Annotated in this window: 46 protein-coding genes (1 of these 46 cut by a window edge); 20 read left to right on the forward strand and 26 right to left on the reverse strand. The window is 66.1% G+C overall.

What is annotated here, in order from left to right:
• The 4 genes from ACFMBG_RS07610 to meaB form a co-directional block, all read right to left on the reverse strand.
• Positions 1-147, reverse strand: partial view of a copper chaperone PCu(A)C gene (locus ACFMBG_RS07610; RefSeq protein ID WP_421054106.1) — the beginning only. The gene continues 342 nt to the left of window position 1, outside the view; the window shows 147 of its 489 coding nt (coding positions 1-147); the start codon lies at positions 145-147; its stop codon lies off the left edge, out of view.
• 55 nt (positions 148-202) lie between these two features.
• Entirely contained in the window at positions 203-553 is a 351-nt protein-coding gene (locus tag ACFMBG_RS07615) for a DUF2946 family protein (RefSeq protein ID WP_421054107.1), read from the reverse strand.
• Between the two features lie 135 nt (positions 554-688).
• A complete protein-coding gene (gene rpmB / locus ACFMBG_RS07620; RefSeq protein WP_421054108.1) occupies positions 689-979 on the reverse strand; it encodes a 50S ribosomal protein L28 in 291 nt (96 codons plus the stop codon).
• Positions 980-1211: 232 nt separating this feature from the next.
• Positions 1212-2189, reverse strand: a complete 978-nt coding sequence (gene meaB, locus ACFMBG_RS07625; protein WP_421054109.1) for a methylmalonyl Co-A mutase-associated GTPase MeaB — start codon at positions 2187-2189, stop codon at positions 1212-1214.
• A gap of 355 nt (positions 2190-2544) precedes the next feature.
• Between meaB and hrpB the strand changes: the two genes are divergently transcribed.
• From hrpB to ACFMBG_RS07640, 3 genes are all read left to right on the forward strand, one after another.
• Positions 2545-5004 carry an ATP-dependent helicase HrpB gene (hrpB, locus tag ACFMBG_RS07630; RefSeq protein WP_421054110.1) on the forward strand — a complete coding sequence of 820 codons (2460 nt, stop codon included), beginning with the start codon at positions 2545-2547 and terminating at the stop codon, positions 5002-5004.
• A 327-nt stretch (positions 5005-5331) separates the two neighbouring features.
• Entirely contained in the window at positions 5332-5790 is a 459-nt protein-coding gene (locus tag ACFMBG_RS07635) for an NUDIX hydrolase (protein ID WP_421054111.1), read from the forward strand.
• A gap of 90 nt (positions 5791-5880) precedes the next feature.
• Positions 5881-7362, forward strand: a complete 1482-nt coding sequence (locus ACFMBG_RS07640) for an inorganic phosphate transporter (protein ID WP_421054112.1) — start codon at positions 5881-5883, stop codon at positions 7360-7362.
• A gap of 61 nt (positions 7363-7423) precedes the next feature.
• On the opposite strand, the gene ACFMBG_RS07645 is transcribed toward ACFMBG_RS07640, so the two are convergent.
• The 4 genes from ACFMBG_RS07645 to ACFMBG_RS07660 form a co-directional block, all read right to left on the reverse strand.
• Positions 7424-8143 carry an SDR family NAD(P)-dependent oxidoreductase gene (locus ACFMBG_RS07645; protein ID WP_421054113.1) on the reverse strand — a complete coding sequence of 240 codons (720 nt, stop codon included), beginning with the start codon at positions 8141-8143 and terminating at the stop codon, positions 7424-7426.
• Between the two features lie 101 nt (positions 8144-8244).
• Positions 8245-8820, reverse strand: coding sequence for an isochorismatase family protein (locus tag ACFMBG_RS07650; RefSeq protein WP_421054114.1), 576 nt, complete (start codon positions 8818-8820; stop codon positions 8245-8247).
• Between the two features lie 219 nt (positions 8821-9039).
• Positions 9040-9966 (reverse strand): ornithine carbamoyltransferase, encoded by a 927-nt coding sequence (gene argF / locus ACFMBG_RS07655; protein ID WP_421054115.1) that lies wholly within the window; start codon positions 9964-9966, stop codon positions 9040-9042.
• A gap of 76 nt (positions 9967-10042) precedes the next feature.
• Positions 10043-11218 carry an aspartate aminotransferase family protein gene (locus ACFMBG_RS07660; protein WP_421054116.1) on the reverse strand — a complete coding sequence of 392 codons (1176 nt, stop codon included), beginning with the start codon at positions 11216-11218 and terminating at the stop codon, positions 10043-10045.
• Between the two features lie 438 nt (positions 11219-11656).
• Here ACFMBG_RS07660 and ACFMBG_RS07665 point away from each other — a divergent pair, with 438 nt between their 5' ends.
• Positions 11657-12568 (forward strand): DMT family transporter, encoded by a 912-nt coding sequence (locus ACFMBG_RS07665; protein ID WP_421054117.1) that lies wholly within the window; start codon positions 11657-11659, stop codon positions 12566-12568.
• A gap of 132 nt (positions 12569-12700) precedes the next feature.
• Entirely contained in the window at positions 12701-13936 is a 1236-nt protein-coding gene (locus tag ACFMBG_RS07670) for an MFS transporter (protein WP_421054118.1), read from the forward strand.
• A gap of 5 nt (positions 13937-13941) precedes the next feature.
• On the opposite strand, the gene ACFMBG_RS07675 is transcribed toward ACFMBG_RS07670, so the two are convergent.
• Entirely contained in the window at positions 13942-14754 is an 813-nt protein-coding gene (locus ACFMBG_RS07675; protein WP_421054119.1) for an ABC transporter permease, read from the reverse strand.
• A 161-nt stretch (positions 14755-14915) separates the two neighbouring features.
• Here ACFMBG_RS07675 and ACFMBG_RS07680 point away from each other — a divergent pair, with 161 nt between their 5' ends.
• Together ACFMBG_RS07680 and ACFMBG_RS07685 are read left to right on the forward strand one after the other, a co-directional pair.
• Entirely contained in the window at positions 14916-15512 is a 597-nt protein-coding gene (locus tag ACFMBG_RS07680) for a GcrA family cell cycle regulator (protein ID WP_027234793.1), read from the forward strand.
• Between the two features lie 166 nt (positions 15513-15678).
• Positions 15679-16074, forward strand: a complete 396-nt coding sequence (locus ACFMBG_RS07685; RefSeq protein ID WP_421054120.1) for a cupin domain-containing protein — start codon at positions 15679-15681, stop codon at positions 16072-16074.
• Between the two features lie 86 nt (positions 16075-16160).
• On the opposite strand, the gene ACFMBG_RS07690 is transcribed toward ACFMBG_RS07685, so the two are convergent.
• Complete coding sequence (locus tag ACFMBG_RS07690; protein ID WP_421054121.1) at positions 16161-16679, reverse strand: YHS domain-containing (seleno)protein; 519 nt, start codon at positions 16677-16679, stop codon at positions 16161-16163.
• Between the two features lie 273 nt (positions 16680-16952).
• On the opposite strand from ACFMBG_RS07690, the gene yghU reads away from it, so the two are divergent.
• On the forward strand, positions 16953-17828 hold the full coding sequence (yghU, locus tag ACFMBG_RS07695) for a glutathione-dependent disulfide-bond oxidoreductase (RefSeq protein WP_421054122.1): 876 nt from the start codon (positions 16953-16955) through the stop codon (positions 17826-17828).
• A gap of 72 nt (positions 17829-17900) precedes the next feature.
• Here the strand turns inward: yghU and ACFMBG_RS07700 are convergent, their stop codons facing one another.
• From ACFMBG_RS07700 to ACFMBG_RS07710, 3 genes are all read right to left on the reverse strand, one after another.
• A complete protein-coding gene (locus ACFMBG_RS07700) occupies positions 17901-18314 on the reverse strand; it encodes an ester cyclase (RefSeq protein ID WP_421054123.1) in 414 nt (137 codons plus the stop codon).
• A gap of 94 nt (positions 18315-18408) precedes the next feature.
• A complete protein-coding gene (locus tag ACFMBG_RS07705; RefSeq protein WP_421054124.1) occupies positions 18409-19200 on the reverse strand; it encodes an SseB family protein in 792 nt (263 codons plus the stop codon).
• Positions 19197-19814, reverse strand: a complete 618-nt coding sequence (locus tag ACFMBG_RS07710; protein ID WP_421054125.1) for a uracil-DNA glycosylase family protein — start codon at positions 19812-19814, stop codon at positions 19197-19199. The genes ACFMBG_RS07705 and ACFMBG_RS07710 overlap by 4 nt, the downstream gene beginning before the upstream one ends.
• 241 nt (positions 19815-20055) lie before the next feature.
• Between ACFMBG_RS07710 and ACFMBG_RS07715 the strand changes: the two genes are divergently transcribed.
• From ACFMBG_RS07715 to ACFMBG_RS07730, 4 genes are read left to right on the forward strand one after another with little or no spacing between them, the layout of a single operon-like run.
• On the forward strand, positions 20056-20715 hold the full coding sequence (locus ACFMBG_RS07715) for an ABC transporter ATP-binding protein (RefSeq protein ID WP_421054126.1): 660 nt from the start codon (positions 20056-20058) through the stop codon (positions 20713-20715).
• Positions 20693-22387, forward strand: coding sequence for a KpsE/RkpR family capsule polysaccharide export protein (locus tag ACFMBG_RS07720; RefSeq protein ID WP_421054127.1), 1695 nt, complete (start codon positions 20693-20695; stop codon positions 22385-22387). Before ACFMBG_RS07715 ends, ACFMBG_RS07720 begins: the two co-directional genes overlap by 23 nt.
• A 15-nt stretch (positions 22388-22402) precedes the next feature.
• Complete coding sequence (gene kdsA / locus ACFMBG_RS07725; RefSeq protein ID WP_421054128.1) at positions 22403-23236, forward strand: 3-deoxy-8-phosphooctulonate synthase; 834 nt, start codon at positions 22403-22405, stop codon at positions 23234-23236.
• Between the two features lie 21 nt (positions 23237-23257).
• Entirely contained in the window at positions 23258-24754 is a 1497-nt protein-coding gene (locus ACFMBG_RS07730; protein WP_421054129.1) for a phosphomannomutase/phosphoglucomutase, read from the forward strand.
• 208 nt (positions 24755-24962) lie between these two features.
• Here ACFMBG_RS07730 and ACFMBG_RS07735 read toward each other — a convergent pair whose 3' ends face one another.
• Both ACFMBG_RS07735 and ACFMBG_RS07740 read right to left on the reverse strand, forming a co-directional pair.
• Complete coding sequence (locus tag ACFMBG_RS07735) at positions 24963-26876, reverse strand: AsmA family protein (protein WP_421054130.1); 1914 nt, start codon at positions 26874-26876, stop codon at positions 24963-24965.
• Positions 26877-27004: 128 nt separating this feature from the next.
• On the reverse strand, positions 27005-28417 hold the full coding sequence (locus ACFMBG_RS07740; protein ID WP_421054131.1) for a pentapeptide repeat-containing protein: 1413 nt from the start codon (positions 28415-28417) through the stop codon (positions 27005-27007).
• 271 nt (positions 28418-28688) lie between these two features.
• Between ACFMBG_RS07740 and rimO the strand changes: the two genes are divergently transcribed.
• The 3 genes from rimO to ACFMBG_RS07755 all read left to right on the forward strand — a co-directional run bounded on the left by rimO (position 28689) and on the right by ACFMBG_RS07755 (position 30964).
• Positions 28689-30107 (forward strand): 30S ribosomal protein S12 methylthiotransferase RimO, encoded by a 1419-nt coding sequence (gene rimO / locus ACFMBG_RS07745; protein ID WP_421054132.1) that lies wholly within the window; start codon positions 28689-28691, stop codon positions 30105-30107.
• Between the two features lie 176 nt (positions 30108-30283).
• Positions 30284-30640, forward strand: a complete 357-nt coding sequence (locus ACFMBG_RS07750) for a cupin domain-containing protein (protein ID WP_421054133.1) — start codon at positions 30284-30286, stop codon at positions 30638-30640.
• 69 nt (positions 30641-30709) lie between these two features.
• Entirely contained in the window at positions 30710-30964 is a 255-nt protein-coding gene (locus tag ACFMBG_RS07755; protein ID WP_421054134.1) for a CDGSH iron-sulfur domain-containing protein, read from the forward strand.
• Between the two features lie 72 nt (positions 30965-31036).
• Here ACFMBG_RS07755 and ACFMBG_RS07760 read toward each other — a convergent pair whose 3' ends face one another.
• The 5 genes from ACFMBG_RS07760 to ACFMBG_RS07780 all read right to left on the reverse strand — a co-directional run bounded on the left by ACFMBG_RS07760 (position 31037) and on the right by ACFMBG_RS07780 (position 33070).
• The gene (locus tag ACFMBG_RS07760; RefSeq protein ID WP_421054135.1) at positions 31037-31312 is read right to left on the reverse strand and encodes a DUF6455 family protein; all 276 of its coding nucleotides are present in this window, start codon (positions 31310-31312) and stop codon (positions 31037-31039) included.
• Positions 31312-31569, reverse strand: a complete 258-nt coding sequence (locus tag ACFMBG_RS07765; RefSeq protein WP_421054136.1) for a DUF6455 family protein — start codon at positions 31567-31569, stop codon at positions 31312-31314. Before ACFMBG_RS07765 ends, ACFMBG_RS07760 begins: the two co-directional genes overlap by 1 nt.
• Positions 31570-31611: 42 nt before the next feature.
• The gene (locus ACFMBG_RS07770; RefSeq protein ID WP_421054137.1) at positions 31612-31875 is read right to left on the reverse strand and encodes a DUF6455 family protein; all 264 of its coding nucleotides are present in this window, start codon (positions 31873-31875) and stop codon (positions 31612-31614) included.
• 86 nt (positions 31876-31961) lie between these two features.
• Positions 31962-32354: a YigZ family protein gene (locus ACFMBG_RS07775; RefSeq protein WP_421054138.1), complete on the reverse strand. Its 393-nt coding sequence runs from the start codon at positions 32352-32354 to the stop codon at positions 31962-31964.
• Between the two features lie 2 nt (positions 32355-32356).
• Positions 32357-33070 (reverse strand): M48 family metalloprotease, encoded by a 714-nt coding sequence (locus ACFMBG_RS07780; protein WP_421054139.1) that lies wholly within the window; start codon positions 33068-33070, stop codon positions 32357-32359.
• A gap of 150 nt (positions 33071-33220) precedes the next feature.
• Here ACFMBG_RS07780 and ACFMBG_RS07785 point away from each other — a divergent pair, with 150 nt between their 5' ends.
• Positions 33221-33469: a hypothetical protein gene (locus tag ACFMBG_RS07785; RefSeq protein ID WP_421054140.1), complete on the forward strand. Its 249-nt coding sequence runs from the start codon at positions 33221-33223 to the stop codon at positions 33467-33469.
• Positions 33470-33472: 3 nt separating this feature from the next.
• Here the strand turns inward: ACFMBG_RS07785 and ACFMBG_RS07790 are convergent, their stop codons facing one another.
• Positions 33473-33754: a DUF167 domain-containing protein gene (locus ACFMBG_RS07790; protein WP_421054141.1), complete on the reverse strand. Its 282-nt coding sequence runs from the start codon at positions 33752-33754 to the stop codon at positions 33473-33475.
• 191 nt (positions 33755-33945) lie between these two features.
• On the opposite strand from ACFMBG_RS07790, the gene ACFMBG_RS07795 reads away from it, so the two are divergent.
• Positions 33946-34524 carry a nitroreductase family protein gene (locus ACFMBG_RS07795; RefSeq protein ID WP_421054142.1) on the forward strand — a complete coding sequence of 193 codons (579 nt, stop codon included), beginning with the start codon at positions 33946-33948 and terminating at the stop codon, positions 34522-34524.
• Entirely contained in the window at positions 34521-35210 is a 690-nt protein-coding gene (locus ACFMBG_RS07800) for an EI24 domain-containing protein (protein ID WP_421054143.1), read from the forward strand. The genes ACFMBG_RS07795 and ACFMBG_RS07800 overlap by 4 nt, the downstream gene beginning before the upstream one ends.
• A 317-nt stretch (positions 35211-35527) precedes the next feature.
• On the opposite strand, the gene ACFMBG_RS07805 is transcribed toward ACFMBG_RS07800, so the two are convergent.
• Together ACFMBG_RS07805 and mce are read right to left on the reverse strand one after the other, a co-directional pair.
• A complete protein-coding gene (locus tag ACFMBG_RS07805; protein WP_421054144.1) occupies positions 35528-35803 on the reverse strand; it encodes a DUF1467 family protein in 276 nt (91 codons plus the stop codon).
• Positions 35804-35859: 56 nt separating this feature from the next.
• Positions 35860-36264, reverse strand: coding sequence for a methylmalonyl-CoA epimerase (gene mce / locus ACFMBG_RS07810; protein ID WP_008557322.1), 405 nt, complete (start codon positions 36262-36264; stop codon positions 35860-35862).
• A gap of 176 nt (positions 36265-36440) precedes the next feature.
• On the opposite strand from mce, the gene ACFMBG_RS07815 reads away from it, so the two are divergent.
• Together ACFMBG_RS07815 and ACFMBG_RS07820 are read left to right on the forward strand one after the other, a co-directional pair.
• Positions 36441-37160: a response regulator gene (locus tag ACFMBG_RS07815; RefSeq protein ID WP_421054145.1), complete on the forward strand. Its 720-nt coding sequence runs from the start codon at positions 36441-36443 to the stop codon at positions 37158-37160.
• Between the two features lies 1 nt (position 37161).
• Positions 37162-37302 (forward strand): hypothetical protein, encoded by a 141-nt coding sequence (locus ACFMBG_RS07820; RefSeq protein WP_421054146.1) that lies wholly within the window; start codon positions 37162-37164, stop codon positions 37300-37302.
• 662 nt (positions 37303-37964) lie between these two features.
• On the opposite strand, the gene ACFMBG_RS07825 is transcribed toward ACFMBG_RS07820, so the two are convergent.
• From ACFMBG_RS07825 to aspS, 3 genes are all read right to left on the reverse strand, one after another.
• On the reverse strand, positions 37965-39185 hold the full coding sequence (locus tag ACFMBG_RS07825) for a DUF1501 domain-containing protein (protein ID WP_421054147.1): 1221 nt from the start codon (positions 39183-39185) through the stop codon (positions 37965-37967).
• Between the two features lie 15 nt (positions 39186-39200).
• Positions 39201-40586, reverse strand: a complete 1386-nt coding sequence (locus tag ACFMBG_RS07830) for a DUF1800 domain-containing protein (RefSeq protein WP_421054148.1) — start codon at positions 40584-40586, stop codon at positions 39201-39203.
• Positions 40587-40829: 243 nt separating this feature from the next.
• On the reverse strand, positions 40830-42608 hold the full coding sequence (gene aspS / locus ACFMBG_RS07835; RefSeq protein ID WP_421054149.1) for an aspartate--tRNA ligase: 1779 nt from the start codon (positions 42606-42608) through the stop codon (positions 40830-40832).
• Positions 42609-42845 lie beyond the last annotated feature (237 nt).

A 42845-nucleotide genomic window follows, 5' to 3' on the forward strand; every position in this document is an offset into this window, starting at 1 on the left:
TTCCATGAAGGCCGCACCGGCCTTGGCTGTGGGCGAGGACACGCGTGCGTATTGGCCGTGCACCATGATCATGGCATCGCCCGCAAAGGCGGAGGTGGCAAAGGCAGCGGCTGCCGCGGCTGCAAAGACAACAGACTTCAGGGACATTTCCTGTCTCCTCTCAGTGGATATTCAGTTTTCAAATGGGTGGTTTTCTTGGCCGTCAGACGGCGGCAGGAGGTGCGCGGGCGGTGGCGCGCAGGACGTCCTGCGCCGAAGCGAGCGCAGCCTGCTGCCCCGCCGTCACTTCGCTGCAAGCCGCAGCCGGCAGCACCAGCCCGGCGGGCTGCGCCACCGCGTCCAGCACATGCATCACGCAGTCAGGGCAATTGTGCGGCGGCTTGGCCGGCTGGCCCTCGCTGTCGACATAAATGGTGACCGGGCCGGTGCCGGTGCAGATCACCATCTGCCCGGCGGCATCGCGCTCCCCCTGCCGGGCGGCAGCACTATGCGCCGTCAGGGCGACCGTCAGGGCCAGGAACAGGCCAAGGCATATGCGCAGGATGCGTGTCATCACAGGCAGGTATGCCCCTGCCGCGTGCCGCCTGCAAGACGCAACCCTGCGGCAGATTGCGCAAACGCAAACACCGCGCAGAGTTGCCTCTGCGCGGTGTGCGTAATCCGATCCGGTGAAGGGATCAGGCCAGGATTAAGCCTGTGCGGCTTGTGCCTTGGCGATCTCTTTCTTCACTTTCAGCGCGTTTGCCGACAGCTCTTCGTCCTTGGCTTTGGCCAGGAACGCGTCCAGGCCGCCGCGGTGGTCGACCGAGCGCAGGGCGGCTGCGGAGATGCGCAGCTTGATGCCGCGGCCCAGAACTTCGGACTGCAGGGTCACGTCGTTCAGGTTGGGCAGAAAGCGGCGCTTGGTTTTGTTGTTGGCGTGGCTGACATTGTTGCCAGTCATCGGGCCTTTTCCGGTCAGTTCGCAACGGCGCGACATATCTTCATCCTTCGTTTCTGGAGGCGCTGGCAGTCCGGCGCCATATCACAAGGGGCGCGGCCATTGGCTGCGCCCGAAAACTGGTCCGCTGCTCTTACGCTCAACCGGCAACAGCGTCAAGTGATTCAACTCAGCTTTCTTGCCCGGCTTACTGCACCCTTTTCCAGCCTGCCGCAAGGGGCTTAGGGCACCGGCCCGCGCCGCCCGCACGCCACGGAAAGGCCGGCAGGCCTCAGGCAGCGCCGAGGGCCTTCAGCATGATCCGCGCAGCCTCGCCCGGGCTTTTGCCGCCCTCGGCCACGGCCCCCGCAAGATCCGCCATCTGCGCCTTTGCCTCCGGCGTCTCCAGCCGCGCCAGCAGCGCCTGGCGCACTTCCTGGTCGAACCAGTAGCAGGCCTGATCGGCGCGGCGGCGGTCCCAGTGGTCGTTTTCCTTGCGCCAGGCGGTCAGGGTCTGCATCTCCTCCCAGGCTTTGTCCAGCCCGTGCTCCTCCACCGCCGAAACCATCAGCGCCTTGGGGAAGCCCTCCGGATCCTGCCGGCGCTTGCGCAGCAGACGCAGCGCACCGGCGTAATCGGCGCAGGTGCGGGTCGCCACCGGTTTCAGGGGCCCGTCCGCCTTGTTCACCAGGATGAGGTCGGCCATTTCCATGATGCCGCGCTTCACCCCCTGCAGCTCATCGCCGCCCGCAGGCGCCAGCAGCAGCAGGAACAGGTCCGACATCTCCGCCACCACGGTTTCCGACTGGCCGACGCCGACGGTCTCGATCAGCACCACGTCGAAGCCTGCTGCCTCGCACAAGGCCACCGCTTCGCGGGAGCGGCGCGCGACGCCGCCCAGGTGGCTCTGGCTGGGGGACGGGCGGATGAAGGCGTTGCGCTCGCGGCTGAGCCGCTCCATCCGGGTCTTGTCGCCCAGGATCGAGCCTCCGGAGCGGGCAGAGCTGGGATCCACCGCCAGCACCGCCACCCGCAGGCCGAGGCCGGTCAGCATCATGCCGAAGCTTTCGATGAAGGTGGATTTGCCCACCCCCGGCGTGCCGGACAGGCCGATGCGCAGCGACTGGCGCTTGTGTTTTGCCAGTTCCGACAGCAGCTCGCCTGCCTTGGCGCGGTGATCCTCGCGGCCGCTTTCCACCAGGGTGATGGCACGGGCCAGCGCCCGGCGGTCGCCATCGAGGATCTTCTGTGTCAGCTGTTCGGTATCCATGCGCGTCTTCCTGATGTGTTGGGCGGACCTTGGCGCAAGCGTGGCGGCAAAGTCCAGCCCCTGCCGTCTGCCGGGCACCCTACATCAGCGGGCGCCGCAGGAAAGGCGGCAAATCCGCCGCGCCTGATGCGGTTTGCGCAGTGCAGGCAGCGCCCCGCCCCCACCCCTGCCTCGAAAAACAATCATGCAAAAGCAGACTGTCCCGCCCGGCTGAAGGCCGGGCTGCGCCGGCCCGCCCCCATGGGGCGGCGCATTCGCACCACCCCGCGGGCCTCTGCAACCCTCAGCATTCTGCCAACAAGCTCCTTCTCATGACACCGCTAGACCTCTCCCTCCCCTTTGGCGATAAGGCGGCATGACCAGATTGCCGATCGAAGACGCCCTTCCCGAACTGCTGGACGCCCTGCGCGCCCGCGGCCGTGCCGTGCTGCAGGCGCCGCCCGGTGCGGGCAAGACGACGCGGGTGCCGCTGGCGATGCTGGAGGCCGGGCTGACGGCGGGCCGCATCGTGATGCTGGAACCCCGCCGCCTTGCTGCCCGCGCCGCGGCGGAGCGGATGGCGGAAACGCTGGGGGAGAAGCCGGGCCAGACCGTCGGCTACCGGGTGCGCGGCGATGCAAAGGTCTCCAGGGCCACCCGCATCGAGGTGGTGACCGAGGGCATCCTGACCCGGATGCTGCAGTCGGCCCCGGACCTGCCCGGTGTCGGCGCGGTGATCTTTGACGAATTCCACGAACGCTCGCTGAATGCCGATCTGGGCCTGGCGCTGTGCCTGGAGGTGGCCGGCGCGCTGCGCGATGATCTGATCCTGCTGGCGATGTCGGCGACGCTGGACGCGGACCCGGTGGCGGCCTTGATGGACGCGCCGATGGTGACCTCCGAGGGCCGCAGCTATCCGGTGGAGACCCGCTGGCTGGAGCGCCCCCTGCCCGCGCAGGCCCGCCGTGCCGATGCGCTGACCGATCTGGTGGTTCAGGCGGAGAGAGACACAAAGGCCCCAGGACCAAACAGTGGCGGCGGCATTCTGGTGTTCCTGCCCGGCGAAGGCGAGATCCGCCGCGCCGCCGGTGCGCTGGAAAAACGCCTGCCCGGCCACTGCCATATCCGGCCGCTGTTCGGCGCCCTGCCCTTTGCCGAGCAGCGCGCGGCGATCCAGCCCGAGGCACAGGGCCGCAAGGTTGTGCTGGCGACCTCGATTGCCGAGACCTCTTTGACCATTCAGGACATCCGGGTGGTGGTGGACATGGGCCAGGCGCGCCGGGCGCGGTTTGATCCCGGCTCCGGCATGTCGCGGCTAGTGACCGAGAAAGTCACCCGCGCCGAGGCCACCCAGCGCCAGGGCCGCGCGGGCCGGGTGGCGGAGGGCCTCTGCTACCGTCTGTGGACCAAGGGCGAGGAAGGCGCGCTGATGGCGTTTCCGCCCGCCGAGATCGAAAGCGCCGACCTCACCGCACTGGCGCTGGAGCTGGCGCTGTGGGGCGCGGCGCCCGAGGATCTGTCTTTCCTGACCCAGCCGCCCGCGGGTGCGCTGGCGGAGGCGCAGGCGCTGCTGCACCTGCTGGGCGCCCTGGACGCGCAGGGGCGGATCACGGAGCATGGCAAGGCACTGGCGGCGCTGCCGCTGCATCCGCGGCTTGGCCACATGCTGCTGCAGGCAGGCTCTGCCGCTGCACCGCTGGCCGCGCTCTTGGGTGAGCGCGACCCATTGCGCGGCGCACCTGCGGATCTCACGCTGCGGCTGAAGGCGCTGAAGGATCCCAAGGGGTTTGAACGCAATCACCCTTACCAGCTGAACCGCCCGGTGGTGGAGCGGATCAAGAGCGAGGCGCGGCGGCTGGAGAAACAGGCAGGCCGCCGCGACGCGGGACTGTCGCCGGCGATGATGGCCGTGCTGGCCTACCCCGACCGCGTCGGCCAGCGCCGCAAGGGGGACAGCCCGCGGTTCGTGCTGTCGGGCGGCAAGGGCGCCATTCTGGATGGCGGCGACACGCTGGCCGGCGCGCCGTTCATCGTGGCGCTGGACACCGACGGCAACCCGCGCGAGGCCAGGATCCGGATGGCGGCGCAGATATCGCTGGCCGAGATCCGCGAGCTGTTTGCGGATCAGATTGCCTGGAGTGACGTTTGCGAATGGTCGAAACGCGACCGCCGGGTGGCGGCGCGCCAGCAGGAGCGGTTCGGCGCGGTGGTGCTGGACGACCGGGTCTGGAAGGACGTGCCGCCGGACGCCGTGGCGCAGGCAATGCTGGACGGGGTGCGCGACCTGGGCCTGCGGCTCACTGGCGCCGCGGCGCGGCTGGCGGCGCGCGTGGAGCTGGTACGGGCCGAAGGCTTTGACCTGCCCGACTTCTCCCTGCCCGGCCTGACGGACACGCTGGAGGACTGGCTGCTGCCGATGCTCGACGGGGTGAAATCGGCGGAGGACTGGAAGCGCTTCGATCTGCTGCCCGCGCTGCGGGCCGCACTCAGCTGGGAGCAGACGCAACTGCTGGACCGTGAGGCGCCGGGCAGTTTTACCACCCCGCTAGGCCGCAAGATCCCGATCAGCTACGACGGCGAGATCCCCGAAATCTCGGTCCGGCTGCAGGAAATGTTCGGTGTTACCCGGCATCCGTCCGTGGGCGGCGTGCCCCTGAAGGTCTCCCTGCTGTCGCCGGCACAGCGGCCGATCCAGATCACCCGCGACCTGCCCGGCTTCTGGGCCGGTTCCTATGCGGATGTGAGGAAGGACATGCGCGCCCAGTACCCCAAGCACCCCTGGCCCGAGGACCCCACTCAGGAAGACCCGACGCTCAGGGCAAAACGGCGCAAGTAGCACCGCGCAACACGGCGCAGGCCCGCAGCGTGCCCCCGGCACGCTGCCCGGCCCAACCGCAGGCTGCGCATCTTCGATGCGCGGCCCGCGGGCGGGAGCGCTGCCGGAGCGGGTCCGGACGCCGGAGGCGGGACCTTAAGCGCTTTCTTCACGGTTTCAGGCTATACTCTGCCATGATGCCGCAAGCGGGCCGTTAAACCGCACTGCAAATCCGCTCAGTTCCGCTGATTTCAGGCGGCAGCCTTGATATTCCGGGCAAGTACGCATACTTTCCCACAACTTCGCACAAGAACACGGGGCCAACCCAACACCAAAGGCTGAGCAGAGATGACCCGCACCCTGACGCGCGCCTGGGAGGAAATCCTCAGGCCGATGCTGAAACGACCCAACCGCCTGCAAGTCGCCGCGCTGTGCTACCGCATGGGCGCGGACGGCAAGGAAGTGCTGATGATCACCAGCCGCGGCACCGGCCGCTGGATCATCCCCAAGGGCTGGCCGGTCGACGGCAAGGACGGACCCGCCTCGGCCCTGCAGGAAGCCTGGGAGGAAGCCGGCGTCAGGACCGCCCGCATCTCCAAGCAGCCGATCGGCGAATACAACTACGTCAAGCGCCGCGATCACGGCGTTGACGAGCCGGTCACCACCCTGATCTTTGCCGCCGAGGTGGAAACCCTTGCCGACGACTACCCGGAGTCGGATCAGCGCACGCGCCAGTGGATGCTTCCCGAGCAGGCTGCGGAACTGGTGCATGAGCCGCAGCTGCAGGCACTGTTGCGTCAATTGTAAAAGTTATGTGACATTTTTATGTCAAACGCTTGAACCGCTCCCTCGGCGGCGGTAGGCGCGTGCGCAGACCTCGGAATCAGGAATGCGACTATGAGCGATGCATCCCAGCGCACGCAATGGAACACGCTGGACAAGGATCTGAACCGGATCTCCCAGCTTGAACTGGCCACGGCCTATGTCTCCCGCCCGCTGGTGGCGCCCGGCATCGCGCTGGCCTTCATCGTGCTGGCAGGCCTCGGCGCTGGTGTGTTCTTCGGCGGCTCCGCCATGAGCATGGTGGTGATCGCCGCGGCCGCCTTTGGCGCCTATATGGCGATCAACATCGGCGCCAATGACGTCGCCAACAACATGGGCCCGGCGGTGGGCGCCAACGCGCTGACCATGGGCGGCGCCATAGTGATCGCCGCCATCGCCGAAAGCGCCGGCGCGCTGCTGGCGGGCGGCGATGTGGTCTCGACCATTTCCAAGGGCATTATCGACCCCACCGCGGTGGCCAGCAGCAACGTATTCATCTGGGCGATGATGGCGGCGCTGATCTCCTCCGCCCTGTGGGTGAACCTGGCCACCTGGGTCGGCGCGCCGGTCTCCACCACCCACTCGGTGGTCGGCGGCGTGCTGGGCGCCGGTGTCGCCGCTGCGGGCACCGCCGCGGTGAACTGGCCCACCATGGGCAAGATCGCCGCCAGCTGGGTGATCTCGCCGGTGCTGGGCGGCATCATTGCCGCGCTGTTCCTCGCCTTCATCAAGGCCAAGATCATCTATCAGGACGACAAGATCGCCGCCGCCCGCCGCTGGGTGCCGGTGCTGGTCGGCATCATGGCAGGCGCCTTTGCCTCCTACCTGGCCCTGAAAGGCCTGAAAAAGATCGTCAAGATCGACCTGCAGACGGCGCTGCTGATCGGCGCTGCGGCGGGCGCGCTGGCCTATGTTATCACCGCCCCGCTGATCAAGCGCCAGTCCGAGGGCATGGAGAACCGCAACAAGTCGCTGAAGGCGCTGTTCGGCCTGCCGCTGGTGATCTCCGCCGCGCTCCTGTCCTTTGCCCATGGCGCCAATGACGTGGCCAACGCGGTCGGCCCGCTGGCCGCCATTGTGCACGCCACCGAATTCGGCGACTTTGCCGCCAAGGTGGCGATCCCGACCTGGGTGATGGTGATCGGCGCCTTCGGCATCTCCTTCGGCCTGTTCCTGTTCGGCCCCAAGCTGATCCGCATGGTCGGCAGCCAGATCACCAAGCTGAACCCGATGCGCGCCTACTGCGTGTCGCTGTCGGCGGCGATCACCGTGATCGTGGCCAGCTGGCTGGGGCTGCCGGTCTCCTCCACCCACATCGCCGTGGGTGCGGTGTTCGGCGTCGGCTTCTTCCGCGAGTGGCACATGGAGCGCCGCCTGAAGAAATCCTCCGCGGGCCGCACGGAGGCCAAGCGCATCGCACCAGAGGAGCGCCGCCGCCGCAAGCTGGTGCGCCGCAGCCACTTCATGACCATCGTGGCCGCCTGGGTGATCACCGTACCTGCCGCAGCACTCCTGTCGGCCGTGATCTACCTGCTGCTGAACACCATCACCAGCTGACCGGCACTTCAGGCCTTGCAAGCCCCCGCGCCATCCGGCTGCGGGGGCTTTTCTTTTGCGGTCAGAAGCGTTCCACCCAGGGCCGCAGCACCAGTTCATCGCTCCAGGCGGAGCGGTCCTGCTGGATCAGGTGCATGTACTCCCGGGCAATCGCATCCGGGTCGAGCATGCTGTCCGGGTTGTCCGCCGCCTCAACCCGTTCCGGGCGGGAGGCATTGCGGATGCCGCCGTCGATATTGACCCAGGCCACGTGGATGCCCTTGGGGTGCAGCTCCCGCGCCATCGACTGCGCCAGGCCGCGCTGTGCAAACTTGCCCATGGCAAAGGGCACCGACTGTGCAAAGCCCTTGACCCCGGCCGAGGCGCCGGTGAACAGAATGGTGCCCAGCCGCCCGTTCGCGGGCCGCTGTGCCAGCATCCGCTGCGCCGCCGCCTGCCCCAGCAGAAAGGCGCCATAGGCCGTCACTTCTACCGCCTTGCGCACAGCTTCGGGCTCCAGCTCCGCAACCGGTCCGCGGACCCGGGCCGAGGGGTTGTAGCAGGCCACCCGCAAGTCGCCCTGCAACCCCTCAACAAGCTTCCGGATCCCCTCCGCATCGGTGCCATCCAGCTGATGCAGCTGCGCCCCGGTCTCCGCCGCCAGCCCCTCCAGCTTGGCCGTGTTGCGCGCCGTCAGATGCAGTGCATAGCCGTCCCGGGACAGCGCCCGGGCCAAGGAGGCCGACAGGCCCGCCCCCGCCCCCACGATCAGTGCAACCGGTTTTGATGATGTATCCGCCATCGCTGGACCTCCCCGTTTGAGACGGGAGGATGCTGGCGGCTATTCCGCCCCCGCACAAGGGTCCCCGGGGGCGGATCACCGCGTCACATCACGGACATGTGTCAGGCCGGCGCCCCGGCGGGGAGGCCTGCGATCACGTCCGCGGCAGGCAGAACCCGGCCGAAACCGGCATGCAGCGCCGACAGCGTCACTTCCAGCACCATCTCCGCATCCAGCTCGCCGCCCTTGCGGGCCGGCATGGAAAAGGCGATCAGCGCGTCCTCCGCAACCTGGACCTCGAACCCCAGGTTTGCCGCGGACCGGGCGGTGGAATTCACGCAGAACGCAGCCACCCCGCCAGCAATCACCAGCCGGGTGATGCCGGCCTCCCGCAGATATGCTTCGAGCCCGGTGCCGGTAAACCCGGACGAACCGGTCTTCCAGAACACCGCCTCGCCTTCTGCCGGAACCGCGCAGGCCATCGGCTGGCCGCTGGGCAGATCGCGGCGGAACTTGCTTTCGGGGCGCGGGTCATCATGCATCACATGCACCACCGGCAGCCCGGCAGCCCGGAAACCCGCGGCCAGTTCCGCCACCTTCTCCTCGGCGTCCGGATTGGCCCGCTGGCGGCCGGAGGCGGTCACATTGGCCATCTCCTGCTGCATGTCGACAATCAGCAATGCTGTGGTTTGGTCCATCAAAATTCCCTCGCATCTGAATACAGGCGTGAGGGTTGCAGACCTGCGCGGCAAGGGCCAGCGCAATCTGCCGCCCCGCTTGGGCGGCAAGCGCACGAGCTGCGGCTCAGGAACCGCACCGGGCCGACAAGGCCCATTCCATGGAATGGGCCGCCAGCCGGGCGGGAGTGCCCTGCTCGCCTGGCGGCACGCTGCGGAGCGCGGCTGCGCGGGGATGGCTCAGCCGCCGATGCACCAGCGCATGATGGCCTTTTGCGCGTGCAGCCGGTTTTCGGCCTCGTCAAAGATCACCGAGTTCGGCCCGTCCATGACGTGGCTGGTCGCCTCCTCCTCGCGGTGGGCCGGCAGGCAATGCATGAACAGCGCATCCGGCTTGGCGTGGGACATCAGCTCGGCATTCACCTGATAGGGCCGCAGCATGTTGTGGCGGCGCTCCTTGGAGGACTGGCTGTCATGCATCGACACCCAGGTGTCGGTGACCACCAGGTCCGCGCCCTCGACCGCCTTGGCCGCATCGCGCTCGATCACCACCTTGGAGCCCGCCTTGCGCGCCAGGCCGACGAACTCCTCCTCCGGGTCCAGCTGCGCCGGGCCTGCAAAGGTCAGGTCGAACCCGAACTGGCCGGCCGCGTGCAGGAAGGACGCGCAAACGTTGTTGCCGTCGCCGCACCAGACCACCTTCTTGCCCTTGATGGAGCCGCGGTGCTCCTCATAGGTGAGGATGTCGGCCATGATCTGGCAGGGGTGGGTGCGGTCGGTCAGGCCGTTGATCACCGGCACATCGGCATATTCCGCCATCTCGGTCAGCACGGTCTCGTCGAAGGTGCGGATCATGATCATGTCGACATAGCGCGACAGCACCCGGGCGGTGTCGGCAATGGTCTCGCCATGGCCCAGCTGCATGTCCTTGCCGCTCAGCACCATGGTCTGGCCGCCCATCTGGCGCACGCCGGTGTCGAAGGAGACACGGGTCCGGGTCGAGGGTTTTTCGAAGATCAGCGCCACCATCCGGTCCTTCAGCGGCAGCTCGTCATCAAGCGCCGCCTTGGGGCGCCCCAGGCGCGCCTGCTTGGTGGTCTTGGCCTGGTCGATGATGGTCCGCAGGCCGGCGGGATCGGTTTTGTGGATGTCGAGGAAATGGTTCATGACTGTATCGCTTTGTTTAAGGCGAAGGCCGGGGGCTCTGCCCCCGGACCCCGGGATATTTCCGGCAAGAGGAAGATCAGGCAGCTTCAACCTGGGCGGCGGTTTTCTCCAGGCGGCGGACGGCCTCGGCGATGTCCTCGTCCGTCAGGGTCAGCGGCGGCAGCAGCCGGATCACATTGTCCGCTGCCGGAACGGTGATCAGCTCGTTGTCATAGCCTGCCTTCACCACATCGGCATTCACCGCCTTGCACTTGAGGCCCAGCATCAGGCCGGAACCGCGCACTTCCTCGAAGACCTCCGGGTGGCCGGCAATCAGCCCTTCCAGCTGCTGGCGCAACAGGCCCGCCTTGCGGTTCACCTCCGCCAGGAAGGCCTCGTCGGCGATGTGATCCATCACCGCACAGCCCACCGCGCAGCCCAGCGGGTTGCCGCCGTAGGTGGAGCCATGGGTCCCCGCGGTCATGCCGCTGGCCGCATTCTCGGTGGCCAGCACCGCGCCCAGCGGGAAGCCGCCGCCGATCCCCTTGGCCACCATCATGATGTCCGGCGCGATGCCCGCCCATTCATGGGCAAACAGCTTGCCGGTCCGCCCGACGCCGCATTGCACCTCATCCAGGATCAGCAACAGGCCGTTGTCGTCGCAGATCTGGCGCAGCGCCTTCAGCTCTGCATCCGGGACCGGACGGATGCCGCCCTCGCCCTGCACCGGCTCGATCATGATGGCGGCGGTTTTCTCATTGACGGCCTCACTTACCGCATCCAGATCGCCAAACGCCAGATGCACGAAACCCGGCAGCAGCGGGCCGAAGCCCTTGACCATCTTCTCGGAGCCCGCCGCAGCGATCCCCGCCGAAGACCGGCCATGGAAGGAGCCGTCAAAGGTGATGATCTCCACCCGCTCCGGCTGGCCCTTGTCGTAGAAATACTTGCGCGCCATCTTCACCGCCAGCTCGCAGGCCTCGGTGCCGGAGTTGGTGAAGAACACGGTGTCGGCAAAGGTATGCTCCACCAGCTTGTCCGCCAGCGCCTGCTGCTGCGGAATCTGGTAGAGGTTGGACACATGCCACAGGTTCTGCGCCTGGGAGGTCAGCGCCGCCACCAGCGCCGGATGGGCGTGGCCCAGCGCATTTACCGCAATGCCCGAGCCCAGATCCAGAAAGCGGCGCCCGTCCGCCGTGGTCAGCCAGGCGCCTTCGCCTTTGACGAACTCAAGCGGTGCACGGTTGTAGGTCGGCAGAACGGACGGGATCATCAGGATCATCCTTTTCGTGGTGTGAAGCCAAAGCTGTGACGTAAGCCTGGCCTTGGGTCAACGGTGGATCAATGGTTTTGAGAGGGGGAAGTGCCGGAATCCGGGCACAACAGATCAGGGGCCGGTCACGCCAGGCGGCGTCGGCGTCGCGAAACGGTGATATCTGCGCGTTTGATCATGGGCAGGTTCCATAGTGGAGGTTTCGCCGGATGAAAACCCCTTTTGTGCAGCCCGCTCCGCCAAACTGCCGCAGCGCGCCGCCCGCCCCATTCACCTTTGCTGAAATACTCCGGGGTGAATTGGCCGCCAGGCCAAGAGGGGCAGCGCCCCTCTCCTTCGCAAAATCCCAGGGTAGCGGCTTTTCTGCGCTTTCAGCGTAAGGCAGGCACCGGACCATTTCCCCTTGCATCCCGCGGCGGCTTGCCGCACCGCTTGGCGATGAGCCGCGACACCCCGCAGAACCCGCCCCTGGCCGCCGCCCTGATCCTGGCGGCGACGACCTTCATTGCCGGCACCACGCTGATGGCCAAGGCGCTGGGAACGGATCTGCTGGGCACGCCGCTGCACCCGATGCAGATCAGCCATGGCCGGTTTCTGTTCGCCTTCATGGCGATTTCAACGGCCGTGCTGATCCTGCGCCCGAAATTCATCCGGCCGCATTGGGGCTATCACATCGGCCGCACCTCCTTCGGCTGGGCGGGCGTCACGCTGATGTTTGCCTCCGTTGCCTATATCCCGCTGGCCGACGCCACCGCGATCACCTTCCTGAACCCGGTCTTCGGCATGCTGCTGGCGATCCCGTTCTTGGGAGAGCGGGTCGGCCCCTGGCGCTGGGGCGCTGCGCTGATTGCGATGATGGGCGCGATGATCCTGCTCAGGCCCACGCCCGCCAGCTTCCAGCCCGCGGCGCTGCTGGCGCTGGGGGCGGCGGCGGTGATGGGGCTGGAGCTGATCTTCATCAAGAAACTGGCGGGCCGCGAGGCGCCCTTGCAGGTGCTGTGGTTCAACAACCTGCTGGGGCTGGCGATTGCCAGCTGCGCGGTGCTGCCGGTCTGGCAGATGCCGAGCCCGGCGCAATGGGGGGCGCTGGCGGCGCTTGGCCTCTTGATGGCCTGTGCGCAGGCCTGTTTCATCAACGGCATGGCGCGGGCCGATGCCTCCTATGTGGCGCCCTTCAGCTATGCCACGCTGGTCTTTGCGGCGCTCTACGACTTCCTTGGCTTCGGCGCGGTGCCGGATGCGGTGTCCGTCCTCGGCGCCGTGATCATCCTGGCCGGAGCGGCGGTTCTGGCCTGGCGCGAAGGGCGGCTGCGCCCGCCTGCAGGCCGCGCGGCAGCGGCCGGGAAGTAACCCGCGCACCGCACGCTGCCTCACGAAAAGTTATTCCAGATCAATGGCCCGGCGGCGACGCCGAGGTCGAAAACCGGCATTTTCCACCTGCCCGGCGCGCCACCCTGCCCGTCAGCAGGACAGGAGAACGCAATGCACGAAAGGCGAATCCCCGAATGGCTGCGCCACGCGCCGGTGCCCTCGGTCAGGGACTTCGGGATCCTGGCGGGGCTTGAGGCGGTGGTGCGCGGCACATTGATCTCGGTGTTTCCGCTGATCATGTACCGGGCGCTGGGGGATGCCGGGCTGGTCTCTGCCTCCTATTTCGCGGTGGGCATCCTGTCGCTCCTGGCCGGTCTGATGGTGCCCGCGCTGGTCCGGCTGGTGCCGCGCCGCTGGGCCTACAGCCTGGGCGCGCTGATGTTCGTGCTGTCGGCGGGTTTTGCCATTGAAGGCAGCCCCGTTTCGGTCCTGATCGCACTGGCGCTCAACACGGTGGCGGCGGTCACCACCTTTATCTGCTTCAACGCCTATGTGCTCGACTATATCTCCAGGGTGGAACTGGGCAAATGCGAGACCTCGCGGATGTTCTATTCGGCGCTTGGCTGGACCGCCGGGCCGATGGCCGGCGTGCTGCTGCTGGAGGTCTGGGCGCCCGCCCCCTTCCTGATCTCCGCCGCTGCCGCCCTGCTGATGCTGGCGGCCTTCTGGTGGATGCGGATGGGCAACGGCAAGCAGATCGCCCGCGCCCGCGGCCCGGCCTCCAACCCGCTGAAATACCTGCCGCGGTTCCTGGAGCAGCCACGGCTGATCACCGGCTGGCTGTTTGCGGTGATCCGCTCCTCCGGCTGGTGGATCTACGTGGTCTACCTGCCGATCTTTGCCATCGAGAAGGGGCTGGGGCAGGAGCTGGGCGGCATCCTTTTGTCAGTGACCAATGGCTGCCTGTTTGCCGCGCCGCTGCTGCAGCGCTGGGTGCTGCGGCATTCGATCCGCTTTGCGGTCCGCACGGGGTTCCTGGCCGTCACCATCTGTTTCGGCACGGCGGCGGCGCTGCAGGGCTGGCCCGCGGTTTCCGTGGGGCTTCTGATGGCTGGTTCGGCAGCGCTGATCCTGCTCGACATCTGCGGCGGGCTGCCCTTCCTGATGGCGGTCAAACCGTCCGAGCGCACCGAGATGTCAGCGGTCTATTCCAGCTACCGGGACATCTCCGGCATTCTGACCCCGGGGGCCGCCTGGCTGGTGCTGATGGTGTCGCCGCTGGCCGGGATCTTTGCAGCCGGGGCCGCCGCCACCGCCTATGCCGCCCTTCTGGCCGGCAAGCTGCATCCGCGGCTGGGGCGCAAAAAGGCTGCCCCGCCCGCGGAGGACCCGCTGCCCGCGGAGTAGCGGCGTCAGGGTTTCAGCCGGTAGCCGGTGCGCAGCATCACCCAGGCCAGCAGGCAGACGGCGAAGGTTGCGCCGCTGCACACCGCCAGCCCCAGCACCGGCGGGCTGTCGGAGGTGCCGATCACCCCGAATCGCACCCCGTCGATCAGGTAGAACACCGGGTTCAAATGCGAGATCGCGCGCAGCACCGGCGGCAGCGCCTCGACCGAATAGAAAGTGCCCGACAGAAAGGCGAGCGGCGTGACGATGAAATTGGTGATCGCCGCCATCTGGTCGAACTTGTCGGCAAAGACCCCGGCCACGATGCCCAAGCCCCCCAGGAAGGCCGCGCCCAGCACGATGAACACCAGCGCCACCAGCGGATGCGCGGGCACGATCTGCAGCACCGCCATGAGCCCCAGGCCGATGCCCAGCGCCACCAGCGTGCCGCGCGCCACCGCGCCTGCCAGGTAGCCCAGCAGGATCTCCAGCCCCGACAGGGGCGGCATCAGCGTGTCGACGATATTGCCCTGCACCTTGGCAATTACGATGGAGGATGAGGTGTTTGCAAAGGCGTTCTGGATCACCGTCATCATCATAATGCCCGGCGCCAGGAAGGTCAGGAACGGCACCCCCATCACGTCGCCGCGCTTGGGGCCGATGGCGATGTTGAAGATCATCAGGAACAGCGCCGCGGTCACCAAGGGCGCCAGCAGGGTCTGGGTCCAGACCACCAGAAACCGCTTCACCTCGCGCCAGGCCAGCGCCTTGAGCCCCAGCCAGTTCACCTGCCCGAACCTGCGCGCGCCCAGTTCGACCTGATATCCCTGATCTGCCATAATGCCTCCGGTTTTTTGCTGCTTTGCCTGCATAACCGCTGCCGCTTGGGGCGCAAGATGCCTTGTAACTCCGCCCGCAGTGATTAGAATAGGGCGATCACACGGAATATGATGGCGGCCGCAGAACCCCTGGGGCCGCTATTAGCTTGGAAAGGCAACAGATGTCCTGGACAGACGAGCGCGTCGAACTGCTCAAGAAAATGTGGGGCGAAGGCCAGTCGGCCAGCCAGATCGCCAAGGAACTGGGCGGCGTGACCCGCAACGCCGTGATCGGCAAGGTGCACCGGCTCGGCCTGTCCAACCGCAACAGCGGCGGCGCCAAGGCTGCCGAGCCCAAGGAAAAGCCCGCAGCAGCGCCCGCAGCAGCAGCGCCGAAACCGGCCGCGGCGCCCAAGCCCAAGCCGCAGCCCAAGACCGAACCGGCCCGCCCGGCCGCGGCCCAGCCCGCAGCGGACGCCAAGCCGGCGACGCCTGCGCGCCGCCAGATCATCCCGGCCGGCCAGCCGCTGCCGCCGCAGCCCTCGGCCAATGAGATCAGCCCCGAGGCGCTGGCCAAGGTCAACGAGGTCGAGAAGAAGGCCAAGAAGCTGGGCCTGATGGAGCTGACCGAGCGCACCTGCAAATGGCCGGTGGGCGACCCGGCAACCGAGGACTTCTGGTTCTGCGGCCTGCCCGCCCAGCAGGGCAAACCCTATTGCGAGGCGCATGTGGGCGTGGCGTTCCAGCCGATGTCCTCGCGCCGCGACCGCCGCCGCTGAGCGCAGCCCGGCCACGGGAAAAGCCAAAGGCGTCCGCAAGGGCGCCTTTTTCTTTTCCGCAGCGCTGCCGGCCGCTCCGCCTCCCGGAAACAGGCAAAAACGTGTATGATAGCGGTGTCCGCCACCGCCCTGGCGGCGGCGGGCCTGACTCAGCGAGGAGGCCATCATGAAACGCACTGCATCTGCGGCCTGCGCCGCCCTTGGCGCAGCGATCGCCCTGTCTCTTGCCCCGGCATCAGCGGACACCGTATCCGAACCGGTTCTGAAGACCGAGTTGGAGGGCATGCCCGGCATGGAAGCAAATATCGTTGCCTTTGACGTGGCGCCGGACTGGGTGACCGACCACCACCATCATCCCGGGCATGTGTTTGTCTATGTGCTGGAAGGGACTGTGAAGATTGATGTCGACGGCCAGGAGCCTCTTGAATTCGGCCCCGGTGAAGCCTTTTATGAACGCCCCGGTGTCAGCATGGTCGGTTCCAACACCAGCTCCTCCGAGCGGGCCAAGTTCATCGTCTTCCAGGTCGGCGAGGCCGGCAAGCCGCTGATGGTCAGCAACTAGCCGGACTGCTTCACCCGGCTTCTTCTGTAGAACTCCGCCCCAAGCCGCAACTGCGGCCGGGAACGGGGTTTCAAGGCTTAGGCCGGTCAGTTGGTGACCGGGCCTTCGGAGGTGAATTTCGGGATCACGCTGTCAGAGGCTGCCTTGGGCTCGATCCCGGGCCAGTTGCCTTCGGCCAGATTGATGTTGCCGGGGATGTCCTCTTCCCAGAAGCCGACCACCACGTCGGTGATGTTCAGATACAGCTTGTCATCGACGATGCGCCACAGGTTCGGGTTGGCCGGCACCTTGCCGCCCTTGGACACGCCATAGGCGCAGTGGCCGTCATACTGCGGTGCGTAATAGGCCGGGTTTTCCAGGAAGGTGTCGCGGTTTTCTGCGCTCGAAAAGGCCCATTTGGCGCCATTGTAGTCCGCAGTGAAATCCGCATGCCCCCGCACCGGCGCGGTCTGCGGCGTGCCCACCGGGTTCATGTCCAGGCTGCGGTAGGCCACCACGTCATAGCCCGACACGGCATAGCCGGTGCCGTCGACATACTGCTCCCCCGCATAGGCCGGCAGGGCAAAGGTCAGCGCTGCCGTAGCAGCAAATGCAAAACGCTTCATGAAATCATCCCTTTCCTCGGTGATCGCTTCAACTTGGGCTCCGGCATGTGGTCCGGTGTCGGGTCAGACACTAAAGGGCCTGCAGAAAATGCGAAGGGGGGCTCACGTCTCTGTGTGCGCAGACGAGCCCCCGTGAGTATTTTGAAAAATTTCCGCAGCGCATACCTTCCAGTCATTGGAATTTCCGATTTTCCCCTTATCTCTGCCAAAGCCGGCCGCCGCAGCCTCTGCGCGTGGCCGTGAACAGGAAACAATCAGAGCAAGGCCCGACAGATGAGCGACACCCCCTATACCCCGCCGAAAGTCTGGAAATGGGAACAGGCCAACGGCGGCGAGTTCGCCTCGATCAACCGCCCCATCGCCGGCGCGACCCACGACAAGGAGCTGCCCGCGGGCAAGCATCCCTTCCAGCTCTACTCGCTGGCGACGCCGAACGGGGTGAAGATCACCGTGATGTTCGAGGAGCTGCTGGCGGCGGGCCATGCGGGTGCCGAGTATGACGCCTGGCTCATCAGGATCGGCGACGGCGACCAGTTCGGTTCCGGCTTTGTCGACGTGAACCCGAACTCCAAGATCCCGGCGCTGCTGGACCGCAGCGGCGCGGAGCCGGTGCGGGTGTTCGAAAGCGGCTCGATCCTGCTGCATCTGGCAGAGAAGTTCGGGGCCTTCCTGCCCAAGGAGGGCGCGGCGCGCACCGAGACCCTGAACTGGCTGTTCTGGCAGATGGGCAGCGCCCCCTACCTGGGCGGCGGCTTTGGCCACTTCTATGCCTATGCGCCGGAGAAATGGCAGTATCCGATCGACCGTTTCACGATGGAAACCAAGCGCCAGCTGGACGTTCTGGACCGGCAGCTGGCGGAGCACAAGTTCGTCGCAGGCAGCGAATACACCATTGCCGACATCGCCATCTGGCCCTGGTACGGCCAGCTGGTTCTGGGCCGCAACTATGGCGATGCCGCCGAGTTCCTGGATGCCGGCAGCTACAAGAACGTGGTCCGCTGGGCCAAGGCCATCGACGCCCGCCCGGCAGTGCAGCGCGGCCGCATGGTGAACCGCACCTCCGGCGACCCGGCGTTCCAATTGCATGAACGCCACGACGCTAGCGATTTCGACACCCGCACCCAGGACAAGCTGGAAGCGGCAGAATAACCGCCCGCCTGCAAGGCTCCGGTTTAGGGAATTCCAAGCGCCCGCCACGCTGCGGGCGTTTTTTCGTTGGCCCTACATCCAGCCCAATTGCGTCAGGGCATGCACGTCGTTCCAGACCTTGGTCATGTGGCGGATCTTGCCCCCGTCGAAGTCCAGTACATAGACGTAATCCGTGGCGATCTTCTTGCCCGTCGGCGCGCCGTTGCCGGCATCAACTGTGTGGGTGCCATGGAACACCGCAAACAGGATCGCGCGGTTGTTGTCCTCATCCAGCGCCAGGGATTTGAACTCGGCACGGGCGTCCGGCATCGGGGTCAGCAACCCCTTGGTCCATTCGGTATAATCCGCAATCGTCTTGATCTCCGCCAGCGCGTCCGCCTGGACCGCAAAGGTGGCGTCCGGCGTGCACCATTCCTGGCACACGTCCCATCCCTTACCCGCGTCACAGGCCTCGCAGAAATCATGTGCGGTCTGTTTGATGGACATCGTTCTCTCCCTCTCTGCTGGATAGCCGGGCATGGCGCCTGGCCATGCCCTTGCAGCAGCAGATAAGGCAAAAACGTCTGACGGCGAGGACGGGCTACTTCAGGCGCGGCGGCGCGGCCGGGTCGCTGCCCGGTTTCATGGGCTTGTATTCCTGCGGTGCTACCGGCTCCGGCAGGTCAAAGCGCAATCCGGCGCGGGCGAGCTTGGCCGCCGCCGGATCGTCCGCATCGAAGAAGGCAACATCCATCGCGCCGGCCTCGATGCCGGAAAAGGTCAGCGCCTCGCTGGCCGCCTTGGCCAGCGACGGCTGCGCCGCCTCCTTGGCGCCGACAAAGCCCAGGAGATGCCCCTGCCCGCCGCCGGCATAACGCACCCCGGCGAGATAGGCCGCCGCCGCCAGCCCGCCCGCGGTGGCCAGCTTGGCATCCAGCGCCGTCAGCAGCGCCTCCGGCAGACCCTTGGGCGCCGTGAACATCTCCACCGCGGCCTCCACCTCATCCGGCGCGTGGCCCAGCGTCCGGTGCAGCCAGCTGACCGCCTCTGCCGGGATCAGGATGGCAGAGGGCGCCACCTCCAGGTTCAGCCCCAGGCCAATGCCCTGCCCGGCCAGCATCTGCGCAATCACCCGGCCCGACAGCGCCGCGTAAGGAACAGGTTTGCCGGCAAACTGCGCCAGCCGCTCCTCGCGGTCGAACACCAGCACAAAGGCCCCGTCCGGCGTCTCGAACAGCTCCGGCGAGATCTGCTCGCCCTCCGCTTCCTCGGCCAGCAACAGGAACAGCTCAGCATCGGCCAGCCGCTCATAGAACCGCAGACGGGCGGCATCCTCGGCGGGCGCTGCCTCCATCGCGGCATGGGCCAGATCCAGCGGGGTTTGTTCTGTCATCGCATCAGCTCCTTCACCCGGGCCTGCAGCACCGGCAGCAGCTCGGCCTCGAACCAGGGGTTTTTCTTCAGCCATGCGGTATTACGCCAGGACGGATGCGGCAAGGGGAAGACCTGCGGCGCATGATCCCGCCAGCCGCGCACCAGCTCCGTCACCGGCCCCTTCACCCCCAGGTGATAGCGCTGCGCATGGGCTCCGACCAGCACCTTGAGCCGGACATCCTTCAGCTGCGCCATCACCAGGTGATGCCAGGTTTTGCCGCAGATGGCGGGCGGCGGCAGGTCGGCTTTCCTGGCGTTGTAACCGGGAAAGCAGAACCCCATCGGCACCACCGCCACCCGGTCCTTGTCATAAAACTCCGCCTCCGTGAGCCCCAGCCAGGCCCGCAGCCGGTCGCCGGAGGGGTCGGTAAACGGCCTGCCGCTTTCATGCACCCGCGCCCCCGGCGCCTGGCCCGCGATCAGGATCCGGGCGGAGGGGCGGAACCAGACCACCGGCCGCGGCGCATGCGCCGTGGCGGTGGCGGCAAAGCGTCCGGCACAGATCCGGCAGTTGCGAATCTGCGCCTTAAGCTGCCCGCTGCCACTGATTGTCTCATTGCCGGAAACAGTCATCCGCCGCCCCGCTTGTCCGCTGCGCCCGTGAAAAACCTGCCCGGAAGGCCGGCTGCAGGCCCAATTCGTTAAAACTTCGTTGAACATCTATGACACAATTCGACATAATAAGGCCAAATTCGCCGCGTAGGCCATTAACACTCTTTTGATAAGAAAGAGACGCGGGCACGCCAGAATGCCTGCGCAACACGAGGCAGACTGAGCCCCCCGCAGGGCCGCACGGGCAGTACCGGAACAAGCGATGCTTGAGTTTGAAAACGTCAGCAAGTCCTTCTGGACCGGAACCCAGCGCAAGGTGATCCTTGACCGCGTGTCGTTCCGCATCGAGCCGGGCAAATCGCTGGGCGTGCTGGCCCCGAACGGCACCGGCAAGACCACGCTGATCAACATGATGGCCGGGCTGGAAAAACCGGATGAGGGCGAGATCCGGCGCAACTGCAAGATTTCCTTTCCGCTGGGCTTCATGGGCGGGGTGATCAGCCGCCTGTCGGCGATGGAAAACTGCCGCTACATTGCCAAGCTCTACGGGCTGGACCCGGACTACGTGGAGGCTTATTGCCGCTGGCTGTGCGGCCTGCGGGAGTATTTCGATCAGCCGATCGGCACCTATTCCGCGGGGATGCGGGCGCGGTTCAGCTTTTCGCTGATGCTGGCGCTGGATTTCGACATCTACCTGATCGACGAAGGCATGCCGAGCACCACCGATGTGGAGTTCAACCGCAAGGCCGGCGAGATCCTGCAGGAGCGGCTGCAAACCACCACCATCATCATCGTCTCGCACCAGGCCAAGACGCTGGAGAAATTTGCCCGTTCGGCGGCCGTCTTGCTGCAGGGGCAGCTGCATATGTTTGACACTTTGGAAGAAGCGAAACAGCTCTATGACTACGAAACCGAGAGCTAAGAAGTTCCGCATCCGCCGCAGCCCTGCTGTGGCCGGAGCCGGCGAAGCCGGCGCCCAGCCGGCGCCCCAGGACGCGGCCGCCGCTGCCGGGCAGCCCCATCCGCACGCCCAGCCGGACCCGCAGGCCGCTGCCGCAGCTGCCGCCCATGCCGCGGCAAACCCCGCTGCAGCAGAGGGCGCCGGCGCGGCGCCGCTCTCCGGCATGGTCAGCTCCGCAAACGAGACCAGGCTGGAAACCGACATCGACGCGATCCGCCGCGAGGGGCTGACCGGCCGCCAGCTGCGCCTGGCCCGGCGCATGGCGCAGAAGCACAACCTGGCCGCCACCTCGGATTTCGAGGCGGTGCGGATGCTGCGCGAGCGCGGCATCGACCCGTTCAAGCGCGCCAACATGCTGGAACTGGTGGTGCCCCAGAACAAGTCGCAGCCCGCAGGCACCCCGCCGGCGCCGGGCTCAGTCCAGCTGCCGCAGACGGTGCCCGCCGCCAAGACCACCCTGCCCTCGACCGAGCTCAGCCCGGCGGAACGGCGTAACCGCGAAATCCAGGAAATCCAGCGTGACATCGCCCGCCGCCGCCGCCGCAAGCTGTCGCTGCTGGCGGCGCGGCTGGCGTTCTTCGTGCTGCTGCCGACCCTGGCCGCGGGCTACTACTTCTATTCGGTGGCCACGCCGATGTATTCGTCGAAATCCGAATTCCTGGTGCTCAAGGCCGACAGCGCGGCCGGCGGCGTCGGCGGGCTGCTGTCCGGCACCCAGTTCGCCACCAGCCAGGATTCGATCGCGGTGCAAAGCTACCTGATGTCCAAGGAGGCGATGCTGCGGCTGGACCGCGAAGCAGGCTTCAAGGCGCATTTCACCCAAGAATGGCTGGACCCGATTCAGCGGCTGGAGAGCAACCCCACCAACGAACAGGCCTACGACACCTACAGCCGCAACGTGAAGATCGGCTATGACCCGACCGAAGGCGTGGTGCGGATGGAAGTGTCCGCCGCCGACCCGGAAGCCGCGGCAGAGTTTTCGCGCAAGCTGATTTCCTATGCCCAGGAGAAGGTGAACAACCTGTCGCAGCAGAAACGCGCCGACCAGATGTCCGAAGCGGAGACGGCCCTCGCCGACGCCGAGGCCCAGCGCCGCGCGGCCCAGCAGCGGCTGGTGGTGCTGCAGCAGCAGGGGGCGGTGCTGGACCCCGAAGGCGTGGTTGCCTCGCTGCGCTCGCAGATCAGCACCTTTGAAATCCAGCTGGAGGAAAAACGGCTGGAGCTGGCCGCCCTGCAGGACAACGCCCGCCCCAACCGGGCCAAGGTCTCCGGCGCCGAGGCCGACATCCGGCGGCTGGAGGCGGTGATCGCCAGCCTCAACAACCGGATGGTTGACGCCTCGGCCGGCGAAAATTCGCTCGCCAACCTGCGCATCCAGATCCAGATGGCCCAGGCCGACCTCGCCACCCGCGACCTGATGCTGCAATCGGCCTTGCAGCAAGTGGAAACCACCCGCATGGAGGCCAACCGCCAGGTCCGCTACCTGACCACCGCGGTGGAGCCGGTGCCCAGCGACGAGCCCTCCTATCCGCGCAAGTTCGAGAATACCGTTTTGGCATTCCTGATCTTTTCCGGTATCTACCTGATGTGTTCGCTCACCGCGTCCATCCTGCGGGAGCAGGTGTCATCGTAAAGCCATCGGGTACCCATGAAAAACATCGATATCGCCGGCCTCACCATCGGCAATGATCGTCCGCTGACCATCATTGCCGGCCCCTGTCAGCTGGAAACTGCAGACCACGCCCGGATGATTGCCGGCACCCTCAAGGAAGCCTGCGAAAAGGCGGGCGCCCAGTTCGTGTTCAAGGCCTCCTACGACAAGGCCAACCGCACTTCGCTCTCGGGCAAGCGCGGCCTCGGCATCGACGAGGGGCTCAAGGTGCTCGACACCATCCGCACCGAATTCGGCGTGCCGGTGCTGACCGATGTGCACACCGAGGCGCAATGCGCGGTGGCGGCGGAGGCCGTGGACATCCTGCAGATCCCGGCCTTCCTGTGCCGCCAGACCGACATGCTGCTGGCCGCAGGCAACACCGGCAAGGCGGTGAACATCAAGAAGGGCCAGTTCCTGGCGCCCTGGGACATGGCCAACGTGGTCGCCAAGGTGGAAAGCACCGGCAACCAGAACATCCTGCTGACCGAGCGCGGCACCTCCTTCGGTTACAACACGCTGGTGGCCGACATGCGCTCGCTGCCGCAGATGGCCCAGGGCGGCTATCCGGTGGTGATGGACGCCACCCATTCCGTCCAGCAGCCCGGCGGCAAGGGCGGCTCCACCGGCGGCCAGCGCGAGTTTGCCCCGCTGATGGCGCGCGCGGCAGTGTCCCTTGGTATCGCGTCCGTCTTCATCGAGACCCATCAGGACCCGGACAACGCCCCCTCCGACGGGCCGAACATGATCTACCTTGACCAGATGCCGCAGCTGATCGAAAGCCTGATGCGCTTTGATGCGCTGGCCAAGGCCGACCCGATCCGTATTTGACCTTCAAAAGAGATTTCAGACATGACCAAACCGCTGTCCGAGGTGACCCCGAACACCTGGAGCTTTCTGCGCGATGCGATGATCAAGCCGACCGGCTTTCGCGAATATGACGCGCGCTGGAAATACCCCGAGGAGATCAACCTCCCCGGCATGACCGCCCTCGGCCTCGGCCTCGGCACCCAGATGCGCAAGCGCGGCATCGAGCCGGTGATCGCCGTCGGCAACGACTACCGCGACTATTCGCTGGCGATCAAAAACGCGCTGATCCTCGGCCTGATGCAGGCCGGCATCCAAGTGAAGGACATCGGTCCGGCGCTGTCGCCGATGGCCTATTTCGCCCAGTTCCATCTGGATGTGCCCGCCGTTGCCATGGTCACCGCGTCGCACAACCCCAACGGCTGGACCGGCGTCAAGATGGGCTTTGACCGCCCGCTGACCCACGGCCCGGACGAGATGGCAGAGCTGCGCGACATCGTGCTGAACGGCGAAGGCCAGCCCGCCCCCGGCGGCTCCTACGAGTTCGTCGACGGCGTCAAGGAAGCCTATATCGACGACCTGGTCGGCGATTTCAGAATGTCCCGCCCGCTCAAGGTGGTCTGCGCCACCGGCAACGGCACGGCGTCCGCCTTTGCGCCGGAGCTGTTCAAGCGCATCGGCGTCGAGGTGGTCGAGAGCCACAACCGGCTCGACTACACCTTCCCGAACTACAACCCCAACCCCGAAGCGATGGAAATGCTGCATGACATGTCTGCCAGCGTGAAGGCCTCCGGCGCTGACCTGGCGCTTGGCTTTGACGGCGACGGCGACCGCTGCGGCGTGGTCGACGACGAGGGCGAGGAGATCTTTGCCGACAAGGTCGGCGTGATCATGGCCCGCGACCTGTCCAAGCTCTATCCGAATTCGACCTTTGTGGCGGATGTGAAATCCACCGGCCTGTTTGCCTCCGATCCCGAGCTGCAGAAGAACGGCGTCACCGCGGATTACTGGAAGACCGGCCACAGCCACATGAAGCGGCGCGTGAAGGAAATCGGCGCGCTGGCGGGGTTTGAGAAATCCGGCCACTACTTCCTGGCCGAGCCCGTGGGCCGCGGCTACGACTGCGGCATGCGGGTGGCGGTTGAGGTCTGCAAAATGCTGGACCGCAACCCGGGCATGTCGATGTCCGATCTCAGGAAGGCGCTGCCCAAGACCTGGTCCACCCCGACTATGTCGCCCTATTGCGCCGACACCGAGAAATACGCCGTGCTGGAGCGGCTGGTGCAGAAGCTGGTTGCCAAGCATGAGGCGGGCGAAAGCTTTGCCGGCCGCGCCATCAAGGAAGTCGTCACCGTGAACGGCGCCCGGGTGATCCTGGACAACGGCTCCTGGGGGCTGGTGCGGGCCTCGTCCAACACCCCGAACCTGGTGGTGGTCTGCGAAAGCTCCGACAGCGAAGCCGAGATGCGGGCGATCTTTGCCGACATCGACGCGGTGATCCGCACCGAGCCGCTGGTGGGCGACTACGACCAGACCATCTGACCTTGGCCAAGAGGGATTTCGCCTGCTGACGCAGGCGATCCGCGCCCGCCTTTGGCGGGCGCTTTTCTTTGCTGAGAAGCGATCTAAGGTCAGGTCTGCCCTTAGATGCGCCACTTCGAGTGTAAGGCACCTGCAGCCGCGTCAAGGACACGCCGGGCGTTGCCCGGGGGCCTGCGGCCCTCCTTGACCCGGCTTCCGGCTTGGGCGCTCAGTTGCCGCCGAGCAGTTTCAGCAGCTGGTCCCGCGCTTCCTGCTCGATCCGCTGCTTCAGGACATCGTTGATGTCCTGTTCCGGAGCGATTTCCGTTTCGAGGTTCAGCTCCTCGCTGATCTTCTGGCGTACCCGGTCCTTGGCCTCCTGCTCGACATCGCCGATCCGGGTCTGCAGCGCCTGGCTCAGGTCCGGACGGATGTGAGGATTGCTCCAGGGGCCGGTGATCCGCACTGGAATGGTCAGCACCTGGTCGCTGCCCGCCCGCACGATCTGCGGCGTGAACAGGTAGTCCAGATCCCGCGCGCCCAGCCCGATCCGCCCCTTGCCATCGGCACGGAAGCCCTTGAGCAGCACCAGCAGGTCCTCGTTGCGCAGGTTGCCGCCCTCGATCGTGTAGCTGGCGGTCAGCTGGTCGAACACGGTGCTGCCGCCATTGCCGCCCGAGCGCATCAGCTGCTCCAGGTCGAAGCCGGTAAAGAACCCCTTGCCCGCTTCCAGCCAGCCCTTGCCGCTCAGCGACCGCATGATCGCGTCCACCGAATTGCCGGACCCGAGGAACTCCAGCTCCCCCAGCGCCTCGCCGTTGAGGCGGCCGTAGCCTGCAACTTCGCCCAAGGCCCGCTCCAGCCGGATGCCGGCAAAGGTGAGGTTCCCGCCCACCGACAGGCCGTCGCGGTTGTTGACCACCAACTGCCCCTGCACCTGGCCGCCGAACATCGACGCCGGAAGGAATTTCACCACCGCCCGCTTGCGCTTGACCGTCAGGTTCACCTGGCTCGGCCCCAGCTTGACACTGCCGGTATCCAGACTGTCGAAGGACAGATCCACCGTGGCATCGGCCAGCCCCAGCGCCGAGGCGTCGATCCGTTGCTTCGGCCAGCCGTCCGCCGCCGCGCCGCGGCTGTTCGGCCCGCCCGCGCCGCGGACATCGCCAAAGTCCAGCGCCCCGCCCTGCAGCCGGGCGGTGATCTGCGGCCGCTTGCCGAATTCCACATCCGCCGCGCCGCTCAGCCTGTTCCGGCCCAGCTCCACCGCCAGGTCGCGCATCGAGAGCCGCCCGTCGGCGGTATAGGTCACATCGGCACCAAACACCGCCTTCTGCGCAAACGCGTCGGGCAGGAACACCCCCAGCGCCACGCCGGTCTGCAAGGCATCCTCGGCGCCGAATGTCAGCCGCCCGCTGGCCTCGCCATTGATATCGGCATGGCCGTCGAACCGCCCCTTGCCGCCAGGCGCCGTCACCGTGGCACCGACCGAGGAGACCTCGCCCGCCAAAAACGCCGCAAAGGTGCCGATCTCCGCATCGATCTCCACCGGCTCGCCGGCCGGACGCAGCGTCACCTTGGCGTTCACGGTGCCGTCAGGCTCGGGCCACAGCAGGCTGAGATCGGCATTCTTCATCACAACCGGCTCTTCCCCATGCGCCGCATAGCGCAGGGTCGCCCCGGTCAGCTCCACCGCCTCGATCCGCAGCGGCTGCCCGCCGCCCGCGCCGGACCCGGTGCCGCCCGCTGCCGCCCCACCGCTGCCAAAGACCCAGTTGCCAACGCCATCCTCATTGGTGGCCAGGTTCAGATGCGGCAGGATCGCGGAGACTTCGGTGACCCGCACATTGCCCTGCAGCAGATCCGCCGCCGCAACGCCGATGGTGACCCGCTCCGCCCGCAGCATCGGCTCCGGCCCGGCCCAGTCCGCATTGGACAGCGTCACCGCATCCGCCTTGACCCCCAGCACCGGCCAGAAGGTAAAGCTCACCTTGCCGCCAAGCCCCAGCTGCCGCCCGGTCTGCGCCTCCAGCTGATCCGCGGCCAGCCGCGCGATCTTCTCGCCCGGAAGCAGCAGCACCAGCCCTGCCAGCACTGCAACCGTCAGCACCAGCGCCATCACGACCCGGATTATCAGCTTCATCGGCCCACTCCTCATGTCTTGTCCCCCTGTTCCCCGAGGGTCTTTTCCCCAGCTTACCCTTTGGGGAGAGGGGCGCAATGCAGGAAGCCCCCTCCCGCATCACAGCTTCGCGCGTTCGAGGCGGGAGGTTACCGCAGCCGGAACCGCTGCCGCAGGCCCAAGCCGAGGAAAAACAACAGCGGCAGGCTGGCGACAGTCTGGAAGCCGGACAAAACCTTCAGATGCTGCGGCAAGGCCTGCAAGAACTCGGCACCGAAATAGACCCGCCCGAAACCGAAGACCGGAAACAAGTTGGAGAAGCTCAGCGCCATGGCTGTCCAGTCATCGGAGCCAAGCAGAGGCTTGGCGGTTTCAGCCACAAAGTGCTGCGCTATGACGAAGGTGCCAAGTAGCCAAATCGCGAACAGCCACCAGAACGGGCGTGCGATGGAATAGCCGTACTCCGAGAACCAGCCAAACAGCAGATAAGGCAGCCGCTGCCGGATTGGGCCAATCCTGCCGGCAAAATGCATCTCGCGGCGGAAGAAGAAGTGTTCGTCCTCGGGGAGGCCTTGTTTGGCGAGGAGATGGCGGATCGTGGCGCAGGTTTCACGGGCTGTTTCTAGCCGTTCTGAGTCTGTACTGCTTCTGCGCTTTTCATGGACTTCAGGCCAGTGATCCGGGTTAGCGGCAAATGTCGTGCGGTCATGTAGCACGGTGCCATCAAAAACTGGGTGACCGCACCTGAATTTCGAATGACGGAAACTTGCAGGCTTCTCAAAGCGAGCAAGTGAAAAGGTTGGGCCAATTCTGTGTTTGGAACTTTCCTTGAAATAGCAGGTGGTAAAACTGGCGTGATCGGTGAATTCTGCACTGGTCCAAGATGCTGGTTGTTCAAAGGTTACATCAGAGTATCCGGTGTAACCTCCAAAAGCACAATCATCGAACGTTGCGCTTCCTTCGCAGGTAACCCCATGGAAATTAAACTCACCTTCAAAACGTGACCTTGTGAAAACAACATCATCAAATTGCACGCCCGAGAAGCTTACCCCACTTTTCCAAACTGAACTGATTGCGAAGAAAGAACTCTGGAAAGTGGAGTTGCGGACGGAAACGCTCGTCAAGAATACAGCACCTTCCGCATACACTTCACGAAACCTACAATTTGCGATAACGAGGCCGTTGCCAAAAACCATTCGGTCAATTGTTAGAGGTTGATCGACCTTCAGCCGGGAGAGGTGAATCAGATGCTCAGGGTTCGGCAGCTTCAGCTCCTTTTCCAGGGTGCCACCTCCCAGGCGAGTTCTGTATAGCTGAGTGATTTGCTCCCTCAGGTTGGGCCAGGCTGCCAGCTCAATAACAATTTCCGGATCAATTTCTGAAACTAACAACCGTTGGCTATCGCTCAGCGCTTGCCCAATCCAAGCATTCCACGCTTTGCGATTGCGCTCGTGATCATCCCCATAAAGCGTCATCAGCACATACCAGGGGTTCTCGTTGGCGGGGGTCAGCTTGGGCTGCGGGGTGGCCGGGGCCTCCGGCACGTCTGTCTCGTCACGCATCAATCGCTCTCGTCATGCAAACACGCTTTGCGGCAGGCTACGGGCTTTGGCGCTCTGGCTTCAACACCTAACGGAGGGCAGCCCCCGGCCTCGGGTGGGGGTGAAGCCCCCTCCCGTGGGGGAGGTCGGGGGCTGCCCGGCCTATCGTCCGGGCAAGGGGAAAATGCAGCCTCTGGTGCACAGGGGGGTGCACAGGGGGTGTACAGGGGGTGCACGTCTGGCACCCTCCGTTTTCCTTGCCTCCTGCCGCATTCCTGATATACGCGCGCGCATGACCAGTACCCCGTCCAGCAACCCGCCCAGCCTCCGCCCCGACCTCGCTCCGGAACCGCAGTTCCGCGAGGCGCCCCGTGACGGCCAACCGACCCTCGGCATGGTGTCGCTCGGCTGCCCCAAGGCGCTGGTCGACAGCGAGCGCATCCTGACCCGGCTGCGTGCCGAGGGCTACGGCATCTCGCCCGACTACGCCGGTGCCGACGCGGTGATCGTCAACACCTGCGGCTTCCTCGACAGCGCCAAGGCGGAGAGCCTGGAAGCGATCGGCGAGGCGCTGAAGGAAAACGGCAAGGTGATCGTCACCGGCTGCCTGGGCGCCGAGCCGGACTACATCCGCGAGCATCACCCGCGCATCCATGCCGTCACCGGCCCGCATCAGTATGAGCAGGTGCTGGACGCGGTGCATTCCGCGGTGCCGCCCTCCCCGAACCCCTACGTGGACCTGCTGCCCGCGGCGGGTGTCAAGCTTACCCCGCGGCACTTCAGCTATCTGAAGATTTCAGAAGGTTGCAACCACAAGTGCAAGTTCTGCATTATCCCGGACATGCGCGGCAAGCTGGCCTCCCGCCCCGTCCACGCGGTGCTGCGCGAGGCGGAGAAGCTGGTCGAGGCCGGGGTGCGCGAACTGCTGGTGATTTCGCAGGACACCTCCGCCTACGGACTGGACCGCAAGTATTCCGCCCACCCCTGGAAGGGCGAGGAGGTGCGCAGCCACATTCAAGACCTCTCAAGGGAACTCGGGCGGCTTGGCCGTCCGCAGGACCTGTGGGTGCGGCTGCATTATGTCTACCCCTACCCGCATGTACGCGAGCTGATCCCGCTGATGGCGGACCCGGACAACGCGCTCTTGCCCTATCTGGACATCCCCTTCCAGCACGCCCACCCGGATGTGCTGCGCCGCATGGCGCGCCCGGCGGCGGCCGCCAAGACGCTGGACGAGATCCGCGCCTGGCGCGAGACCTGCCCGGACATCACCCTGCGCTCCACCTTCATCGTCGGCTTCCCCGGCGAGACCGAGGCGGAATTCCAGCATCTCCTCGATTGGATGGACGAGGCGCAACTGGACCGAGTGGGTTGTTTTAAATACGAAAACGTCGACGGCGCCCGTTCCAACGACCTGCCGGACCATGTGCCGGAAGAGGTCAAGCAGGAGCGCTGGGAGCGCTTCATGGAGAAGGCCCAGGCGATCTCCGAGGCCAAGCTGGCGGCCAAGGTCGGCCAGACGATGCAGGTTATCGTCGATGACATCGACGAAGACGGCATCGCCACCTGCCGCACCAAGGCCGACGCGCCGGAGATCGACGGCAACCTGTTCATTGATGAGGGAACTGAGGGTTTGCAAACCGGTGATCTGGTGACGGTCGAAGTGGACGAGGCCGGGGAATATGACCTGTGGGGGCGCTTGCCGCAGTAGGCGGCTGCCCTGACATTCGCGAACTGCTCCAAAGGCGGCCCCAAACCCGGGCCGCCTTTTGCTTATCAGCTTGGCCGCTTCGAAAACCCGTTCCCGAATCTCCACTTTTGGTTATGTTTATTTCCTGACAGGAAATTCCAAAACACAACCAATAAACCTCAACAGTGGAGACAACCGTGACCAAACCTGCATTTACCAAACTGCCTGACCGCTCTGCCGATCCGGTGCTGGATGACCTTGAGGGCTGGACCAAAGCCGAGGGCAGCCCCTCGATGAAGACCTGGATCGAATACACATCCGAGGATGGCGGCATCATCAGCGGCTGGTGGGAGGCCACGCCGGGCACCTATCACGCCACCTATGACGCCTGGGAATTCGTTCACATGATCGAAGGCCGGATCATCATCACCGCAGAGGGCGAAGAACCGAACGAAGTGGGCCCGGGCGATGCCTTTGTTGTCGAAAAAGGCTTTGCCGGCACCTGGGAGATCAAGGAAAAAGTGCTGAAGCACTTCGTGATCAAGCTAAAGTAAGTGTGCTGGGGCGGCTGTTAAGGGCCGCCCCGGCCAAAGAATGCAACAAGCCAGGGAGAGCGCCCAGCCATGCCGAATGACACCCCTCCGGAGCCGGATATCGCCCAGAAAGCCCCCTTCCCCGTCGAGGTAAAAGAGGGAAAGACCTATTTCTGGTGCGCCTGCGGCAAGTCAGGCAAGCAGCCGTTCTGCGATGGCTCGCACAAGGACACCGAATTCGAGCCGGTGAAATACAAGGCGGAAAAGGACGGCAAAGTGTTCTTCTGCGGCTGCAAGCATTCGGGGAAGAAGCCGCTGTGCGACGGCACGCATTCGAAGCTTTGAGCGGCCAGGAGCGGGCCGGACTGCAAAAGAAAGCCCCGCAAGGCGGACCTGCGGGGCGGGTGTGCCGCGGGATCAGGCCATCAGCCGCTTGAACAGGTCTGCACTGGGGCAGAAGTCCGGCACCGCGGGTCCGTCACCGCGGCGCGACGAGATCCACAGCGCGCAGGTCTTGCTGCAGCCCGCGCCGCGGCAGGCGGTCACCATCCGGGCATAGTCCAGCCCGTTGAGCCGTCCGCTGCGCATCTCCTGGTCCAGGTCGACGCCCGCGGCCTCTGCCACAGCGCGCAAGAGCCACAGGTGGCGGAAGATATTGCCGAGGCCCTCGGCCTCCGCTGCCATGTCCTTCATCAGGCGCGGTCCTTCAATTGAACCAGCACGTCCGCGTTGCGGCAGCCCGGCATCGGCGCATCCGCGCGTTCATGGGCGGCCAGGAAGGCCTCGCACTGCTCCGGGGCTTCACAGCCGCGGCAGCGGGTGATCATGGCGGCCCAGTCCTCGTGGCTGATCTCGCCTGCGGCAAAGGCGCCGGTCAGATCGGCGCCGACGGTTTCGCCCATCCGGGCCATCAGCCGCAGATGGTAGAGGGGGTCCCCCAATGGCTGCATGTCGTGAACTCCTGTTGGATTCCGGGCCGGCGCCGGGGCGCGTCAGGCCTGCTGCTCGTTCAGGTAGCCGAGCAGGTCGCGGTTGCGGCAGAAATCCGGGGCCTCTGCCCCGGGGCGCAGGCCGTCAGCCAGCCATTTGCGGCAGGCGCCAACACCGCCGCAGCGGGTGCAGCGCAGCACCGCCTCAGCGATCTCGTCGAACCGCAGGGTGCCGGCCACCGCCTCTTCCTCCAGATCCAGACCAACGGTCGAAGCCATCCGGTCGAACAGCTCGGCGTGCTTTTTGAGGTCGGCTTGGGTGGTCATCGCGCTCTCCCGGAATCATTTATTCCGGGTGCAGCTTAGCGGCGGGCGGCCGGCGCGAATTTGACTCAGGTCAAACGGGTTGGGATTTATGCGGATTTCGCGCCAAGGTGGTCGAGATAGGCCCGCACCGCATCCTGCACCCGGCGGAAGCGGTCGCCGCCCAGCTTCTTGCCGCCGTACCAGCGGGTTACGATGATGACGTGATCCTTGAGGCCCTCACGCTCCATCATCCGCAGGATCACCATGCCCGCCCCGGACTCGCCGTCATCGGCCTTGAGCCCGCCCGCGGGCAGCACCGCCGCCCAGGTGTTGTGGGTCGCCTTGGCATAGGAGCGGTCGGTCTTGAGCGCTGCCAGCACCGCATCGACGTCCTCGCGCGAGGCGGTCGGCGCGCCGGTCACCGCATAGCGCGAGCCGCGGTCGGTCAGGACCACGCCCAGCATCGTGAGCGCGGGGGCCGCGTGATCCCTGGCCGCCATGGTCAGTTCAGCCCGTAGCGGTCGATCGTCGCCTGCACCACCCGCACCCGGTCGGGGTTGGCCGGATGGGTGCCCAGGAAACGGTCGCCCGGGTCCGGCAGCCGGTTGAAGAAGCGCACGCCGATGCTGGGCCGGTAGCCGGCTTTGTGGGTGATGATGGTGCCCAGCTCATCCGCCTCCAGCTCGAAATCCTTGGAGTAGGTGCGCGCCCCGACAAAGCCGCCGAGATCCTGCGCCGTGGACACGCTGGCAGACCCGCCGCCCGCCAGCGCGGTGATCAGGCCGGCGCCGGCGCTGACCAGCGCGGAATTCTGCGCCTGCCGCGCCAGGTGGCCGCGGATGTGATGCGCGGCCTCGTGCGACATGACAAAGGCCAGCTCATCATGGTTGGCGATCTGACCCAGCATCCGTTGGGTGAAGGTGATCACCGGGCGGCCCGAGCGGTCCAGGCTCTGGTAAGCGTTCGGCGCCGCTTTCGGATTCGGGTCGATGCGGATCAGGAAATCGCAGTTCAGGCCCTGGGTGCGGCTGCGGCATTCGCGCTCCGCCACCGGCTCCACCCGCCGGGAGACGGAGGCGAATGCGTTGCGCGCCTGGGCAGGCGCCATCCCCTGCACCCGCGGCGCCTGAACGGCAGATACAGGTTGCGGCACGGGCTCAACAGCCACGTGACAGGCGCTGACAGCAAGGGCAAGCAGACACATAAAACGGCGCATGGCAGATCCTTTTGCGGTTCGCCGCGACTTTACCGTGCAAGCCTGAGGGGAGCAATCGCGGCGGCGGCGGAAGATTGCCGGTCCATCGGCATGATCACCTGTGTTTGCAAGGTCTTGCCAGCAGGCGGGCCGCGGTGGCAGGCTGGTGTCATGTTTACAATCGAACATGAATTCGACTCGACGGTCATCACCCTGGTGGATGAGGGCGGAGCCCCCCTCGCCGAGGATGTGACCATCAATTCCTTTGCAGAATGCGTCACGGTCGAGCAATACGACCCGCGCACCGACAGCGTGCAGAAAATCACCCTGTCGCATCTTCAGGTGCGCGACCTGGCGGCAGCGCTGGACCTGCCCGAAGGGGTCTACCGTCTGGTGGGCGGCGAAGACGGGGAAGACTAGGCGTCAGCCCGCCCCCTGATAGACAAAGACCTTGTCGCGCGAGGTTGCGCCGCGGCGCAGCTCCAGGCCTGAGGGGGCCGTTCCCATGGCCGTTGCCAGCAGCTGGCGGATGGCCTCATTCGCCTTGCCGTTCTCCGGGGCTGCGGTGACGGAGATTTTCAGCGCGCCCTCTGCCTGCACAATCGCACTGCGCGCCGCCTTCGGCGCGGCCCGCACCGCAATTTCCGTTCCCGGCACGCACAGATGGCTCAGATCCGGCAGGTCTTTCTTCTTTGGCTTCCCCATATGGCCACACATGCCCTGTGCAGACGGCAAAAGCCATAGACTTTGCCCGTCCGGCGCAGCTTTCACCCCGGCAACGAAACCCAGCCCTGCTGCTTCTGCAGCACAGATGCAGCGCGCAAGGCCCGTTGGCTCTTGAAAAAACTCCAATGCCTGCCGAGATAGGCAGCAACAGATGTAAAAAGGTTTCACATATGCCTGCACGCAATGACGCCGCCCTTGAATTCCTGCTGTCGCGCCGCTCGCGCCCGGCCAAGACCCTGGTGGCCCCTGCGCCTTCGCGCGAGGAGCTGCTGCCGATCCTGACCGCCGCCGCCCGCACCCCCGATCATGGCAAGCTGGAGCCCTGGCGCTTCATCGTGGTGGAAAAGCCCGCCATGGCACGGCTGGCGGACCTGTGCGAGGAAACCGGCACCCGGCTGGGCAAAAGCCCCGAGGACATCGCCAAGGGCCGCAGCCAGTTCGACCTGGGCCAGCTTGCCGTCGCAGTGGTCGAAATACAGACCGAAAGCCCCAAGGTGCCCTCCATCGAGCAAAGCTATTCCGCCGGCGCCGTCTGCCTGTCGCTGCTCAATGCCGCGCTGGCGGCCGGCTGGGGCGCCAACTGGCTCAGCGGCTGGGCCAGCCATGACCGCGGCTTCTGCGAGGCCGCCTTTGGCCTTGCAGAGAACGAGCGCATTGCCGGCATCATTCACATCGCCACCGAAAGCTCCGCCCCGCCCGAGCGCCCGCGCCCGGACCTTGACGCAATCACCACCTGGATGAGCGCATGATCTTCACCGCCTTTTTCAAGACCCTCGGCCAGACCGGCGACCCGCGCTTCCGCAAGGTGCTGTTCCTGGGCCTGGGTTTGACCGTCGCCCTGCTGATTGCGGCCTACGCCGGGTTCCTGATGCTGATCCAGTGGCTGGTCGGCCCCGAAGCCACGCTGCCGGTGCTGGGCGAGGTCACCTGGCTCGATGACCTGCTCTCCGTCGGCTCGTTGGTCTTCATGCTGGTGCTGTCGGTCTTCCTGATGGTGCCGGTGGCCTCGGCCATCACCTCGATGTTCCTTGAGGAGGTGGCGCAAGCGGTGGAGGACAAGCACTACCCTGCCCTGCCGCCCGCCCCCAAGGTGCCGTTCTGGGACGCGGTCAAGGACACGGTGAATTTCCTCGGCCTTCTGATTGCGGCCAATACCCTGGCGCTGTTCCTCTATGTGCTGTTCCCGCCTGCGGCGCTGTTCATCTTCTGGGGGCTGAACGGCTTCCTGCTGGGGCGGGAATATTTCACCCTCGCCGCTGCCCGCCGGGTGGGCACTGCCGAGGCCAAGAAGCTGCGCCGCCGCCACGCGGGCACCATCTGGGCGGCCGGCACGCTGATGGCGATGCCGCTGTCGGTGCCGCTGCTGAACCTGGTGATCCCGATCCTGGGCGCCGCCACCTTCACCCATCTCTACCACGCGCTGGCCCGCAAATAAGACGGGCCGCTCCCCCGGCCGCAGCCGTGTCAAGGCCGGCTTGAGCCGCCGCGCGGCACGCGCGGTTCAGCCTTGACGCGGCGGAGGGCGGACTACACTCGAGATGGCGCCTTGAGGGGCACACCTGCCCCTCAAACGCTTCTCGGCAAGTTTCTTCTGATTCCGGTTTTGCGATGCCGCCCGCTCCAGCCCGCCAGGGCTGGCCGCACCCGCGCCGCGCGCCAGCGCGGCGCCACGCCCAACCGGCACCGAGGCATGCCAATGCCTCCCAGCCGGGCGGGAGTGCTTCCTTTCTTGGAAAACGGAGACCCGCGGATTTACCCTTGCTCGGGCAGCATCCCCATCCAGTCGAAGTCCCGCACCGAGATCACGCCGGAAAAGATGATCCCGGCCACAATCGCCCAGATCACCGCAGCCACCCCGGTGGTGATCCAGGCTTTCTGCTTCAGGTAATGATTCTCAGGCGCCCCGGCATGGGTGCCCGGCACCACCTCGCCCTTGTCGCCCTGGGTCTCCAGACGGATCGGGATGATCACCAGGAAGGTCAGGAACCAGATCACTGCATACAGAACGATCGCTGATGTAACACCCATGGGTCCGGCCTCCTGAACTTGCCCTGCCCCGCTGCTGGGGCAGGACGCTCATAGCCTCAAACTTCCTCGAGTTCCACCAGGCAGCCGTTGAAATCCTTGGGATGCAGGAACAGAACCGGTTTGCCATGCGCGCCGATTTTCGGCTCGCCCGTGCCCAGCACCCGCGCGCCTTGTGCCTTCAGGTGGTCGCGCGCCGCCAGGATGTCCTCCACCTCATAGCAGACATGGTGGATGCCGCCTGCCGGGTTCTTCTCCAGGAAGCCGTTGATCGGCGAATTCTCCCCCAGGGGATACAGCAGCTCGATCTTGGTGTTGGGCAGTTCGATGAACACGACGGTCACCCCGTGATCCGGCTCATCCTGCGGCTCGCCCACCTTGGCACCCAGCGCATTGCGGTACTGCGCGGATGCGGCCTCCAGGTCGGGGACAGCAATGGCAACATGGTTCAGACGGCCAATCATTTCAGGTGTGCTCCTCTCACAAATGTTCCTCGCCCCCGGTTATGGGGCGGATGCTGCGCCGCGGCAAGTGCGCCATTGCGCACGGGGGCGCCCGGATGCGGCAGCGCACGCGCCGTTAACCAGGTATTAGCCTCGACTTCCTAGCGTCGGATCATATCCCGCAAGGAGGATACGTTATGGACGATTCGGAACTGTTTGCTGCCGCTCAACGCCTGCCCACCACCCGCCGGCCGCTGCTGGGGCTGACCATTCTGGTTGTCGAGGACAGCCGCTTTGCCTGCGAGGCGCTGCGCCTCCTCTGCCTGCGCAGCGGCGCCCGCATCCGCCGGGCCGACTGTCTGAAATCCGCCCGCCGCCACCTGCAGGTCTACCGCCCCTCGGTGCTGATTGCCGATGTCGGGCTGCCGGACGGCTCCGGCCTCGACCTGATCCGCGAACTGGCCGAGGCCAGCCCGCGCCCCGGCGTGATCCTGGCCACCTCCGGCGACCCGGCGCTGGAAGGCGCCGCGCTTGAGGCCGGCGCCGCCGGCTTCCTGGAAAAGCCGATCACCTCGCTGGCGGCCTTCCAGCAGAAGATCCTGTCGAACCTGCCTGCCGACCGCCAGCTGTCCGGCCCGCGGGCCCTGGATGACGAAACGGTGGAGCCGGATTTGCTCGCCTACCGGGACGACATGGCCCATGCCGCCGACGTGCTCAGCATGTCGCAGGAGGAGAAAACCCTGGCCTATCTGGCACAGTTCCTGGGCGGTGTCGCCCGCAGCGCCGGCGACCGGCCGCTCGCCGATGCCGCGGACCGCCTGGACAGCGCCCGGCAAAAGGGTGAGCCGCTCACTCAGGACACCGCCGCGCTGGCCGGCCTGGTGCAGGAGCGGCTCGAACGCCGCGCGGCGATCTGACATGGCAGAGGTCTTTCTCATCGCCCTCGCCACGCTCGTCATCGTGCTGTACGGCCAGACCCGTCTCGACGCCCGCGCAATCCGCCGCAACCGCGGCAACGCAAACAGCCGCCCGCTGATCCTGAACCCGCCCAGCCGCTGACGCGGGATCCGCCCGCCGGGCTGCGCTGACCATGCCCGTTGTTGCCCCTATTGCGATGAATTGAAGCAAGCCTGGCACCGGCACCCGCGTAACACCTGTGTGCTGCCTGCGGCCCGGGCAATCTCAGCATCCTCAGCCCTTGAGGCTGTCCGCACTTCCAGCCCCTGCAGCAACACAGGCTATCCGGGGATCCGTACCCTCCCGGTAACATGGTGACTCCCAGACGCCGCAACAGCCGGGGCATTTCCTGTTGCCCGTCAGCTGCTGCCCCCCTTCATTCCGCCTGGCCTGCAGGCAAGCAATGGCGGACCTGTTTCCGCAACCCGCTGCCGGTTGATCGCACTCTTTCAGGCACTTCCTCCGGCCGACGCCTGTCCGGTGCTCTCCCGCGCCCGCAGCTGCGCGGCCAAGGCCGCACCGCTTGGCGGCCTTGGGCCCGGCACCGCCTGCAGGCGGTGCCGGGCCCAACGGCTCAGGTCATTCCCCGAATGATCTGAGCGGGCGGGAGCCGCCCGGCTGTTCTGCGAGGCGCACCGGCTTTGCGGGCTGCCGGTGCGCAGCACGCGAAGACCTGCTCGAAAACACGGGCCGCCGTCTTGCGCCCTGCCGCACAGATGGCGCCGTTCCGTCCTCTCAACCGCAGCGAGCCCGGCAACCGGGGCCTACAGCAGCAGCCCCGGATCATCCTCCATCGCAAGCCCCGGGAACACCCCGGCCTCAAGCCCGCTTTTCTGAGCTCCGGCAAGCCCGTGCAGCATCCAGGCGAGGTAGCGGCGCACATCTGCGGTCGGCATCAGGTCGCGCCGGTCGTAGAGATCGGCCTCTGCCAGCCCCGGCCAGCGCCCCAGCACCCGGCCGCCGCGGACCGCGCCGCCCGCCAGCAGCATCGCGCCGCCGGTGCCGTGGTCGGTGCCCCCCGTGCCGTTCTCCCGCACCGTGCGCCCGAACTCGGTCACCGCCGCAACCGCGGTCTTGCCCCAGATCTCCGGACCCACACCGCGTTGCAGCTCCAGGATCGTCTCCGCCAGCCGCCCCAGCGCCGCCTTCAGGCCGCCCGCCTGGCGGTTGTGCGTGTCCCAGCCGTTGATCGAAAACGCCGCAATCCTGCTGTCGCCGCGCAGCTGCTCTGCGGCATAGGCGGCAATGGCGGTATGCGCCTTGCCCTTCGGCGTTGTCATCATCGACATCATCCCGCCGTCTTCGCTGCCGTCCCCGCCGCCCTCGAGATCCAGGGACATGTCCTGACGGGTCAGCTCCAGCGCCTCGTTCAGCGCGGCGTGAAACAGCGGGTCGTCCTCCATCAGGAGGCCTGCCAGCCGCTCCGCCTGCGGGCTCATCGCCAGCGCTGCCCCCGGCGCCCATTGCGACACCGGCGCAGCGCCCTCCAGCAGCAGCATCCGCTCCTGGCCGATGGCAAAGGCGGTGCGCGCGTCCGTCCCCGGCGTCTGCTGCAGCAGCCGGTTCAGCCAGCCGTCCCGGGCCTCGCCCAGCCCGGCGGTGCCCGCCTCCAGCAGGTCCTGCCCGTCGAAATGGCTGCGCCGGTCGCGGTAGGGCGTGGACACCGCCTGAACAAAGCCAAGCTCCCCCTTGCGCCACAACGGCAGCAACGGTGCCAGTGCCGGATGCATGGCGTAAAAACCGTCCAGATCGGCGGCCCCGGCATCCGGGCCGCCCGACAGGGTCTGCCGCAGCCCGGCAAAATCCGGGTCGCCATAGGGCTGCACCACATCCAGCGCGTCCATGCCGCCGCGCAGGATGATCACCACCAGCCGCGTGTCCCACGGGGCGGCGGCAAAACTGACGGGTGTGACCAGCGGGCTGGCGGCCAGCGAACAGCCCAGCAAGGCGGAGCGGGTCAGGAGAGAACGGCGGGTCAGCTGCATCGGATGGGCCTCCTGTTAGCGGCGCTGAAAGGCGGGAGAGGACAGGATAAGCCCGACCGCCTCGGCCTCGGTTTCGGCGGCGCGGGCGGCAAACATCACCCGCTCGTTGGCAAAGCGGCCCAGTGCCGCTGACGCAAAGCGGCGCGGATCGGGCAGCGGCTGCGTCAGCCGCCGCGGCGCCGCCATCGCCCAGCGCAGGCGGGCCGCGAGGGCTTGCGGCGTCACCCAGGCTGCATCCTCTTCGGGCCAGCCGTCCGGCCCGCCGGAAAACTCCCAGCGCTGCCCCATCGGCGTCAGCGGCGCCAGCAGCAAACGGTTGAGCTGCCCCGGCCGCAAGGCGGCAATCCGCGCTGGCGGCACCGCCAGCGCGCGGCAGGCAGAAGCAACGTAGTCAAAGGGCGGCTTTACGTTACGCAGCTGAGGCTCCCAGGATGCCGGATGCTCCAGCAGCGCCGCGTAGACCTGCATGAGATCGCCGCCGCTTTGCTGGTAACGTGCCGCCAAGTGGGAGATCAGCGCAGGCTCCGGTGTATCCGAGATGAAATGCACCGCCAGCTTCCAGGCGATATGGCGCGCAGTTGCCGGGTGGCGCGCCAGATCGCGCAGGGCGCTCAGCACCTGGTCCAGCTCCGGCCTGCCGCCGCCATAAGTTTCGCCCAGGACGATCTCCGGACCCGGTTCCGCCATTCCCGGCCGGAACACGAACCCGCCGTCCCGCGTTAGGCTCAATCCCGTGAACAGCTCCGCCAGCTGCCGCACGTCCGCCTGGCTGTAAGGCCCGTCCACCCCCAGCGTGTGCAGTTCCAGCACCTCGCGGGCAAGGTTTTCGTTCAACCCGCTCAGGCGCTTGCGCCGCAGCGCTGCCCGGCTGCCCTCCCCGGCGGAGCGGTTCTGATCCAGGTATTGCAGCATCAAAGGGCTGGTGACGGCAGCGATCAGAATGTCCTCGAACCGGCCGCTGACATGCGGCCGGATCACACTCTCGGCATAAGGGGCTGCCAGAACGCGCGTCGGGCCCGTTTTGCCCTGCGCCGTGAAATGGTCAGCCCAGAACAGCACCAGCCGTTCGCGGAACGCATCGCGGGAATGGACATGGCGCAGCAGCCTCTGGCCGTGCCATCTGAAACGGGCGTGGTTCCGGGACCGGCGGAAATCCTTGAACGCCTTGTCCGCAGCCTGATAGCCGGATTTGCCTTCCTGCTTCTTGCGCTCCCGTCTCAGCTGCCGGAACTGCGCGGTGCCCGCCACCGCTTCTTCAAAACTGCTGACCGGAAACCGCCGCGCCATTTCATCAGGCCCGTGCAGGCGGCGAAGCATCTCTTCCGCCGATTGCGGGGGCGGCAGCACCGGCGACAGCCCTGCGCCAAAGCGGATCTCAGCCAAGTCTCCGTCAAACTGCATCGCCTGCTCTCCCTGAACGTCCCGTTGCCCCGTGCAGGTTAGAGCATTGGCGCCCCGGCCCACAGGTGAATTTCATATGATACGCGCGGTCTTGCCGGTTCCGTCGCCTGCCCGGCGGAATTTTCGGCACACTGTTTCCCGGCAAGGGAACCCGCCCGGAATTTTCGCAAAATTCCGCTTTGTCCGGGGCCAAAGAAAAGGCCCGGGTGAATACCCGGGCCTCCATCAAAACTTGTGAGCTGTTTACTGATCCTGCGGGATCACGCGCAGCCCCAGCTCCATCAGCTGCTCCGCCATCGGCTCGGAGGGCGCAGCCATCATCAGGTCTTCGGCGCGCTGGTTCATCGGGAACATAATCACTTCGCGGATGTTGGCCTCGTCGGCCAGCAGCATCACCATGCGGTCGATGCCGGCCGCGCAGCCGCCGTGCGGCGGGGCGCCGTACTGGAAGGCGTTGACCATGCCGCCAAAACGCTTGCGCACTTCTTCCTCGCCGTAACCGGCAATTTCGAAGGCCTTGAACATGATTTCCGGCTTGTGGTTCCGGATCGCGCCGGAGACCAGCTCATAGCCGTTGCAGGCCAGGTCGTACTGGTAGCCGGTGACGGCCAGAGGATCGCCTTGCAGCGCATCCATGCCGCCCTTGGGCATCGAGAACGGGTTGTGGTCGAAGTCCAGCTTCCCGGTCTCCTCGTCCTCCTGGTAGATCGGGAAATCCACGATCCAGGCAAAGGCAAAGCGGTCCTGCTCGGTCAGGCCCAGCTCCTCGCCGATCACGTTGCGCGCCTTGCCTGCAACGGTCTGGAAGGTCTTGGGCTTGCCGCCCAGGAAGAAGGCCGCATCGCCCACGCCCAGCTCCAGCTGCTGGCGGATCGCCTCGGTGCGCTCGGGACCGATGTTCTTGGCCAGCGGGCCAGCCGCTTCCATGCCGTCTGCCCCCTCGCGCCAGAAGATATAGCCCATGCCCGGCAGGCCCTCTTTCTGGGCAAAGGCGTTCATCCGGTCGCAGAACTTGCGGGAGCCGCCGGTGGGTGCCGGAATAGCGCGGATTTCGGTGCCTTCCTGCTCCAGCAGCTTGGCGAAGATCGCAAAGCCCGAGCCGCGGAAGTGCTCGGAGACAACCTGCATCTTGATCGGGTTGCGCAGGTCCGGCTTGTCGGTGCCGTACCACAGCGCTGCATCCTTATAGGAGATCTGCGGCCAGGTCTGATCCACCTTGCGGCCGCCGCCGAACTCCTCGAACACGCCTTTCATCACCGGCTCGATGGTGTCGAACACGTCCTGCTGGGTGACAAAGGACATTTCCATGTCGAGCTGGTAGAAGTCGGTCGGCGAACGGTCGGCGCGCGGGTCCTCGTCGCGGAAGCAGGGCGCGATCTGGAAATACTTGTCAAAGCCCGAGACCATCATCAGCTGCTTGAACTGCTGCGGCGCCTGCGGCAGGGCGTAGAACTTGCCCGGGTGCAGGCGCGACGGCACCAGGAAGTCGCGCGCGCCCTCGGGCGACGACGCGGTGATGATCGGGGTCTGGTATTCGTTGAAGCCGATGTCCCACATGCGGCGCCGGATCGAGGCCACCATGTTGGAGCGCAGCAGCATGTTCTTCTGCATCTTCTCGCGGCGCAGGTCCAGGTAGCGGTAGCGCAGGCGGGTTTCTTCCGGGTATTCCTGATCGCCGAACACCATCAGCGGCAGTTCCTCGGATTTGCCCAGCACTTCGATGTCGCGGATGAAGACCTCGATCTCGCCGGTCGGGATCTTGGGGTTCACCAGGCTTTCGTCGCGCGCCAGCACGTTGCCGTCGATGCGGATGCACCATTCGCTGCGGACCTTCTCGATCTCGGCAAACACCGGGCTGTCCGGGTCGGCCATGACCTGGGTCATGCCGTAATGGTCGCGCAGGTCGATGAACAGCAGGCCGCCGTGGTCGCGGACGCGGTGGACCCAGCCCGACAGGCGGACGGTTTCACCCACGTTGGATTTGTTCAGTTCGGCGCAGGTATGGCTGCGGTAAGCGTGCATCGGTTGACCTTTCATTATGCCGGTCTTTTGCCCGGGCGGGCCGTCATTCGGGAGATGCGCACGGAAACGGCGCGGAATTCGTCCGGGGTGGTACACAAGTTTGCGGCTCTGTTGTCAAGCAAACTGGGCAAATTCCGCACCGGCTGGCGCCCGGTTTTTGCCGGTTCAGCACAATGGCGCTGAGGCTCCCGCCCCTTGCCCGCCCCGCCGCTGCGCGGCCCGGCGGCAAGCGTTGGG

It is taken from the genome of Leisingera coralii (assembly GCF_049056525.1).
GTDB classification, from domain to species: domain Bacteria; phylum Pseudomonadota; class Alphaproteobacteria; order Rhodobacterales; family Rhodobacteraceae; genus Leisingera; species Leisingera coralii.

Bases quoted from the DNA above. Each gene is read 5' to 3' on its own strand.
- ACFMBG_RS07680 (WP_027234793.1), top strand. From the start codon at position 14,916: ATGTCCTGGACAGACGAGCGCGTCGAACTGCTCAAGAAAATGTGGGGC.
- ACFMBG_RS07710 (WP_421054125.1), bottom strand. From the start codon at position 19,814: ATGACTGTTTCCGGCAATGAGACAATCAGTGGCAGCGGGCAGCTTAAG.
- ACFMBG_RS07675 (WP_421054119.1), bottom strand. From the start codon at position 14,754: ATGGCAGATCAGGGATATCAGGTCGAACTGGGCGCGCGCAGGTTCGGG.
- ACFMBG_RS07765 (WP_421054136.1), bottom strand. From the start codon at position 31,569: ATGCAGCCATTGGGGGACCCCCTCTACCATCTGCGGCTGATGGCCCGG.
- mce (WP_008557322.1), bottom strand. From the start codon at position 36,264: ATGATTGGCCGTCTGAACCATGTTGCCATTGCTGTCCCCGACCTGGAG.
- ACFMBG_RS07670 (WP_421054118.1), top strand. From the start codon at position 12,701: ATGCACGAAAGGCGAATCCCCGAATGGCTGCGCCACGCGCCGGTGCCC.
- ACFMBG_RS07785 (WP_421054140.1), top strand. From the start codon at position 33,221: ATGTTTACAATCGAACATGAATTCGACTCGACGGTCATCACCCTGGTG.
- ACFMBG_RS07830 (WP_421054148.1), bottom strand. From the start codon at position 40,586: ATGCAGTTTGACGGAGACTTGGCTGAGATCCGCTTTGGCGCAGGGCTG.
- ACFMBG_RS07790 (WP_421054141.1), bottom strand. From the start codon at position 33,754: ATGGGGAAGCCAAAGAAGAAAGACCTGCCGGATCTGAGCCATCTGTGC.
- yghU (WP_421054122.1), top strand. From the start codon at position 16,953: ATGAGCGACACCCCCTATACCCCGCCGAAAGTCTGGAAATGGGAACAG.
- ACFMBG_RS07775 (WP_421054138.1), bottom strand. From the start codon at position 32,354: ATGGCGGCCAGGGATCACGCGGCCCCCGCGCTCACGATGCTGGGCGTG.
- ACFMBG_RS07715 (WP_421054126.1), top strand. From the start codon at position 20,056: ATGCTTGAGTTTGAAAACGTCAGCAAGTCCTTCTGGACCGGAACCCAG.
- ACFMBG_RS07645 (WP_421054113.1), bottom strand. From the start codon at position 8,143: ATGGCGGATACATCATCAAAACCGGTTGCACTGATCGTGGGGGCGGGG.
- ACFMBG_RS07815 (WP_421054145.1), top strand. From the start codon at position 36,441: ATGGACGATTCGGAACTGTTTGCTGCCGCTCAACGCCTGCCCACCACC.
- ACFMBG_RS07800 (WP_421054143.1), top strand. From the start codon at position 34,521: ATGATCTTCACCGCCTTTTTCAAGACCCTCGGCCAGACCGGCGACCCG.
- ACFMBG_RS07825 (WP_421054147.1), bottom strand. From the start codon at position 39,185: ATGCAGCTGACCCGCCGTTCTCTCCTGACCCGCTCCGCCTTGCTGGGC.
- ACFMBG_RS07635 (WP_421054111.1), top strand. From the start codon at position 5,332: ATGACCCGCACCCTGACGCGCGCCTGGGAGGAAATCCTCAGGCCGATG.
- ACFMBG_RS07700 (WP_421054123.1), bottom strand. From the start codon at position 18,314: ATGTCCATCAAACAGACCGCACATGATTTCTGCGAGGCCTGTGACGCG.
- ACFMBG_RS07660 (WP_421054116.1), bottom strand. From the start codon at position 11,218: ATGATCCCGTCCGTTCTGCCGACCTACAACCGTGCACCGCTTGAGTTC.
- ACFMBG_RS07690 (WP_421054121.1), bottom strand. From the start codon at position 16,679: ATGAAGCGTTTTGCATTTGCTGCTACGGCAGCGCTGACCTTTGCCCTG.
- rpmB (WP_421054108.1), bottom strand. From the start codon at position 979: ATGTCGCGCCGTTGCGAACTGACCGGAAAAGGCCCGATGACTGGCAAC.
- ACFMBG_RS07755 (WP_421054134.1), top strand. From the start codon at position 30,710: ATGCCGAATGACACCCCTCCGGAGCCGGATATCGCCCAGAAAGCCCCC.
- ACFMBG_RS07665 (WP_421054117.1), top strand. From the start codon at position 11,657: ATGAGCCGCGACACCCCGCAGAACCCGCCCCTGGCCGCCGCCCTGATC.
- ACFMBG_RS07705 (WP_421054124.1), bottom strand. From the start codon at position 19,200: ATGACAGAACAAACCCCGCTGGATCTGGCCCATGCCGCGATGGAGGCA.
- ACFMBG_RS07770 (WP_421054137.1), bottom strand. From the start codon at position 31,875: ATGACCACCCAAGCCGACCTCAAAAAGCACGCCGAGCTGTTCGACCGG.
- ACFMBG_RS07615 (WP_421054107.1), bottom strand. From the start codon at position 553: ATGACACGCATCCTGCGCATATGCCTTGGCCTGTTCCTGGCCCTGACG.
- ACFMBG_RS07735 (WP_421054130.1), bottom strand. From the start codon at position 26,876: ATGAAGCTGATAATCCGGGTCGTGATGGCGCTGGTGCTGACGGTTGCA.
- ACFMBG_RS07740 (WP_421054131.1), bottom strand. From the start codon at position 28,417: ATGCGTGACGAGACAGACGTGCCGGAGGCCCCGGCCACCCCGCAGCCC.
- ACFMBG_RS07730 (WP_421054129.1), top strand. From the start codon at position 23,258: ATGACCAAACCGCTGTCCGAGGTGACCCCGAACACCTGGAGCTTTCTG.
- ACFMBG_RS07780 (WP_421054139.1), bottom strand. From the start codon at position 33,070: ATGCGCCGTTTTATGTGTCTGCTTGCCCTTGCTGTCAGCGCCTGTCAC.
- ACFMBG_RS07820 (WP_421054146.1), top strand. From the start codon at position 37,162: ATGGCAGAGGTCTTTCTCATCGCCCTCGCCACGCTCGTCATCGTGCTG.
- ACFMBG_RS07805 (WP_421054144.1), bottom strand. From the start codon at position 35,803: ATGGGTGTTACATCAGCGATCGTTCTGTATGCAGTGATCTGGTTCCTG.
- hrpB (WP_421054110.1), top strand. From the start codon at position 2,545: ATGACCAGATTGCCGATCGAAGACGCCCTTCCCGAACTGCTGGACGCC.
- rimO (WP_421054132.1), top strand. From the start codon at position 28,689: ATGACCAGTACCCCGTCCAGCAACCCGCCCAGCCTCCGCCCCGACCTC.
- ACFMBG_RS07685 (WP_421054120.1), top strand. From the start codon at position 15,679: ATGAAACGCACTGCATCTGCGGCCTGCGCCGCCCTTGGCGCAGCGATC.
- argF (WP_421054115.1), bottom strand. From the start codon at position 9,966: ATGAACCATTTCCTCGACATCCACAAAACCGATCCCGCCGGCCTGCGG.
- ACFMBG_RS07760 (WP_421054135.1), bottom strand. From the start codon at position 31,312: ATGAAGGACATGGCAGCGGAGGCCGAGGGCCTCGGCAATATCTTCCGC.
- ACFMBG_RS07720 (WP_421054127.1), top strand. From the start codon at position 20,693: ATGACTACGAAACCGAGAGCTAAGAAGTTCCGCATCCGCCGCAGCCCT.
- ACFMBG_RS07640 (WP_421054112.1), top strand. From the start codon at position 5,881: ATGAGCGATGCATCCCAGCGCACGCAATGGAACACGCTGGACAAGGAT.
- ACFMBG_RS07650 (WP_421054114.1), bottom strand. From the start codon at position 8,820: ATGGACCAAACCACAGCATTGCTGATTGTCGACATGCAGCAGGAGATG.
- meaB (WP_421054109.1), bottom strand. From the start codon at position 2,189: ATGGATACCGAACAGCTGACACAGAAGATCCTCGATGGCGACCGCCGG.
- aspS (WP_421054149.1), bottom strand. From the start codon at position 42,608: ATGCACGCTTACCGCAGCCATACCTGCGCCGAACTGAACAAATCCAAC.
- kdsA (WP_421054128.1), top strand. From the start codon at position 22,403: ATGAAAAACATCGATATCGCCGGCCTCACCATCGGCAATGATCGTCCG.
- ACFMBG_RS07795 (WP_421054142.1), top strand. From the start codon at position 33,946: ATGCCTGCACGCAATGACGCCGCCCTTGAATTCCTGCTGTCGCGCCGC.